The sequence below is a fragment of the Pseudomonas sp. 10(2024) genome, assembly GCF_045164175.1.
GTDB lineage: Bacteria > Pseudomonadota > Gammaproteobacteria > Pseudomonadales > Pseudomonadaceae > Aquipseudomonas > Aquipseudomonas alloputida.
The window spans coordinates 1,471,041-1,524,570 of the sequence record NZ_CP174006.1; the positions used below are offsets into that span (position 1 = coordinate 1,471,041).

The following is a 53,530-nucleotide window of genomic DNA, read 5'->3' on the forward strand; positions in this document are numbered from 1 at the left end:
GGGATACCGGCCGCCACCAGGCGCGCCACGCCTTCCTGGCGCTCGGCCTCGGTCAGCAGCGGCCAGTCACCCATCGAGCCGCAGTACACCACCGCGCTCATGCCGGCCTCGATCAGTTGGCGGCCCTTGCGCACCAAGGCGTCGAAGTCCGGCTTGCGCTCGGCGGTGCATGGGGTCATCAGGGCGGGCATGGTGCCGGTGAAAATGTTGTTGGTCATTGTTGTTACTCCTGGCGAAATTGGGTTTGGTCAAAAGGCCGGGGGCTCAGATGCCCCAGGCGAACGGGTCCTGTTCGTCGATCAGCAGGGTGCTGTCGGCGGTCATGTGGGCACGGCCGGTGATGAACGGTCGAATACGCTCGCCGTCGCGCTCGTAACGGCCGTGAAACTGGCTGCCGGTGATGCTGGCCTGCACCCAGGTCTGGCCTTCGGCAAGCTTGCCGTCGGCGGCCAGGCAGGCCAGCTTGGCGCTGGTGCCTGTGCCGCACGGGGAGCGGTCGTAGGCCTTGCCGGGGCACATCACGAAGTTGCGGCTGTCGGCGTTGGGGTCGTCGGCGAACAGTTCGATGTGGTCGATGGGCGCGCCGTTCTCGCCGGTGATGCCCTGGGCTTCCAGGGCCTTGAGCATGGCCCAGGTGTACTCGGTCAACACCTCGCGGTTATCCAGCTCGATGCGCTGGCCGTGTTCGGACACAAGGAAAAACCAGTTGCCGCCCCAGGCGATATCGCCGTGCACCACGCCATGGCCGGGCACGTCCACCGCAACCTGTTGGCGGTAGCGGTAGGAGGGCACGTTGCCGATGGTGATGGCGCCGTCGTCATGCAGGGTGGCGCTGACCTGGCCGACCGGGGTGTCGATCTTGTGCACACCCGGTGCGATCAGGCCCAGGTACAGCAACGACGCAACCAGGCCGATGGTGCCGTGACCGCACATGTTCAGGTAACCGGCGTTGTTGAAGAAGATCACCCCGCAAGTAGCGTCGGCCGATACCGGCGGGCAGTACAGCGCGCCGACCAGCACATCGTTGCCGCGTGGCTCCAGCAGGCAGGCACGGCGCCATGGGTCGTGCAGCTCGCGCAGTTCGTCGCGCTGTTCGGCCATGCTGCGGCCGTGCAGTTGCGGAAAGCCCTTCATCACCAGGCGGGTGGGTTCGCCACCCGTGTGGGAATCTATGACGTGAATCTGTTTCATGGGCTTGTCCCTTGCGTAAAAGATCAGGAAGCGACGGCAACAGGGCGGCCGTTAGAGGTTTCAGCGCAGGCTTCGCTTTCGTCGTCGCCTTCCAGGCGCACCAGGTGGGCAGGCACACCCGTGGCGGCGCCCCAGTAGTAGATGCCCAGTGCACAGGCCGCCACGACCACGGTGTCGAATGGGTGGCCGATGACGCCCAGGCCGCCGAAGCTGCCCAGCCACGACAGCAGGATGGTCAGCGCATAGAACCCGATCAGCCACGCCGACGAGCGAACTTGCTGACCCAGCGACAGGTGCTGGGTGGGTACGAAACGGCTGCACAGCAGGTACAGCACGAACATCACGATCTGCAGGGCCAGCAGCCACGACACGGTGTTCCAGCCCGACCAGTACACGATCAGCGCAGCGATGATGAACGACAGCGGGCCGAGCACAGCCATGCCCTTGACCCGGAACGGGCGCGGCATGTGTGGTGCATTGCGGCGCAGGGCGGCGACGCTGACCGGGGCCACGGCGTAGCTCAGCACCAGCGCGGCGGATACCACGTTGATCAGCGCTTCCCACGACGGGAACGGCAGGGTCCAGAACACCGACAGGCCGAACGTCAGCCACAGGGCTGGGCGCGGGATGCCGGACTCTGCATCGATGCGGGTGAAGTACTTGAAGAAGGTGCCGGTCTGCGCCCAGCCATAGATCACGCGTGGGGTGGCGTTCATGTAGATGTTGCCGCAGCCGCTTGGCGAGATCACTGCGTCGGCCACCACCAGGTAGGCGAGCCAGCCCACACCCAGGGCCAGGGCGATGTCACGGTAGGGCAGGGCCAGTTCCTTGGTCACGCTGGCCCAGCCGTTGGCCAGCATTTCGGTCGGTACGCTGCCGAGGAAGGCCAGTTGCAGCAAGGCGTAGATCGCGGTGGACAGCAACACCGAAAGAATCAGCGCAATCGGGATGGTGCGCTGCGGGTTCTTCACCTCGCTGGCCACCGATATGATCGGCGTCAGGCCCAGGTAGGCGAAGATGATGCCACCGGCGGATACCGCCATCTCCACCCCGGACAGGCCGAACGGGGCAAAGCCCTGGACCTCGAAGTTTTCCGGTTTGAAGAAGGTGAACAGCACGCCGATCACCAGCAGCGGCACGATGAACTTGAACACGCTGACCAGGTTGTTGGCCTTGGCGAAGGTTTTCACGCTGCGGTAGTTGAGGAAGAAGAACAGCCCCAGCAAGGCGAACTGCACCAGCCAGCCGAGCACGGTCGGGTCGCTGGAGCCGGCCTTGGTCAGCCCGGGAAACCAGGCGGCGGCGTATTGGCGTGAGGCGACCACTTCGATGGCGATCAGGCTGGAAAAGGCGATCAGGGTGATGAAGCCCATCAGGTAGCCCAACAGTGGGCCGTGCGAGTACACCGGGTAGCGAACCACGCCACCGGCGCGGGGCAAGGCGGCGCCCAGCTCGCAGTAGACGATGCCTAGCAGCAGTACGGCGAACCCGCCGAGAAACCAGGAGAGGATGCCGGCCGGGCCGGCGATGGCCGAGACGTGGCTGGCGGCAAACAGCCAGCCGGAGCCGAAGATGGCGCCTAGGCCGATGAAGGTGAGGTCCAGCAGTGATAACTGTTTTTTGAATTTGCCTGACATGGGTTCGCCTTTTTGTTGGTTATTGGATAGGCAGGTCTGATGTCACGAGATGCGGCTTTTTGGGCCGCGCTCTTGTAGGACTTGGGCGGCTTGCGTGGGACATAGAGTGGACCGATCAGGGCGGCGGTTCTTGATGGTTTTCTGCAAGGGGGATGACGAAATCGGCACAGTTGCAGAAAAACAGTGGTAAGGCGCAAAGCGTGGGGATAGGCTCAAAGCCATACCGGATAAGGGTTTGAGAGATGCAGTGCTAGTGCCGGCCCTTTCGCGGGTGAACCCGCTCCTACAGGTACGGCGCAGAATTCGAAATCTGTGGGGGCCCTGTAGGAGCGGGTTCACCCGCGAAGAGGCCGGCCCAGCCAGCAGAGAACCGACAGATGACCGACACCCCCCTGGCAACCCTCTACCAGTCCCTGGACCAGCACCGCCCCGCCAACCTCGAGGCCCTGCTCGCCGGCGTATCGCTGTTGCTGCCGATGCTCGACGCCATCCCCAACGCCGCGATCTTCATCAAGGATTCTGCCGCCCGCTATGCGTTGGCCAACAACACACTGGTCCAGCGCTGTGGCCTCAAGCGCCTGCAACCGCTGCTGGGCAAGACCAGTGCCGAGGTGTTTCCGGCACAGTTTGGCCCCGGCTATACCGAGCAGGATCGACGTGTTCTCAAGGAAGGCCTGGTGCTGGAGGACCAGTTGGAGCTGCACCTCTACGGCAGCCGTGAGCCCGGCTGGTGCCTGACCCACAAGCGCCCGCTGTACAACCCTGGCGGCGAAATCATCGGCCTGGTCGGCATCTCGGTCGACTTGCAGTCAGCCGCCCACAGCCACCCCGCCTACCAGCGCCTGGCCGCAGTGGACGAGCACATCCGCCAGCATTTTCACCAGCCGATCAGCATGGGCGAGCTGACCCGCATCGCCGGTATTTCCGTGGCCCAGCTGGAGCGCTATTGCAAGCGGGTGTTCCACCTCACGCCCCGGCAGATGATCCACAAGGCGCGCCTGGAGCACGCCCATCGCCTGCTGCATTCGGAGCTGCCGATCACTGAAGTGGCGATGCGCTGCGGCTACACCGACCACAGCGCCTTCAGCCGCCAGTTCAAGCAACTGACCGGCTTTACGCCGCGCCAGTACCGCCAGGCTACCGCCGATCAGGTGGCCTGAAACAGCCCCCGCGCCTCGGCAAAGCATTGCTCGGCAATCGCCGAGCGTGGCTCGCTGCGGCGCAGCAGCAGCCCGACCGGGCTGTGGATGGCGGCGTCGGCCACCGGTACGATGCGCAGGTGCTCGCTGAGGTCTTCCAGGCCGCAGTCCAGTGGCATGATCGCGCAGCATATGCCGGTGTTGATGGCCTGGATAAGCTGGAAGCTCGAGTCGCTCTCAAGCACCGCATTGGGCTCCAGACCACGGCTGCGGAAGCTCAGGTCCAGCGACTGGCGGTAGTGCATGCCTTTGCTCAGCAGCCCCAGCGGAATATCGCCGAGCTCGTCCCAGCGCAGCCGGTCGCTGGCGAACTGGAAGTGCCGTGTATCGTGCAGCAGGCCCATGGTGGTGGTGCCCAGTTCGATCACTTCGAAGAAGCTGGTGTTGACCTGGTCCAGGTAGCAGATACCCAGGTCGAGCTGGTTGCGGCTGAGGCCGTCGATGACCTGTTCCGAGCTCAGCGAGCTGAGCTGAAAGTGCAGTTCGGGGTATTTTTCGCGCAGGGGCAGCAGCAGGTGCATGGGGTTGAAACTGGCCAGCGGCACCGTGCCCAGGCGCAGGCTGCCGACCACCTGGCCACGGCAACTGGCAGCCTCGGCCTGCAGGCCGTCGTGGGCAGCGAGCAGGGTGCGGGCCCAGGCCAGGATGCGCTCGCCGGCCTCGGTGAAACCTTCGAAGCGCTGGCCCCGCTTGACCAGCACCAGGTCCAGTTCGTCTTCCAGGTTGCGCAGGCGCATGGACAGCGTCGGCTGGGTGATATGGCACAGCGCCGCCGCCTGGCCGAAGTGGCGGGTCTGGTCGAGGGCGATGAGGAACTTGAGCTGCTTGATGTCCATGAAAGTGCCTGGCGTCTGGTTATGCAGACCTTAACCCACGTCTGCGATAGATGTCATTGATCGGCCGGTACGTCATATCGATTGGACGCCTTTGGGGGTATGCCTCTAGCGTGGTGAAAATGCCCTTCAAGGAGCTTCACCGTGCGCGTCCAACTTGATGCGGTCTTCGTACCGCTGAACATCGCCGTGCTGACTGTCAGCGACACCCGTACCTACGATAACGATACTTCCGGCGCGCTGCTGGCCAACCGCTCGGTCGAGGTCGGTCACCGGCTGGTGGCGCGAGCGCTGCTCAAGGACGACCTGTACAAGATCCGCGCTCAGGTGGCCAGCTGGATTGCCGATGAGCAGGTGCAGGTGGTGCTGATCACCGGCGGTACCGGCTTTACCGGGCGCGACAGCACACCCGAAGCGGTCGAGTGCCTGCTGGACAAGCGTATCGATGGGTTTGGCGAGTTGTTCCGGGCATTGTCGATTCTCGATATTGGCAGCTCGACCGTGCAGAGCCGGGCGTTGGCCGGGTTGTCCAACCGCACGTTGGTATGTTGCCTGCCGGGCTCGACCGGAGCCTGCCGCACCGCCTGGGAAGGCATTCTGGCCGAGCAGCTGGATGCACGGCACCGGCCATGCAACTTCGTCAAACACCTGTTGCCGATGTAGGAGCGGGTTTACCCGCGAAGAGGCCAGAACAGGCAACCACCCACCGTCAGCTCAACACATACCCCACCGGCAACAAGGCAGGAGGCAGCTGCTGTTCCCCCAGCCCGGCCAGCACATCGCGCTCCACAGTCCGCACCATGGCATCGGTCGGCAGGTCGTTCTCATCGCGCCCGAACGGGTCTTCCAGCTCGTTGCCGATCGCATCCAGCCCGAAGAACGTGTACCCCACGATGGTGGTGAACAGCGGTGCCAGCCAGCCCAGCGGCTCGGCCAGGGCAAACGGTAGCAGCAGGCAGAAAATGTAGATGGTACGGTGCAGCAGCAGGGTGTAGGGAAACGGCAAGGGTGTGCCCTTGATCCGCTCGCAGGTGGCTTGCACTTCGGTCAGGCCCGCCAGGCGTTGCTCCAGCAGGTTGTAGCGCCATTCGCTGATCTGTTGCTGTGCGGCCAACCGTGAACAGTGGTCGCCGATTTCACGCAGGATGCCGTCGCACACATTGTGCGGGCTGATCGCATCGGCCCGTGCCAGCCACGGTCTGGCAGCTGCCCGTTCGTCCTCGTTACGCAGCCGGGCATTGAGTGCATGAGCGAAACCACACAGGTTGCGCAGCAGTTCGGTGCGCAGTGTTTCGTCGGCAATCGCCACGCTTTCCCGCACGAACGAGCGGGTTTCGATAATCAGTTTGCCCCAGGCCTTGCGCCCCTCCCACCAACGGTCATAGCACGCGTTGTTGCGAAAGCTCATGAAGATCGACAGCGACAGGCCCAGCAAGGTGAACGGCGTGGCGCTGACCGGGTAGAAATACGCCGGATAATGCCGCTCGACCAGCACGATCAGCGCGGCCAGCAGTGTCACCATCAGGCAACGCAGGGCAATGCGTTTGACGATCGACCCCTTGAGGGTGAACAACACGCGCAACACATCGGTGGAGGGGGGGACGATCATCGAAATCCAGAGACGGCTGCTCAGCCGCCGGTCATGTTCATGAAGCGCAGGATCTGCACATCGCCACCGACTTCAAAATGATGGCGATAGGGCTTGAGGTGCAGCGAGTCGCGAATGGCCTTTTCCAGGCGTTCGGGGTTGCCAGGGTGGGCGCGCAGCACGTGCTTGAGGTCGACCGAGTGTTCGTTGCCCAGGCACAGCAGCAGGCGGCCTTCGACGGTAAGGCGCACGCGGTTGCAGGTGGCGCAGAAGTTGTGGCTGTGCGGGGAAATGAAGCCGACCCGGGTGTTCGCGGCTTCGGCCAGGCGCCAGTAGCGGGCCGGCCCCATGGACGACTCGGTCGATTCGACCAGCGTGAACTGCTCGGCCAGGCGTGCCCGAACTTCATCGCTGGAGCAGAACGATTCGCCACGTTCATGCTCGCTTATCACCCCCAGCGGCATTTCCTCGATGAAGGTGATGTCCAGCTCGCGTTCGATGGCAAAGCGCACCAGATCGACCAGTTCATGGTCGTTGCGGCCTTTGAGTACCACGCAGTTGAGCTTGGTGCGCTTGAAACCGGCCTGGCGTGCGGCGTCGATGCCGGCGATTACCTGGGCAAGGTCGCCGGTGCGGGTCAGCTGCTTGAAACGGTCGGCATCCAGGCTATCCAGGCTGATGTTCAGGCGTGTCACCCCGGCGTCGAACAGCGGCTGAGCCAGGCGCCCGAGTTGCGAGCCGTTGCTGGTCAGGCACAGCTCGCGCAGGCCGGGCAGGGCGGCGATGCGCCCGCACAGGTCGACGATGCCCTGGCGTACCAGTGGCTCGCCACCCGTCAGGCGGATCTTGCGGGTGCCCAGCGCGACGAAGCGCTCGGCCACCTGGAACAGTTCTTCGAGGCTGAGTATTTGCTGGCGCGGCAGAAACTGCATGTCTTCGGCCATGCAGTACACGCAACGGAAGTCACAGCGGTCGGTGACCGACATCCGCAGGTAGTCGATTTTCCGGTTGAAGCCGTCGATCAGGGCCCGGCTGTTCTGTTCCACGTTCGCACTCGAATGGGTTGGGACATGACTCCAAGCTATAACCTGGCCGCAGGGCCGTCAAATTGCTTTGCCTGACCGGTTGATCGATGGCCTCTATCGTTTGGTATGGCACTGGCGGCCCGTGATCGAAACCGCTTATCACGCCGTAAGATCTTTCGATTGGACGCCCCTTCCCACGCTCCATAGGCTGGAAAAAAGCACCGAAGCGTGAGGATTCATCGCATGAGCCAGGACGAACACATCAGGGACTACAAGGGCGCCGCTGCCGGCTGGGGGGCGCTCAAAAGCGTGACCAAGAGCTGGCTGGGCAGCGACAACGCCTTCAAGAACCTGCGGGCCATGCTCAAGACCAACCAGAACGGCGGTTTCGACTGCCCCGGCTGTGCCTGGGGCGAGTCGCCGGAAAGCGACATGGTCAAGTTCTGCGAAAACGGCGCCAAGGCGGTCAACTGGGAAGCCACCGGCCGCTCGGTCGACCCGGCTTTCTTCGCCAAATACAGCGTCAGCGCGCTGAAGGAGCAGACCGACTACTGGCTTGAATACCAGGGCCGCCTCACCCACCCGATGCGCTATGACGCCGCCACCGACCACTATGTCGAAACCACCTGGCAGGAGGCCTTCGAGCTGGTCGCCAGGCACCTGCGTGCGCTGCAGTCGCCGGATGAGGCCGAATTCTATACCTCGGGCCGGGCCAGCAACGAGGCGGCGTTCCTCTACCAGCTGTTCGTACGTGCCTACGGCACCAACAACTTCCCGGATTGCTCGAACATGTGCCACGAAGCCAGCGGCGCGGGCATGTCGGAAACCCTCGGGGTGGGCAAGGGCACCGTGGTGTTCCACGACCTGGAGCTGGCCGACGCGATATTCGTCATCGGGCAGAACCCCGGCACCAACCACCCGCGCATGCTCGAACCCCTGCGCGAAGCGGTCAAGCGTGGCGCTCAGGTCGTCTGCTTCAACCCGCTGAAAGAGCGAGGCCTTGAGCGCTTCCAGCACCCGCAGCACCCGTTCGAAATGCTCAGCAACGGCTCCGAGCCGACCTCCAGCGCCTACTTCCGCCCGGCCTTGGGTGGGGACATGGCGGCAATGCGCGGTATTGCCAAGTACTTGTTGCAATGGGAGCGCGAGGCACAGGCCAAGGGCGAGCCGGCGGTATTCGACCATGCCTTCATCGCCGAGCACACCAGCGGCGTCGACGATTACCTGGCGGCGGTGGATGCCACGTCCTGGGAGCACATCGTCAAACAGTCGGGCTTGACCTTGGCCGAGATCGAGCTGGCCGCACGCATGTATCGCAAGGCCGAGCGGGTCATCATGTGCTGGGCCATGGGCGTCACCCAGCACCGCCATTCGGTGCCGACCGTGCAGGAAATCGTCAACCTGCAGCTGCTGCGCGGCAACGTCGGCAAACCCGGCGCAGGCCTGTCGCCGGTGCGGGGCCACAGCAACGTGCAGGGTGACCGTACCATGGGCATTGACGAGAAGCCGTCGGCGGCGCTACTCGATGCCATCGAACAACGCTTCCAGTTCAGTGTGCCGCGTACCCATGGGCACAACGCGGTGTTGGCGATCAAGGCTATGGAAGAGGGGCGGGCCAAGGTGTTCATCGGCCTGGGCGGCAACTTTGCCCAAGCCACCCCGGACACCGCGCGCACCCACGCGGCGCTGCAGAACTGCGCGTTGACCGTGCAGATTTCCACCAAGCTCAACCGCTCGCACCTGGTCACCGGCCGCGATGCGCTGATCCTGCCGTGCCTGGGCCGTACCGAAATCGACCTGCAGGCCGAAGGGCCGCAAGGCGTGACCGTGGAGGACACCTTCAGCATGGTGCACATCTCCCACGGCCAGTTGCGCCCGCGCTCGCCGCATATGCGCTCGGAACCGTGGATCATTGCCGGCATGGCGAAGGCCACGCTGGGCAACCAGCCGATCGACTGGGAGCACGCGGTGGCCGATTACAACCGCATTCGCGACATGATCGCTGACGTGATTCCGGGCTTTACCGGTTTCAATGAACGCTTGAGCAGCCCCGGCGGGTTCCACCTTGGCAACAATGCCGCCGATCGCAACTTCCGCACGGCCACGGGCAAAGCCCGCTTCATGCCCCACGCGCTGCCCGAGGAACTGGTCAACGCCAAGGTACTGGCCCGTGGTGACAAGCCCGACCTGATTTTGCAGACCCTGCGTTCGCACGACCAGTACAACACCACCCTGTATGGCCTGGACGACCGCTACCGTGGGGTGTTCGGCCTGCGTGAAGTGGTGTTCGTCAATGAGGCGGACATCCGTCGCCTGGGCTTCGAACCGGGTGAGCAGGTAGACCTTGTGTCGTTGTGGGAGGATGGCGTGGAGCGGCGGGTGTCGGGGTTCCGCCTGGTGGCGTATGACGTGCCTGAGGGGCAGGCGGCGGCGTATTACCCGGAAACCAACCCGTTGGTACCGCTGGAAAGTTATGGTGAGGGGACCTATACCCCGACCTCGAAATTCGTGGCGATCAAGGTCGTGAAAGCCAAGGCGGGGAACCGCATTGCGGCGGTGCTGGCCTCGGATTGATGGGGTGCCTGTAACGGCCCCTTCGCGGGTGAACCCGCTCCTACGGGACCTCACAGCGCTTGAGGTTGAGGTGATCCTGTGGGTTTGCCCGCGAAGAATCCAGCACCGGTCAGGCGCGATGCACCGGGTAAGCCGTGGTGTACTTCATCTGCTCCATGGCAAAACTGGAGGTGATGTTCGATAGCCCATCGGTACGGGTAATCAGCTTTTTGTAGAACCGGTCATACGCCGCAATATCACCCACCACCACCCGCAGCATGTAGTCCCAGTCCCCGGACATGCGGTAGCACTCCATCACTTCCTCGAACCCGGTCACGGTCGCAGCAAACTGCTCCAGCCAGGCGCTGTCGTGGCGCTGGGTCTTGAGCTGGACGAACACGGTGAGCCCCAACCCCAGCCGTTCGGGGTCCAGCAGGGCGACGCGGCCGAGGATGTAGCCGTCTTCCTCCAGGCGCTTGACCCGCTTCCAGCACGGTGTGGTGGACAGGTTGACGGCCTCGGCCAGGTCCTTCAGCGAGATTGAGGCATCACGCTGTAGCAGGGTAAGAATGTGCTGGTCGAAACTGTCCATATCGCGCGCAGGCCGTGCAGAAAAATATTTCACAGATTACCCCAAGGCCAGACGATTTGGGTTGTGCGATAGTTGCAGCTTTCATTCTGCCAATGGGCCTGACCATGTCTGACAAGCCGCGCAATTTCGCCACCCGTACCATTCACGCCGGCGAGCAGTTCAGCGTTGCCGATAACGCCATTTTCCCGGCCATCGTCACCGCCAGTTCGTTCACCAAGCGCAGCCTGGATGACAAGCCGGAATATTCCTACAGCCGCGTCGGCAACCCCACCCGGCATGCCTACGAAACCTGTGTCGCTGCCCTGGAAGAAGGCGTGGGCGCTGTGGCCTGCGCCTCGGGAGTCAATGCCACCGCAACCGTGCTTGAGCTGCTGCCCAAGGATGCCCACGTGGTGGTGATGAACGGCGTATACGGTGGCACGTTCCGCATCATGGAAGATTACCGCAGCCGCACCTCCGGGCTGACCACCACCTATGTGGATCTCAACGACATTGAAGCCGTAGCGGCTGCGATCAAGCCGGAAACCCAGCTGATCTGGATCGAGTCGCCGACCAACCCGTTGCTGCACCTGGTCGACATCAAGGCGGTGTGCGACCTGGCCAAGGCCAAGGGCATCCTCACCTGCATCGACAACACCTTCTGCTCGCCGTGGAACCAGCGCCCGATCACCCTGGGCGTGGACTTGGTGATGCACTCGGCCAGCAAGTACATCGGTGGCCACTCCGACCTCACCGGCGGTGTGGTGGTGGCGGCCAACGATGCGTTGCTGGCACGCCTGCGCCGTATCAGCATGGCGATTGGTGCGGTGCAGGGGCCGTTCGACTGCTACCTGGCCCTGCGCGGTCTGAAGACCCTGGATGTGCGCATGGAGCGCCAGTGCGCCAATGCCCTGCAGGTGGCACGCTTCCTGGAAGGTCACGCGCAGGTCGAGCAGGTGTATTACCCGGGGCTGGAAAGCCACCCGCAGCATGAACTGTGCAGACGCCAGATGCGCAGTGGCGGGGCGGTGGTGGCGATGAAAGTGAAAGGCGACCGCGCCGCGCTCAACCGCCTGGTGGAGGCGCTGCAGATTTTTGTGCTGGCCGACTCGCTGGGTGGGGTGGAAAGCATGATCAACCATTCCTGGAGCATGTCGCACTGCTCACTGAGCCCAGAGCAGAAAGGGGTGATGGGGATCAGCGAGAACCTGCTGCGGTTGTCGGTAGGGATCGAGGATTACCGTGACCTAGTCGAGGACCTGGATGGGGCGTTGAAAGCGCTGGTTGCTGTGTAGGGCTGCAGGCCCTTTCGCGGGTGAACCCGCTCCTACGACGGACGCGCATCGATGTAGGAGCGGGTTTACCCGCGAATACGGTGGCGGCGGCAACGGTGAACGGCCAGGGACATTGGCCAGCAGGCCCGGCCCTTTCGCGGGTGAACCCGCTCCTACGACGGTCTGCGCATTGGCGTAGGTGCGGGTTTACCCGCGAATACGGTAGCGGCGAGAACGGTGAACGGCCAGGGACATTGGCCAGCAGGCCCGGCCCTTTCGCGGGTGAACCCGCTCCTACGACGGTCTGCGCATTGGCGTAGGTGCGGGTTTACCCGCGAATACGGTGGCGGCGACAACGGTGAACGGCCAGGGACATTGGCCAGCAGGTCCGGCCCTTTCGCGGTAAACCCGCTCCTACGACGGTCTGCGCATTGGCGTAGGAGCGGGTTTACCCGCGAATACGGTGGCGGCGACAACGGTGAACGGCCAGGGACATTGGCCAGCAGGTCCGGCCCTTTCGCGGGTAAACCCGCTCCTACGACGGTCTGCGCATCGGTGTAGGAGCGGGTTTACCCGCGAAGAGGCCGGTGGATTCAATAGATGCCTGTCAGGATTTGGGCGGATGAATGATCCGTTCGATCTTGTCCTTGATCAGCAACCTTTCCTTGCGCAGGCGGTTGACCGTCTCGTCGTTGGTGCCGTTGCCTTCGGCGGCGACCACCTCCTTGTCCTTGGCGTTGTACTCCTTGTGCAGTTTGTGCAGGTCCTGATCCTTCTCTATGAGTGCCTGGAATGCATCAGCGGTAACGTGCAGGTCAGCGAGCAGATCGTGCGGAACTGGCATTTCTTCACCTCTGTCAGGGTTGTCGGTAAGGTCCTGACCATTGAGGATAGCTGTCTTTGCTCAGGCTTGTGACGGCGGTCCAGGCTGAATGGCAGCTGAATGGTTTTGCGATAATCGATAAAAGACACACCCTCACGAAATTGTTACCAAGTTTTTCACAAAAAATTCATGACGTGCTTTCTAGAGTTCGCCCAACTTCCCACAGTGCCTTCTGGCCTGGGGTGATCATCACTCTTGATAGCGAACGCTGATGCTCAACTTCAAATCCCTGCGGACTGAATGGGTCACGCTGCTGGCCAGTCTTTATCTGCTGATTGGCTTCAACATGTTCCTCTGGGAGCACCTGCAAGCGGTGGTTCCTGCCGGCCTTTCGGGGTTGTGGCTGCGTCTGGCGTTTGCTGTGCTGATGCTCTTCGCGTTCAATCTGATCCTCACGTTAATTGCCTTCCGGTATGTAGTGAAGCCGGTACTTATCGTGTTGTTCATGAGTGGCGCGGGCGTGGCTTACTTCATGAACCAGTACGGCGTACTTATTGACGCCGGCATGTTCCGTAATATGGCCGAGACCAATGTTGCGGAAGTGCGCGACTTGATGTCGTTCAAGTTTGCCGCGTATATCCTGCTGCTGGGTGTGCTGCCATCGGTGCTGCTGTGGAAGGCGCAGATCGCCTACCGCCCCTGGCACCGCGAGCTGCTGGGCAAGTTGGTGGTCAGTGGTGCCTGTGTGGTGACCATCGGCTCGGTCGCGTTGGTCAACTATCAAGGGCTGTCGTCGCTGTTTCGCAATCACCACGAATTGCGCCTGATGCTCACCCCCAGCAATATCGTCGGGGCCTCCATTGGTTATGTCGGCGAGCGTGTCGGTACGGCTTCGCGCCCGTTCCAGCATTATGGTGAAGATGCCAAGCGTGATGCGGCCTGGCAAAGACATGAGCGCAAGTCGCTGACCGTGCTGGTGGTCGGGGAAAGTGCCCGGGCAGACCATTTCGGCGTGCTGGGCTATGACCGCGATACCACGCCGAATCTCGCCAGGGAACAGGGCCTGCTGGCGTTTTCCGACGTGCACTCGTGTGGTACGGAAACGGCGGTTTCGGTGCCTTGCATGTTCTCGGGCATGAAGCGCAAGGACTACGACGCCCGCGTAGCGAAGAACCGCGAAGGGCTGTTGGACATCCTGCAGCGTGCCGGCCTGGCCGTGCAGTGGCGTGACAACCAGTCGGGCTGCAAAGGCACCTGCGATCGCGTGCAGTTCATCGACGTCAGCAACCTCAAGGACCCGCAGCTGTGCGCCGATGGCGAATGCCATGACCAGATCCTGCTGCAAGGCCTGGACGCGTTGATCGACAACCTCGACAAGGACACCGTGCTGGTGCTGCACCAGATGGGCAGCCACGGCCCCGAGTACTTCAAGCGCTACCTCAGTGATGGCGAGCGCTTCACCCCGGTGTGCCAGAGCAACGCGTTGAACCAGTGCAGCGAGGAGGAAATCATCAACGGGTACGACAACACCCTGGCCTACACCGACAAGGTGCTGGCCTCGCTGATCGATACCCTGCGCAGCAAGCAAGACAAGGTCGACACGGCGATGATCTACCTGTCCGACCACGGCGAGTCGCTGGGTGAGTACAACCTGTTCCTGCACGGCACGCCGTACGCCATCGCTCCCGAGCAGCAGAAGCACATACCACTGCTGACCTGGTTCTCCGACAACTACAAAGAGGACTTCGGCGTCGATACCGACTGCCTGGCACGGCTCAGCGATGCCCCGCTGTCCCAGGACAACCTGTTCCACTCGATGCTTGGCCTGTTGCAGGTACATACCGAGCTCTACCAGCAGTCGCTGGACATGTTCGCCGGTTGCCGGCCTTGGCTGGCGGCCAAGCGCTGAAGCCCTGTGGGAGCGGGCATGCCCGCGAACCCGGGCGAAGCCCGGGCCATACACCGTGTTGCCTTCATTCGCGGGCGCGCCCGTTCCCACAGGGTGGACTGCCCCCGAAAAGCGGGACAGTTTCACCCGCAGTGCCCGCGCCGTATATACTGCGCGCCAATGTTAGTGGGAGAGCCTTGTGGCCATCGAAATTCACTGGATCCGTGACGACCAGAGCCTGGCCGAACACTGCCGCGACTGGCACCAACTGCCCTTCGTCGCCGTCGACACCGAATTCATGCGGGTCGACACCTTCTACCCGAAAGCCGGGCTGATTCAGATCGGCGACGGCCAACGCGCCTTTCTGATCGACCCGCTGCTGATCGGCAACTGGCAACCCTTGGCCGACCTGCTGGAAGACAGCGGTGTGGTCAAGGTGCTGCACGCCTGCAGCGAAGACCTCGAAGTGCTGCTGCGCCTGACCGGCAAGCTGCCTCAGCCGCTGTTCGACACTCAGCTGGCCGCCGGTTACCTGAACCTGGGCTTCTCCATGGGCTATTCGCGCCTGGTGCAGGAAGTGCTGGGCATCGAATTGCCCAAAGGCGAAACCCGCTCCGACTGGCTGCAACGCCCGCTCTCGGAAACCCAGGTCAGCTACGCTGCCGAAGATGCCGTGCACCTGGCCGAGCTTTTCACCGTGCTGCACCCGCGGCTGAGTGACGACAAGTATGCCTGGGTGCTGGAAGACGGCGCCGAGCTGGTGGCTGCGTTGCGCCGTGAAGTCGAGCCCGAAAGCCTGTACCGCGACGTCAAGCTGGCCTGGAAGCTGGCGCCTCAACAACTGGCAGTGCTACGTGAGCTGTGCGCCTGGCGCGAGCGCGAAGCGCGCAACCGCGATGTGCCGCGTAATCGTATCCTCAAGGAGCACTCGCTGTGGCCCATGGCCAAAAGCCAGCCGAACAACCTGTCGGCCTTGGCCAAGATCGACGAGATGCACCCGCGCACCATTCGTCAGGACGGTGAGTTCCTCATCCAGCTGATCAAGCGCGCCGCCAGCCTGCCGGCCGAGCAATGGCCAGCGCCCTTGCCCGAGCCGCTGCCGATCGAGGCTGCTGGCCTTCTCAAGCAGCTGCGTGCCATCGGCCAGGCCGAAGGCGAGCGCCTGGGGATTGCACCCGAGCTGATGCTGCGCAAGAAAGCCCTGGAGGCGCTGCTCAAGAGCGGATACCCCAATGGCCCTTATCAACTGCCCGATTCGCTGCGCGGCTGGCGCCGTGAGCGCATGGGCCAGGCCCTGCTGGACAACCTGGCAGGTGCCGGAGAAACCCGATGAAACGCATTTGCTCGATCTACAAGAGCCCACGCAAGAACGAAATGTACCTGTACGTACTCAAGGCTGACGGCCTGGAACGCGTGCCTGAAGGCCTGCTGCCGTTCTTCGGCACCCCCGTGCACGCTTTCGACCTGGTGCTCACCCCTGAGCGCAAGCTGGCCCGCGAGGACATCACCAAGGTGCTGGAGAACCTCGAAAGCCAAGGCTACCACCTGCAGATGCCGCCGCTGGAAGATGAGTACATCGAGCACCTGCCCGAAGAGCTGCTGCGCCGCAACGACCCTGTCTGACCATGCGTGTACTGATCGCTGAGCATGACCATGCTCGATACGCCGGGCTTTTGCGCGCAGCCGCGCCAGAAGTGGAAGTGCTGACCAGCGGCGACTCTGCTGAACTGGCTCGCCAGGCACCGCAGTGCCCGGTGTGGCTGGGCCAGCCGGACTTGCTGGCCAGTCTGCTGCGCCAAGGCCACAAGCCGGGCTGGATACAGTCGACATGGGCCGGTATCACGCCGTTGCTGGCCGACGGCCTGCCGCGTGATTACCGCCTGAGCCGCGCAGTTGGCATATTTGGTCAGGTGATGGCCGAGTACATGCTCACCTATATGCTAGGCCATGAGCGTGAGGTGTTGTCGCGCCTGGTCAGCCAGGTCGAGCGGCGCTGGGATGACCGCCCGGGGCGCAGCCTGGAAGGGCGCAAGGTCCTCATTGTGGGTGCAGGCGACATTGGTCAGCGTGTGGCCGAGTTCCTGCAGCCGTTTGGTGTGGAGCTGTACGGGGTTGCCAGCAGCGCCCGTGAACAGGCCCCGTTCGTCGAGGTGGCGGCGCTGGCCGACCTGCCGCGCATGGTCGGCCAGGTCGACTACGTGCTGAACCTCCTGCCGGATACCCCGGCGACTCATGACCTGTATGACGCCGCGCTGTTCAAGTGCTTCCAGCCCTCGGCCTTGTTCATCAATGCCGGGCGTGGTGTGGCGGTGGTCGATGCCGACCTGGTCGAGGCGTTGAAAGAGGGCCATCTGGCCGGTGCCGTGATCGATGTGTGCCGCCAGGAACCGTTGCCCAAGCAACACCCGTTCTGGACCGCCTGGGGCTTGCTGCTGACCGGGCACAGCTCGGCGCCCACTTCGCCGACAGCGATGGTGCGCTTGTTTGTCGAGAATGTGCGGGCTTATGAAGCGGGGCAGGGGTTGCGGGGTGAAGTCGATTTCGCCCGGGGCTACTGATCGCTGTGGCCTGTACCGGCCTCTTCGCGGGTAAACCCGCTCCAGCACAGGGTGGTGATCCCCCGTAGGAGCGGGCTTGCCCGCGAAGAGGCCAGCACTGCCAACACAAACCTTACAGGCTGAAATCGCCTTCAGCAGCCAGCTCGCTCAGCGGCTTGCGCGGGCTCGGCACTTCACGCGCCTGCAGGGCTTCATCCAGGCTGGCCTTGTCCCCCAGCTTGCCGATCGCCACCATGGCATGCAGTACGTAACCCTCGGGAATCTTCAGTTCCTGACGTGCCAGGTCCTGATCGAAGCCGGCCATGCCATGGGTATGCCAGCCGCTGATGCTGGCCTGCAGGGCCAGGTGCCCCCAGGCAGAGCCCGTGTCGAAGGTGTGCCACAGCGCCGGTTTTTCTTCCGTAGCGCCCGGGGCCGCGAACGTGGTCTTGGAAATGACCAGCACCAGCGCCGACGCCTGTTGCGCCCAGCTGCGATTGAAGGGCACCAGCAGGCTCAGGTAACGCTCCCAGTTCGGCGTGTCGCGGCGGGCATACAGGAAGCGCCAAGGCTGCGAGTTATAGGCCGAAGGTGCCCAGCGGGCGGCTTCGAGGAAGCTCAGCAGGGTTTCTTCGCTGATCGGCTCGGCGGTGAAGGCGCGTGGCGACCAGCGGTTGATGAACTGCTCGTTGATGGCGTAATCGGCAATGCGGGGGTTGGCGCTCATGGCGGCTCCTGCAAACGGACGGGAAAAGCGCACGCTACTGCGTGCCGTCGCGACTGACAAGCGGTCTGGCTTTGCCGAAGGCCAGGCTCTAGACTGGCGCCGCCGCGCGCCGTGGCCCCCAAGATGAAGGCAGGAACCCTGTGTGATGATCGCTGAAAACGCGCCGTTCTGGCGGCGCAAGACCCTCGAAGAACTCAGCCAGCAAGAGTGGGAATCGCTGTGCGATGGCTGCGGCCTGTGCTGCCTGCAAAAGCTCGAGGACGAAGACGACAACAGCGTCTATTACACGCGCATCGCCTGCAAATTGCTGGACCTGGATACGTGCCAGTGCCGCGACTACCCCAACCGCTTCGCCCAAGTGCCAGACTGCATCCAGCTCACCCCGGGCAAGGCCGACCAGTTCAAGTGGCTGCCGAGTACCTGCGGTTACCGTCTGGTCAGTGAGGGCAAGGACTTGCCGGCCTGGCATCACCTGGTCTGTGGCGACCGGCAACAGGTTCATGAACAGCGCATTTCCCAGTCGGGACGTATGCTCAGTGAACACGATGTGCACGAAGACGACTGGGAAGACCACCTGATCTTTCGCGCCAGCTGACCGGCGCGGCCCGCTGCCTCGGGGAAACAAGGAGTTTCTGTATGCGTTGCCAGCTGTTGTTGCTGTTGGGCCTGATGGCCAGTTCGCCGGCCTGGGCGAAAAAGGTCGACCTCGACTACCAGGTGCGCTTGCTGCCTGCCAGCGGCCAGGCCGAGGTCCGCGTGACATTGGCCGAAGGCAGCGCCGTGCGCAGCCTGGACTTCGACCTGGGCAAGGCTGGGGCCTACAGCGGCTTCCAGGCTGATGGGCAATGGCAGCTGAAGGGGCAACGTGGTATCTGGCAGCCAGCGGCCGGCAAGACCAGCCTCAGCTACCGTGTGCAACTGGACCAGAAGCTGGCCAGCGGCGCCTATTCATCGCGCATCACCCCGCACTGGGCACTGTTCCTCGGCGACCAGCTGATACCCCCTGCGCGCCTCGACCAGCAGGATGGTACCGAGCTGGTGGCGCGCCTGGCTTTCGACCTGCCCGAGGGCTGGAAGAGCATCGAAACGTCCTGGCCGCGCATCGGCAAGGGGAAGTTTCGCATCGACAACGTGTCGCGCCTGTTCGATCGCCCGACCGGCTGGATGCTTGCCGGCGACCTGGGCAGCCGCCGCGCCCGCCTGGGCGAGACCGAAGTGACCGTGGCCGCGCCGGTGGGGCAGGGCATGCGGCGCATGGACAGCCTGACCTTGCTCACATTCGTCTGGCCACAACTACAAGCTGTGTTCCCGCGTAACCCGCCCAAGCTGCTGTTGGTCGGGGCGCGTGACGGCATGTGGCGAGGGGCTATGGCTGCGCAGGGCTCGTTGTACCTGAACAGTGCCCGGCCCATGGTCAGCGAAAACGGCAATAGCCCGTTGCTGCGCGAATTGGTGCAACTGTTCGCGCAGATTCACGGGCGTGACGGCAGTGACTGGCTGGTAGAGAGCCTGACCGATTATTACGCCAACGAGTTGCTACGCCGCTCGGGCGGGATGAGTGATGACCGCTACCAGGTCTGGCAGGCGCGTCTGAGCAAGCAGGGCGCCAAGGTCAACCGGCTCAAGGGTGAACGCGCAAGCCCGGCCCAGGTGGCCCGCGGCGTGATGCTGTTGCAGGCGCTGGACAAGGAAATCCGCATTCACACCCAGGCCAAACGTTCGTTGGATGATGTGGTGCGTGGGCTGATGCGCCTGCCCAGCGTCAGTACCGAAGACTTCGTGCAGATCAGCGAGAACGTGCTGGGGCGGCGTTCCGATGTGCTGCAGAGCAAGGTGCTGCACTAGGCATCCCTGCGCCTGACAATCGGCAGGGCGGCATCGTCTGCAAGTCGCATTTCAAGCGAATCAAGTCGTACCTGGAATATACCGCGGAGCAGAAACTCAGCATTGTTCACGGGGCGAAACCGAGGAGGGGGAGCGTGCAGCCAACCATCGTCGGCAACGTTGATTGCGACAACCCATGGTTTGTCGAGGCAATGTTCGGCCCGGTTTCGGTGCTGTTCTGACGGAGCTCAGCACTCGGTCGCCCTGTGTTGGCAGGTCTGTCCTGTTGCCGCAGTGGCGGCCTTTCTATTTGAACTTGGGCCCCGAACGGGTATTCAGCCCCTTGGCCATGCGGTCATACAGCACCACATTCACCGTCGCCGCCAGGTTCATGCAGCCCTCGGTCGGGATGTAGATAGTCTCTTCACACCATCCCCGCACGTCTTCGCTCAACGAGCCGTCCTCTGGCCCGAAGATGTAAATGGCCCGGTCCGGATGGGTGTAATCCGGCAATGGCCGCGCACCCTCTACCAGTTCCACCGCCACGGGCGTGCAGCCCAGCGGGATAATGCGCTGCAGGTCGTCGATACCGATCAGCGGGATGTCGTAGTGCACGCGCTTGGTGTCGGTGACGAAGTCACGTGCGCGTTCATAGCGTTTGCCCGTGTAGAACACCGAATTGACGCCATAGCAGCCCGCGGCGCGCATCACAGAGCCGACGTTTTCTGCCGACTTGGGGTTGAACAGGCCGATGCAGCTGTATCGTTTGTTTGCCACGTACCGGGGCCCTTCGCGAAAAAAGCGCGATTATACGGGCTGCCCGGTAACAGCGGGGGGCGAATCGATGGTCAGTCTTTCTTCAGCATGCCCGCCAGCCCGGCAAACGGGTTGTGCGTAGCCTTGGCAATGCTCGGGGTGCTGGTGGAGCCTTCGCTGAAGTACTGCTGGTCGGTGTAGCGCGAGTGCTCGTTGTCGTGGCAGTACAGGCACAGCAGCTCCCAGTTGGAGCCGTCCTGAGGATTGTTGTCGTGGTTGTGGTCACGGTGATGCACGGTCAGCTCGCTCAGGCGCTTGCCGGCGAACTCGCGGGCGCAGCGGCCGCACACGTGCGGGTACATTCTCAGGGCCTTGTCGCGGTAGCCCATTTCCTTGTCGCGCTTGGCATCGGCCAGGATGCGGTCGAGGCGCGCGGTAGCGGCGGCAGAAGAGGTGGAGCTCATGGTGTTTCCTTTGTTCTGATCAGGCAGGTGACGGTTATGCCATTGAGTCTAGCGCGCTTGCAGGTCAGGCGGACAGGCGAAAGCGTTGATTTAGGCGTAGCCTGTAGAAAGGTTCCCGACAGGAGGTTGCTGATGTTTCACGCGATCCTCGCCGCGCTGTTGATGGCTGGCCTGCCCCTGGCAGAAGCTGCCAGCCCGCCACCCAGGCTCACGCCGCCAGTACCCGGCGCGCCCGGTACGCCGACGCCTACGCCATACCCGCAGATTACCCCGAGCACACCGCCCAAGGCTTATGACAGCCAGCCGGGGGCGCCCTTGTTGCCGCCGATGCCAGTGCCCGGCCCGCCGAAGGACCAGCCATTGCCCGGGTTGCGGCCGGAGCCGCCGAAGCCGCCGGCCCAGAATGATTGAGCATGAGCGGCCCACGCCGTCATCATGTTGGAGCAACTGTCTTGCTCAATTTCTGAAAGCTGGCGCGTGTGGGAGCGGGCTTGCCCGCGAACACGGGCGAAGCCCGTGCCATCCACCACGGTGTTGGCTTCGCGGGCTTGCCCGCTCCCACAGCGATCGCGGGGGTGCTCAAACCTGAGTTTAGGCAATACCCAGCTCGCCAAACACGAACGCATACTCCAGGGCCACATCCTTCAACCCCTGGTACCGCCCGCTCATCCCGCCATGCCCAGCCCCCATCTCGGTCTTGAGCAGCAGCAGGTTGCTGTCGGTCTTGAGCGTGCGCAACTTCGCCACCCATTTGGCCGCCTCCCAATACTGCACGCGGCTGTCGTTGTAGCCCGCCACCACCAGCATCGCCGGGTAGGCCTGCGCTTTCAGGTTCTCGTACGGCGCATAAGCCTTGATCCGTTCATACACCTCCGGCTCTTCAGGGTTGCCCCATTCGTCGTACTCGGTCACGGTCAGCGGCAGCTCCGGGTCGAGCATGGTGTTGAGCACGTCGACGAAGGGCACTTCGGCAATGGCGCAGCGGAACAGCTCAGGGCGCAGGTTGAGCACCGCGCCGATCAGCAGGCCGCCGGCGCTGCCACCACTGATGGCCAGGCGATCGGCGGCCGTCACGCCCTGGCTGATCAGGTGCTCGGCGCAGGCGATGAAGTCGCTGAACGTGTTGTGCTTGTACTCCTGCTTGCCGGCACGGTACCAGGCCTCCCCCAGTTCACCACCACCTCGCACGTGGGCGATGGCAAAGGCCACGCCGCGCTCCAGCAGGCTCAGGCGCGCATGTGAGAACCAGGGGTCGAGGCTTTCGCCATAGGCGCCATAGCCGTACAGGTACAGTGGCACGGTCTTGCCCAGGTCCTGGCGGCGGCGTACCAGGCTGATCGGCACTTGGGTGCCGTCCGCTGCGGTTGCCCACAGGCGCTCACTGACATAGTCATCGGCATCGAATGCACCGAGCACCGGGGTTTGCTTGAGCACCACCTGGGCGCCCGTGGGCAACGTCAGTTGGCGCACCTGGGCCGGGCGGTTGAGCGCTTCGTAGCGCAAGCGTATGCGAGTGCTGGCAAATTCAAGGCTGTCCTGCACGTACAGGCTGTAGGCGGCGTCTGGCAATTCGACGCGGTAGGCCGGCAAGCCCTGCGGGCGTACTTCGATGATCGGCAGGCCGCCTTCGCGCAGGCTCAGGGTGAGGGCACCGGTGTTCAGGCTGAGGCCTTCGAGCATGACCGCGTCGCGGTGCGCCACCAGCACCTGCCACTGTTCGCGGCTTGGCACTGGCGCGGCTGGCGCGTGGTACAGGGCGAAGTTGATGCCATCCTGGTTGGTGCGGATGAACCAGCGCCACTGGCCGTCGAGTTGGCCATGGTCGGGGAAGTATTCGTGGCCTTCGACGCGCGGCGCCAGGCAGGTGAACGGCGCCTGCGGGGTTTCGGCGTCCAGCACCCAGGCCTCGCTGGTGGTCTTGCTGTTCAGCAGCAGCACCAGCTGGCGCTCGGAGCTGGTGCGGTAGCAGTGCAGGAAGAAACGCCCGTCTGGCTCTTCGAACACGGTGTGCGCGGCGTCGGTGCCCAAGGTGTGGCGACGCAGGCGCCATGGGCGGTGGGTGTCGTCCAGCTCTGCGAAGAAGAGCGTCTGGCTGTCGTTGGCCCAGGTCAGGCTACCGTCGCAGTCGTCGAAGGGCAGGGTAGTGACACTGCCACTAGCCAGGTCTTTGACGTACAGGGTATAGATTTCGTCGCCGCTGGTGTCGAGGCTATAGGCCAGCAGGCGGTGGTCGGGGCTGATGTTGAACGCGCCCAGGGAGAGGAAACCGCCGTTGGCCAGGGCGTTGGGGTCGAGCAGCAGTTGCTCCTGGCTTTCATCGACGGTGTTCGAGTCGTCGGCCGGACGTGGGCAGCGGTAGTGACGCGGGTATTCGTCGCCGGCGGTGGTACGGGTGTAGTACAGGTAGGGGCCCCAGGGCGCCGGCAATGACAGGTCGGTCTCCAGGATGCGGCCCTTGATTTCTTCGAACAGGCGCTCACGCAACGGTGCCTGGTCGGCCAGGCAGGCTTCCTGGTAGGCGTTTTCAGCTTGCAGGTAAGCGAGTACCTCGGGGGTGTCGCGCTGTTGCAGCCAGGCATACGGGTCGGTGGCCTGGTCGGCTTGGGCAATCGGGGGTTGGGGCTTGGTTGGCATTGAAGGTCTCTTGATTGGAGTTGCCTGTGCCGGCCTCTTCGCGGGTAAACCCGCTCCTACAGGGATCGCACCGAGGTAGGAGCGGGTTTACCCGCGAAGAGGCCGGCACAGGCAAACACTGTCTGCGCCCGGAAAAGTGTTTATCATAGGCATCTCTTTGCCTGGCTTGCACGAACACCATGACCGAGAACGACTACACCTTCGCCTGGGGCTTGTACGCAATAGCCGCCTTAGGGTGCCTGCTGGTGGGCTTCAAGCTCACCGGCTGGATGTGGCGCTGGCTGCGCGAACCGCTACGCGTGGTGCTGGCGGTGCTGCTGCTGACCCCGACCATCGTCGACCCGGTCAAGGACAGCTTCGCCCCTGCAATCGCCATCACTGCGCTGGATGTCGCTTTCAAGGTCGGCAACAACGCCTGGCGCGCTGTGTCCGACTTCGCCATGTACGGCATGATCGCCTTCGGCCTGTACTTCCTCTTCGTGCTGCTGCGCTGGCCGCTGGAAAAGCGCGCGCACGCACGCCGTGAGCAGGCCGAAGCCGCCGCCAGGCGTCAGCAGGCCGAGGATGACCAGCTCGGCACCCAGGCGCCGCTGGCTGCCGAGCGCAGCGACCGTTACCGTGACGACTTGCCGGCAGCCGCTGCGCGTGGCGCAGGCCGGGTCGAGCCTCGTCTGTAAACGGAGACACGCCTATGTGCGAACTGCTGGGCATGAGTGCCAACGTCCCTACCGACATCGTTTTCAGCTTCACCGGCCTGATGCAGCGGGGCGGGCGAACCGGCCCGCACCGTGACGGCTGGGGGATAGGCTTTTACGAAGGCCGCGGCCTGCGCCTGTTCCAGGACCCGGCCGCGAGCAGCGAGTCGGAAGTGGCCAACCTCGTGCAGCGCTACCCGATCAAAAGCGAAGTGGTGATCGGTCATATCCGTCAGGCCAATGTCGGCAGGGTGTGCCTGTCCAACACCCACCCGTTCGTACGGGAAATGTGGGGCCGCAACTGGTGCTTCGCGCACAACGGCCAGCTGGGTGACTTCAAGGGCCTGGCCAGTTTTTACCGGCCAGTGGGTGACACCGACAGCGAAGCGGCCTTCTGCGACCTGCTCAACCGCATCCGCAGCGCTTTCCCCGAACCGGTGCCGGTGGAACAGCTGCTGCCCGTGCTGGTCGAAGCCTGTGCCGGCTACCGTGGTCAGGGCGTGTTCAACTGCATGCTCAGCGACGGCGACTGGCTGTTCTGCTTCTGCTCGACCAAGCTGGTGCACATCACCCGCCGTGCGCCATTCGGTGCCGCACGGTTGAAGGATGTCGACCTGATCGTCGATTTTCATACCGAAACCACCCCCAACGACGTGGTCACGGTGATTGCCACCGAGGCCCTGACCGAGAACGAGACCTGGCACCGCTACGCGCCGGGTCAGTGGGCCCTGTGGCGGCACGGCGAGTGCGTGGCGCACGGCCAGAGCTAAGGACGCTGCATGTTCAGAAGTTACCTGCGATTGCTGTTGTTCACCTTCGGCCTGCTGGCCGGTATCCAGGTCCCGGGGCTGGTCAAGGACTATAGCCAGCGGGTCGAGGCGCACCTGTTCGAATCGCGCGAGGCGCTCGATGGGTTCCGGCAAACGGCCGAGCGCTTTTTCAAGGGCGACTTGCAGGCGCTGCTGCAGCACTACCGCAGCAGCGACGACCCGGTGTTCAACAGTGATGCCAACAGCATCGAAAGCCTGATGATCCGCAACGAACTGCTGGAGAACGAATGGCAGGTGCTGCAAGGGTCATGGGCCGAGCGTACCTGGCATGTGCTGGTACAGGCCGACCCGCAGTTGCGTGAAGAAACCCTCAATGGCTACAGCTACCAGATTCTGCTGGTACCCGAGGCGATTGGCTGGGGTGTGGGTGCCGGTTTTGTGCTGGCCTTTGTGGTCGAAAGCCTGTTGCTGGGGATTGGCTGGCTGATCCTGGGCGGGCGGCGCAGGGTGGTGAAAGAGAGCTGGCGCTAAGTTTTGCTGTACCTGTAGCGGCCCTTTCGCGGGCTTGCCCGCTCCCACAGGTACAACCTGGCCCGCCAGGCCTGTGATGATCCTGTGGGAGCGGGCAAGCCCGCGAAAGGGCCGGTACAGGCGGAGACTGTTGGTCAGACCAGCACGATCCGCTGCCCACCCACATCCCGCGCATACCGCGCCAACACCTGCCGGCAAACCCCAACCACCTCATCGACCAACGCCACCCCGGTCTGCCACGCCACCACCAGCTCAAGGCTCGGCGGCGGCTGCAACCCTTCCAGCAGCACCAGCTCGCCCCGGCCCAACTCGGCATCCACCAGCGCCGGCGGTAGCGCGCCAATGCCAAAGCCGTCGCGCAACAGCCGGGTAATCGCCGCCACCGAGTTCACACAATTCAACCGTGGTGCCTCTGCCCCCGCAGCCTGCAGCAAGCTCAGCACCTCCTGGTGCGGCCGTGAATTCTTCGAGAAGGTGATGATGCGCTCGCGCCCAAGTTCGGCCAGCGACGCATAGTCCCGGTGCTGGTGGGCGCCTGCGGCCACCACCCAGCCCATTGGGTAGCGTGCCAGGTCGAGGCTGCGGATCGATTGCTCGCGCAGCAAGTCGGTCTGCAAGATCACGTCAAGAAAGCCCTTCTGCAGCTGCTCGCGCAAGTTCAGCGCGGTGTCGGCCACCAGTTCGATTTCCACCTGTGGGTAGCGCTCGGTCAGCTCCGCCACCAGCGCGCTCATCCAGGTGTGGATCACAGTATCCATCACCCCGATGCGAATGCGCCCGACCTTGGCCCGGTCGCTGTCCAGCGACTGCTTCATGGCCTTGGCGGTTTCCAGCATGCGTTCGGCGTATTCCAGCACCTTGCTGCCTTCCGGGGTCAGGCTGACGCCGCGGGAGTCGCGCAGCAGCAGCTTCACGCCCAGGTCAGCCTCCAGTGCGGCAATACGGCTGGATACCGAAGCCTGGGTGGTGAACAGCTTTTCTGCCGTCAGGCGGAAGCTCTTGAGCCGGGCGACCCAGACGAAGGTTTCGAGGAAGCGAAGGTTCATGATCAGTTTTTCTTGTTCCAGACCGGCGGTTTTTTTCGTTGGACGCAGGCGAGGCGGCCTCTGAACAATGGCGCCCAGGCCGCGACGCTTCATGTCGCCCATAAAACAATACCAACAAGCCGAGGCATCCATGAACCCCACCGGCGTGCAGCAGCAGGTCAGTACCCTCCCTTCGTCCGGGCCTTTCGCCTGGTACCGCGACATCGACAAACAGCAACGACGTACCTTCTGGAGCTGCAAGATTGGCTATGGCCTGGACGGCATGGACACGCAGATGCTCAGTTTCGTCATCCCTACGCTGATCATGCTGTGGGGTATCACCACCACCGAAGCCGGGTTGATCCACACCAGCACGCTGATCGCCTCGGCTGTAGGAGGCTGGGTGGCGGGTATCCTCTCCGACCGCATCGGGCGGGTGCGTACCCTGCAACTGACGGTGTTGTGGTTCGCCTTCTTCACCTTCCTGTGCGGCTTCGCTCAGAACTACGAGCAATTGCTGATTGCCCGAACCCTGATGGGCTTTGGCTTCGGTGGTGAGTGGACCGCCGGTGCGGTGTTGATCGGCGAGGTGATCCGCGCCCAGGACCGCGGCAAGGCGGTGGGCATGGTGCAGTCCGGCTGGGCAATCGGCTGGGGCCTCACAGCCATCCTCTATGCGCTGCTGTTCTCCTGGCTGCCGGCAGAGCAGGCCTGGCGTGCGTTGTTCCTGCTGGGGCTGGTACCGGCAATCTTCGTGATCTTCGTTCGCCGCCTAGTCAAGGACCCTGAGGTCTATCGTAAGGCCAAGGCAGTGGAAAACGCCGAGGCACCTTCGCGCTTCTACGAAATCTTCGCCCCGGGCATGCTCTGGACCACCGTGCGGGCATCCCTGCTGACCACCGGCGCGCTCGGCGGTTACTACGCCATCACCTCGTGGCTGCCAACCTTCCTGAAGAACGAACGCGGCCTGAGTGTGCTGGGCACGGGTGGTTATCTGGCCATGGTGATCGTCGGCTCGTACGTGGGCTATGTGGTCAGCGCTTATCTGTCCGACCTGCTGGGGCGCAAGAAGAACTTCATCCTGTTCGCCGTGGGCTCTTTCGTCATTGTGCTGTTGTACACGCAGATGCCGGTCAGCGATGGCGTGATGCTGTGGCTGGGCCTCCCGTTGGGCTTCTTCGCCTCGGGTATCTTCAGCGGCATGGGGGCGTTTCTGACCGAACTGTTCCCAACGCGCATCCGGGGTTCGGGGCAGGGCTTCTGCTACAACATCGGCAAGGTCATTGCCGCGCTGTTCCCGTTAATGATCGGCATGCTCGGCCAGAACGTTCCGCTGGGGTTGGGTATCGGCGTGTTTTCTGCTGTGTCCTACGGCATTGTGATCGTGGCGGCCTTGAGCTTGCCGGAAACCCGCGGCAAACAGCTGCAGGCGCGGTAAGGTAGGCATATGCACAACAACAACGGAGGCCTCGTGGTGGAACGCCTGCTACTCAATTGCGACATGGGCGAGAGTTTTGGCAGCTGGCGCATGGGCCTGGATGCCGAGGTCATGCCTTACATCGATTGCGCCAACATCGCCTGCGGCTACCACGCCGGCGACCCCGGTATCATGCGCCGCACGGTGACGTTGGCGCTTGAGCACGGGGTGACTATCGGCGCTCATCCGGCCTACCCGGACCTGGTCGGCTTCGGCCGCCGCTCCATGGCCTGCAGCCCGGAAGAAATCCGTGACCTGCTGCATTATCAGATCGGTGCGCTGGATGGCATCTGCAAAGTGCTGGGTGGTCGCGTGGCCTATGTGAAGCCCCATGGCGCGCTGTACAACGACATGATGGCCGACCCGCTCAAGCTGCGTACCGTGCTGGAGGCCGTAGCGGCCTATGACAGCAACCTGCCATTGATGCTGATGGCCACCGCCGACAACCGTGCCGCCCAGGCACTGGGCGATGAAATCGGCGTGCCGCTGTGGTTCGAGGCGTTCGCAGACCGCGCATACACCGCCAGCGGCCATCTGCTGTCGCGGCGCCTGCCGGGCGCGGTGCATCACGACCCGGCGCGGGTGGTGGAGCAGGCGGTGCGTCTGGCCCGAGGCGAAACGCTGTTGGCTGACGATGGCAGCGCCTTGCAGCTTGCCGCCCGCACCCTCTGCGTGCATGGCGACAACGACAGTTCGGTGGCGGCGGTGCGGCAGATTCGCCAGGCCCTCGATGGGCTGGAGGTGTGATGAAGCCGCGAATCGAAGTGGTCGCCATCGACAGCCTGATGGTACGCCTGTTCGACCGTATCGATGAGGCCAACATGCCATGGATGCTCGCCGCCAGCCGGCGCTTGAGCGCGGCGTTCGGCGAGCATTTGCTGGACCTGGTGCCGTCCTATACCACGCTGATGGTGCAGTTTGCCCTGCCGCCAGGCGAGGCCAGGGCGCGAATCGCTCAGGCGCTGGACGGCTTGCAGCCTGACACCGGCAGTGGCGGCCGCCGACACGAAATCCCGGTGTGGTACGACGCCAGTGTCGGCCCCGAGCTGCCTGTGCTGGCAGCTCGCAGCGGCTTGAGTGAAGCGGAGATTGTTCGCTTGCACGGCGAACGCGATTACCCGGTGTTTGCCCTGGGCTTCGCGCCGGGTTTCGGCTTCATGGGCCTGGTCGACGAGCGCCTGGCCAGCCCTCGTCTGAGTACCCCGCGCAAGCGCGTGGCGGCGGGCAGCGTGGGTATTGCCGAGCGCCAGACGGCGGCCTACCCGGCAGTATCGCCGGGTGGCTGGAACCTGATCGGGCGCACCCCGGTGCGGTTGTTCGACCGTGAGCGTGAGGGTTACAGCCTCTTGCAACCCGGTGACCGGGTGCGCTTCGTGCCGGTTTCGCGCAGCGAATTCCTGGCCATGGGTGGTGATGTGGAGGCGCAGGGATGAAGCAGTTGATGATCGAGGCCAGTACGCCGTTGTGCCAGCTACAGGATGCCGGGCGCTTTGGCGTGCGCCACCTTGGCGTAACCCAGGGTGGGGCGCTGGACTGGGTGGCGATGCACTGGGCCAACTGGCTGCTGGGCAACCCGTTGGGGGCGCCGGTGGTCGAGGTGGCGCTGGGTGGTTTTTGCGTGGTGGCCGAACAGGATTGCGTGCTGGCCCTGGCCGGTGCCGACCTGGATGCGTGTGTCGATGATCAGCCCCTGGCGCCATGGCGCAGCTTTGCCCTGGCCAAGGGGCAGCGCTTGACCCTGAAGCAGCCCAAAGTGGGTGTGCGGGCGTATCTGGCGGCACCGGGTGGGTTTCTGGGCGAGGATGTGCTGGGCAGTTGTGCCACCGTGGTACGTGAAGCACTGGGTGGCATCGATGGCCAGGGTGCTGCGCTGGCTAAACACCAGGCATTGGCTTTTACCGGTAGCAATGCCCCCCTGCGCGAAGTGCCGCAAGCGTTGTGCCCGCAGTTCGCCCAAAAGCCGGTGCTGGACCTGGTGATGGGCGCGCAGATTGGTGAATTCAGCGGTACCAGCCTGTTCGAGGCATTCAACCGGGAGTGGACGCTGGACAGCCGGGCCGACCGCATGGGCATCCGGTTGTTGGGGCCGCAGCTGGTGTACCAAGGGGCGCCGATGATCTCCGAAGGGATCCCGCTGGGGGCGGTACAGGTGCCGCCAGACGGGCAGCCGATCGTGTTGCTCAATGACCGGCAGACCATTGGTGGGTACCCGCGGCTGGGCGCGCTGACGCCGCTGGCGCTGGCGCAACTGGCGCAGTGCATGCCGGGGACGGTGGTGCGGTTCAGGGCGGTGGTGCAGGACCAGGCCTGGCGTGAGCAGCAGCTTTACCTGGGGCGTTGGTCGTAAGGCTGCTGGCCCTTTCGCGGGCTTGCCCGCTCCCACAGGGATAGCACTGCATTTGAGGGTTGTGAATGTGGGGGGCCTGTGGGAGCGGGCGAGCCCGCGAAAGGGCCGGTACAGGCAACCTCACTTGGACAGGTAGCGCATCCCGTCCTCCAACCCTTGCAGGGTCAGCGGATACATCTTGTCCTCGATCAGGTCGCGCACCAGATGGGTCGAGGCGGTGTACTCCCAGGCCTGCTTGGGGTAAGGGTTGATCCAGATGACCTTCCTGAATTTTTCCATGAAACGCTGGATCCACACATACCCGGCTTCTTCGTTCCAGTGCTCCACGCTGCCACCGGGCTGGGTGATCTCGTAGGGCGCCATGGCCGCGTCACCGACGAACACCACCTTGTAGTCATCGCCGTACTTGTGCAGCAGGTCGAAGGTGGAAAAACGTTCGGACGTGCGGCGCAGGTTGTTCTTCCACACCGACTCATAAACGCAATTGTGGAAGTAGTAATACTCCAGGTGCTTGAACTCGGTCTTGCAGGCCGAGAACAGCTCTTCGCAGACTTTGACGTGGGCATCCATCGAACCGCCAATGTCGAACAGCAACAGCAGCTTCACGGTGTTGCGCCGCTCGGGGCGCATCTGGATGTTCAGCAGCCCGGCATCACGCGCGGTGTGGTCGATGGTGCCATCGATGTCGAGCTCTTCGGCGGCGCCTTCGCGGGCGAACTTGCGCAGCCGGCGCAGGGCCAGCTTGATGTTGCGGGTGCCAAGCTCGACCTGGTCGTCGAGGTTCTTGTACTCGCGTTGGTCCCAGACTTTTACTGCCTTGCCCTGACGCTTGCCGGCGTCACCGACGCGGATGCCCTCGGGGTTGAAACCACCCGAGCCGAATGGGCTGGTGCCGCCGGTGCCAATCCACTTGTTGCCGCCAGCGTGGCGTTCCTTTTGCTCTTCGAGGCGCTGCTTGAATGCCTCGATAAGCTTGTCCAGGCCGCCCAGCGACTGGATCTGCGCGCGTTCTTCATCGGTCAGCGAGCGCTCGAATTCCTTGCGCAGCCAGTCTTCGGGGATCAGCGCCTCGATATGCCGGTCGAGGTTTTCCAGGCCCTTGAAGTAGGCTGCGAAGGCACGGTCGAACTTGTCGAAGTGGCGTTCATCCTTCACCAGGATGGCGCGGGCGAGGTAGTAGAACTCGTCCATGTCGGCGAACACCACGCGCTTTTGCAAGGCCTGGTGCAGGTCGAGCAGTTCACGCACCGAAACCGGCACCTTGGCCGCACGCATCTCATTGAACAGATTGAGCAGCATGGCCCTGCTCCTGTCAGCGGTTGCCGCGCCGGCTCATGAAGGCCAGGCGCTCAAGCAGTTGTACATCCTGCTCGTTTTTTACCAGCGCACCGGCCAGCGGCGGGATGGCCTTGGTCGGGTCGCGTTCGCGCAGCACCGCTTCACCGATGTTGTCGGCCATCAGCAGCTTGAGCCAGTCGACCAGCTCGGAGGTGGACGGCTTTTTCTTCAGGCCCGGCACCTTGCGCACGTCGAAGAACACATCCAGCGCCTCGCTGACCAGCGACTGGCTGATGTTCGGGTAGTGCACGTCGACAATCTGCTGCAGGGTAGTGCGGTCGGGGAAGGCGATGTAGTGGAAGAAGCAGCGGCGCAGGAAAGCGTCCGGCAGCTCTTTTTCGTTGTTCGAGGTAATGATGATGATTGGCCGCTGTTTGGCCTTGATGGTCTCGTCGATTTCGTAGACGTAGAACTCCATCTTGTCGAGTTCTTGCAGCAGGTCGTTGGGGAATTCGATATCGGCCTTGTCGATTTCGTCGATCAGCAGGATGACCCGCTCGTCGGCCTCGAAGGCCTCCCAGAGCTTGCCCTTTTTCAGGTAGTTGCGCACATCGTGCACCTTGTCCACGCCCAGCTGCGAGTCGCGCAGGCGGCTGACCGCGTCGTACTCGTACAGCCCCTGGTGGGCCTTGGTGGTGGATTTGATGTGCCAGGTGATCAGGCGCGCCCCGAACGAAGCCGCCAACTGCTCGGCGAGCATGGTTTTGCCGGTGCCCGGTTCGCCCTTGACCAACAGCGGGCGTTCGAGGGTAATGGCCGCGTTTACCGCCAGTTTCAGGTCGTCTGTGGCGACGTAGTCGCGGGTGCCTTCGAACTTCATGGGGGTTTGTCCTCTGTTTAGGGCTTTGCGGGCCTCTTCGCGGATAAACCCGCGCCTAATAAGGTTGTAGGAGCGGGTTTACCCGCGAAGAGGCCCGAACAGGCAGCACATAATCTGGATTTGTTTCCGACTATAACGCGGGGCCAGGCGGCTGCAAACGCAGACCGGGTATTCAGTCCCTGAATGCCCCGTCACGCTGTCTCAGTCAGACTTCGGCGCTGGTTGCTCATAGCGCGCATTGAATGCCTGGACAAACCCATTGCGCAGGATCTGCAAGAACGCTTCGAAGGCACTGATATCCTGTTGGCGCACACTGCCGCTGAGTTCCACCCGGGTGGCGAACTGGTTTTTCGGCTGGTTCTTCAGCACCGTCTCCGTCGCCCCCACCAGGGCCTCCCACACCGAGCGGAAGAAGCCCTTGTCCTTTTCCTCGACGTCCTGTTGCCAGTCGAACACGTCGACATCGCGCAGCAGCGGTTTTATATAGCCGTTCAGCCGGCCGTTTTCTGCCTGGGCCTCGATGACCACGTCACCGTGCCCGGCATTGAAGTCGAATTTGCCGTAGGCGCTGGCAAAGTCATTCAGTTTGCGCAGCTCGATGCCGGTGGCGCGAAGCCTGAATTCGAAGTCGTCGAAATCACTGAAAGGGTCGAAGGTGGCACGGCTTTCTACCTTCGCATCCCCCGCGATGAGCGCTGTCCCTTCGAAACTGGCATCGCGACGGCCTTGCTGGTCGCGCACGTTGGTCAAGTTGTGGATGCTGGCATTCAACCGGGTGGCCTTGAGGTCGACCGGTGGCTTGGAATTGAAGTTGCGGAACGTCAGCACGCCGTTGTCGATACGCACTTCGTTGAGGGTGATGGGCAGGAGTTTTTCCAGCTGCTGGCGCCAGTCGGTACCTTGGCCGGTCTGCGATGCCTGTTTGCTACCGCCGTCGACAAAGTTCAGCTCGGGGTGCACGAAGGTCACCTCCGCGACCACCGCCTTGTCGTACCACAACGAACGCCAGCTCACCGAAAGGTCGATCAGTGGGGCGTCGAGAAGCGGTACGGGCACCTTGCCGGTGGTCTTGACGATTTTCAGCCCATTGATCTGATAGGCACCGCGCCACCAGGCCAGGTCCACATCGGCTACCTGGCCGCGGTAGTCACCCATGTCGGCCAGCTTGTCGTTTAGGTAGTCGCGCACCAGGTAGGGCAGGGCCAGGTGCAGCGCCACCAGCAGCACGATCAGGCTGGCCAGGCCGACCAGCGGCCAGCGATAGCGGGCTTTCATGAGGCTGTCTCCAAGGCGGGATGTGCGGTTGACCGCAACGTGCCGGGCTGAGTTCGAACAGGCTTTACGGGCCACCGCCGCAGGCTTACCCTTGAGACATTTCCCTGCTTTTTCATGCCAAGGACCCCTGCCATGAGCCGTATCTTCGCAGACAACGCCCACTCCATCGGTAACACGCCGCTGGTGCAGATCAACCGCATCGCCCCGCGCGGTGTGACCATCCTGGCCAAGATCGAAGGGCGCAACCCCGGGTACTCGGTCAAATGCCGCATCGGCGCGAACATGGTCTGGGACGCCGAGAGCAGCGGCAAGCTCAAACCGGGCATGACCATCGTCGAGCCCACCTCGGGCAACACCGGTATCGGCCTGGCCTTCGTCGCCGCCGCCCGCGGCTACAAGCTGATGCTGACCATGCCCGCTTCGATGAGCCTGGAGCGCCGCAAGGTGCTGAAGGCACTGGGCGCCGAGCTGGTATTGACCGATCCGGCCAAGGGCATGAAGGGCGCGATCGAGAAGGCCAACGAAATCGTCGCCTCCGACCCGGAGCAGTACTTCCTGCCGGGCCAGTTCGAAAACCCGGCCAACCCGGCCATTCACGAGAAAACCACCGGCCCTGAGATCTGGAACGACACGGACGGCGCCATCGACGTGCTGGTGGCAGGCGTGGGCACTGGCGGGACCATCACCGGCGTGTCGCGCTACATCAAACATACCCAGGGCAAGGCCATCCTGTCGGTGGCAGTGGAACCCGTGGCATCGCCCCTGATCAGCCAGACCCTGGCCGGCGAAGAACTCAAGCCAAGCCCGCACAAAATCCAGGGCATCGGCGCCGGTTTCGTGCCGAAAAACCTCGACTTGTCGATTGTCGACCAAGTGGAGACGGTGACCGACGAAGAGTCCAAGGCCATGGCGATTCGCCTGATGCAGGAAGAGGGCATCCTTTGTGGTATTTCCTGCGGTGCGGCAATGGCGGCAGCGGTGCGCCTGGCCGAAAAACCGGAAATGCAGGGTAAGACCATCGTCGTAATCCTGCCCGATTCGGGCGAGCGATACTTGTCGAGCATGCTGTTCAGCGACATGTTCAGCGAGCAGGAAACCCAGCAGTAATCGGCCTTGCCGCTGATCCGGGGCAACGATCGGCGGACTGGTTTATTGCAAAATCTTCATGAATGCGATCCCGCCCGGGTTGTTTTTACCGCGGCGGGATCAGTTTATGATGGCAGGATGATTTTCTGGAGAGCAGGCAGCGCAGCCCTGACTCTTCCTCAAGGAGTGAAAGCATGACCTTTTCCTTTGCAGCCAAGGCGGGTGTCTTGCTGGTGTTTTTCGGCAGCGTGCTGTTCGTGCATTTGCGCGGCAAGGCCCGCCTGCCGGTGTTGCGCCAGTTCGTCAACCATTCGGCGCTGTTCGCCCCCTACAACGCGTTGATGTACCTGTTTTCCGGCGTGCCGTCCAAGCCCTATCTGGACCGTCAGCGCTTCCCGGAGCTGGACGTGTTGAAGGACAACTGGCAGGAAATCCGCGAAGAGGCCATGCGCCTGTTCGACGAAGGCTATATCCGTGCCGCTGAGAAAGATAACGACGCCGGCTTCGGTTCGTTCTTCAAGAAGGGCTGGAAGCGCTTTTACCTGAAGTGGTACGACAAACCGCTGCCTTCGGCGCAAACCCTTTGCCCGCGCACTGTCGAGCTGGTCAGCCGCATCCCCAATGTCAAGGGCGCAATGTTTGCCCTGCTACCCGGCGGCAGCCATCTGAACCCGCACCGCGACCCGTTCGCAGGTTCGCTGCGTTATCACCTGGGGCTGTCCACGCCCAACTCCGACGCATGTCGCATCTATGTGGACGGTGAGCAGTACGCCTGGCGTGATGGCGAAGACGTGATGTTCGATGAAACCTACGTGCACTGGGTCAAGAACGAAACCGACGTAACCCGCGTGATCCTGTTCTGCGACATCGAGCGCCCGCTGAGTAGCCCGCTGATGACGCGCATCAACCGTAAGGTCAGTGCCTTCCTCGGCCGCGCCACCGCGCCGCAGAACACCGACGACGAGCGCGTGGGCGGGATCAACCAGGCGTACGCCTGGAGCAAGCGCTTCAGCAACAAGATCAGCAGCCATGTGAAGCAGTTCAAACGTGCCAACCCCAAGGCTTACCGCGTGCTGCGGCCGGTACTGGCGGTGGTGGTGGCGTATCTGTTGTATCGCTGGTTGTTCTGATTTTTTCTGGTCTAACCGGCCGCTTTGCGGGGCAAGCCCGCTGCCACAGGTGCGCCTCATCCTTCAAGGACGAGGGCGCGCGCGTGGAGGCGGGGTTGTGCTGCGAAGAATCACTCGCTATATTCCAGAACATTCACTTCTGCAAAGAACCCTGTCATGCCCGCCATCCCTTCCACCACACGCTTTGCCATCGCGCCAGTCGCGGGCATGGTCGTGCGTGGTAGCCAGCAGCCGGTCATGATCTGTCACTCCCCACCACCTGTCAGTGGCGTCGTAGGCGGCGTAGCTCCGCCTCATTGCGTGGTCGTGCTGGGCTGATCGGCTTCGTGCCGTACCCCTTCACACGCGCAACCTACTGAACACGGTCGGCCACTGCTCACGTTGAAGCGCACGCCGTCCGTTTGGCTTATCTGCCTACTATCAGGTGGCAATTCATGTCTGTCTTTACCAAAACGTCCGTGGCCTCGGCGGCCACTACCTGCCTGTTCGTCCTGCTGTGGAGCAGCGGGGCGATCGTCTCCAAGCTCGGCCTGGCGCATGCCAGCCCGTTTGCCTTTCTGCTGTTGCGCTCGGCGCTGGCCCTGGCCGGCCTGTTGCTGATCGGCCCGTTGCTAGGGCTGCGCTGGCCGCGTACTCGCGGGAGCATTCTGCGCGCCCTGGGTACAGGGTGTGTGCTGCTCGGTGCCTATCAGATTTTCTATCTGTTGGCGCTTGATACCCATGTCACCCCCGGCGTCATGGCCACGGTGATGGGGGTACAACCGATCCTCACCGTGGTGCTGATGGAACGCCAGCGTTCCTGGAGCCGTTTGTTCGGCCTGGGGTTGGGGTTGGGCGGCTTGATCATGGTGGTCTACCAGGGCATCAACCTGGGCGGGGTATCGCTGGCGGGCATGCTGTTCGCCCTGCTGGCGCTGGTCAGCATGACCTTTGGCTCGATCCTGCAGAAGCGCATTACCGACAACCCCATGGGCACACTGCCGCTGCAGTACCTGGCCGGCTTTGCCATGTGCGCGCTGTTCGCACCTCTGCAACCGCTTCATGTCGAGTGGACCGGCAGCTTCGTCGGTGCGCTGCTGTGGATGGGCCTGGTGGTCTCGCTGCTGGCAACCTTGCTGCTGTACCGGCTGATCGCCAAGGGCAACCTGGTCAATGTCACCAGCCTGTTCTACCTGGTGCCGGCGGTGACTGCGGTGATGGACTTGCTGATCTTCGGTAACCGCCTGGCACCACTCAGCCTGCTGGGCATGGGGCTGATCGTGGTTGGGCTGCTGTTCGTGTTTCGCAAGCCCGCCGCGCGCCTGGCCGAAGCGTAGGCCCTAGCGGAACTCTTCGGGGATGGCGTGGCGCAACACGCCTTCCTCGAAGTCCAGCAGGCCGGCTTCGCGCTGGGTGAGCAGGTAGTAGAGCAGGGTATCGAGCGAGCGTTGCGGCGGGACCTCGACCGCCAACATCTTCACTGCTTGTTCGGTTTCACAGGCGCAGCCGAAATCCAGCAATGCTGCGCGTACCTGGTCGAGGGTTTCCGGTGGTTTGACGACCACCCGGAACACCGAGCTGCCGCTGCTGTGGCGCAGTTCTGCGAACCAGGTTTCGCCTGCTTCCTCGCGGGTGTCGATCACGTCGCCCGGGGCGATGCCATAGACATGGAAGGGTATGTTGTCGATGGCATAGCCGCCTTCCACGGCCTTGGCCCACAGGCCCTCGACCGAGGCCGGTGGGTAGCCGTTCTCGTCCTGTTCCAGGCGGAACAGGACCTTTTTGTACGCGCTGTTCATGCAGTACCCCGCTTCAGTTGCGCGCCGGGCGCAGCACCAGCCACAAGGCCAGGCCAATCAGCAGGCCGCCGTATAGGTGCGCCATCGACAACGGCTCATTCAGCAGCCATGCCCCCCACAATACGCCGAATACCGGGATCAGGAAGGTTACGGTGCTGGCTTTTACCGGGCCGATTTCTTCGAGCAGGCGGAAGTACAGGATGTAGGCAAAGGCGGTGCACAGCAAACCCAGCCCCAGCAACGACAACCACACCTCCCAGCCCCCCCAGCTGGCGGGCGGTTGGGTGAGTGCGCTCCAGCCGAACAGCGGGGTCAGCATCAGCGTGGCGCCGAGCATGCTGCCCAGTGCGGAAAGGCGGCTGTCCAGGCCGCTGATCCAGCGGCGGGCGAGGAACCCGGCAAAGCCGTAGCAGGTGGTGGCCGCCAGGCAGGCGAGGGCGCCTTGCAGCAGGGCCATGTCCAGTGCCACCGGGCCGGCGCCGCTAAGGATGCCGACGCCGAACAGGCCAAGGAAGATGCCGCAGAGTTTGGCCAGGGTCATTGGCTCGCGGAAGAACAGTACGCCGACCAGCACGCCCATCAACGGGGTGGTGGCGTTGAAGATCGCCGAATAGCCGGCCGGCAGCACCTGGGCCGCCACCGAGTAGAAGGTGGCGGGGATGCCGGAGTTGATCATGCCCAGCACCAGGCACGCACCGAGCTTGCCCTGGAAGTCCCAGCGCACACGGGCGGCGGCCAGTATCACGATCAGGCCCAGACAGGCGATGGAGACCCGGAAGAACGCGGTCGGCACCGTGCCCAGTTCGGGGGCGATGATGCGCATGAACAGGAAACTCGCTCCCCAGACGGCGGCAAGGGTCAGCAGGCGGGCTAGGGCGATGGGGCTCACAACGGTCTCCGGAGGTAAGGCAGGGGCGCGAGTGTACGCCAGGGGGCGGGGGGATTCTTGTGCTTTCTTGCTGTGTAATTCCTCTTGGGCTGCGGGGCTCTGGGCAAGGCAGCTGCAACTACAGCTCGGGCCTTCAATGGCAGTAACCCATGAAGCCAAGGGCGGCTAAGCTCTGTACTCAATCCCAGCTCCGAGGCCCCACGCATGTCCCAGCCCTGGCCCGCTGTCGAAATCGCCCGGATGATCCTCGCCGGCTTCGACGACTACCGCGATCATTTCCAGCGCATCACCCTTGGTGCTCGCCAGCGCTTCGAGCAGGCGTGCTGGCAGGATATCCAGCAGGCCGCCGCTGCCCGCATCAATCTCTACGAAGAGAAAGTCGCCGAAGTCAACGGTTGGCTGCGCCAGGCCTTTGCCGCAGAGGTGCTGCTGGATGTGGAACAGTGGCCGCTGGTGAAAAACGCCTATATCCACCTGATCGACCCACGCCTGGACGACGAGCTGGCAGAGACTTGGTACAACTCGCTGTTTTGCAGCCTGTTCAGCCATGACCTGATCAGCGATGGCTGCATGTTCATCCACACTACCCGGCCTTCCATGCGCGGCCGCGAGCGCGCCGCGCAAACCCGTACCTATCGGCTTGACGGCAGTCTCAGGAACTTGCTGCGCGCGGTGTTCGCCGATTACCCGTTCGACATGCCCTATGGCGACCTGGAAGGCGACCTGGCGCGGCTGGAAGAACAACTGCGCGAATGCCTGCCCGACTGGGTGTGCAAGGACCCGGCTCTGGCCGTGGAGCTGTTTGTACCCGTGCTTTACCGCAACAAGGGGGCCTATCTGGTCGGCCGCCTGTACAACAGCGATGAGCAGTGGCCGTTGGTGATTCCCTTGCTGCACCGCGAGGGCCACGGCATCGAGGCCGATGCGCTGATTACCGACGAGGCCGAGGTGTCGATCATCTTTTCGTTCACCCGCTCTTACTTCATGGCCGATGTCCCGGTGCCCGCCGAGTTCGTCAATTTCCTCAAGCGCATCCTGCCGGGCAAGCACATTGCCGAGCTGTATACCTCGATCGGGTTCTACAAGCAGGGCAAGTCGGAGTTCTACCGCGCACTGATCAACCACCTGGCCAGCAGTGATGACCGCTTTGTCATGGCGCCAGGGGTGCGGGGCATGGTCATGAGCGTGTTCACCTTGCCCGGCTTCAATACGGTGTTCAAGATCATCAAGGACCGCTTCTCGCCATCGAAAACCGTGGATCGCGCCACGGTGATCGACAAGTATCGGCTGGTGAAGAGTGTCGACCGGGTGGGGCGTATGGCCGACACCCAGGAGTTTGCCGATTTTCGCTTTCCGCGCAGCAAGTTCGAGCCGGATTGCCTGGCCGAGTTGCTGGAGGTGGCGCCGTCGACGGTGGCGCTGGAGGGCGACACAGTGCTGATCCGCCACTGTTGGACCGAGCGGCGCATGACGCCGTTGAACCTGTACCTGGAGCAGGCCACCGAGGGCCAGGTGCTGGAGGCACTGGAGGACTATGGCCTGGCCATCAAGCAATTGGCGGCGGCGAACATCTTCCCCGGCGACATGCTGCTGAAGAACTTCGGCGTGACCCGCCATGGCCGGGTCGTGTTCTACGACTATGACGAAATCAGCTTCCTGACCGAGGTGAATTTCCGCCACATCCCGCCACCGCGTTACCCGGAGGACGAAATGTCGGGCGAGCCGTGGTACTCGATCGGCCCGCATGATGTGTTTCCCGAAGAGTTTCCGCCGTTTCTGTTTGCCGATATGGGCCAGCGGCGGTTGTTCAGCCGCTTGCATGGGGAACTGTATGACGCGGATTACTGGAAGGGGCTGCAGGCGGCGATACGTGAAGGGAAAGTGATCGATGTGTTTCCGTATCGGCGCAAGGCCCGGTGAATCAGCGCGAACAGGCCTGTCACTCCTTCAAACACTTCATCTCGCTCAAATGGGTACGCACCTTGCCCAACCGTTCCTGCAGGAACCTCCGTTGCTGCGGGGTGCTCTGCCGCACCAGGTCCACCAGCAGGCTGCGTGCCTGCTGCTCGCTATTCCGATACGCCGCCCGGTATTCGGGTGTCCACAAACTCTCCTTGCGTTGCAACAAGGTCGCCAGGCGCGGTTCGAAGCTGGAGTCGTTGCGCTGGTTCATTGCCAACAGCAGTTGCTGCTGCCAGTGGGCACGGTTGGCGATCCATTCACGGTTCTGGTCACCCAGCGCTTGAGACCAGGCCTGGATGCGTTGCTTCTGTACCGCCGTCAACTCGCCAAACCATGGCTTCAGGCGTTTTTCCATGCGCTCGCTACGGCGGGCCATCTGCTTGGGCAATGGCGTATCCACATACTGCTTCTGCCGTTCACTGATGTCTTCGCGGAAGGCCTCCCGCATTTGCGCTACCTGGTTGTCGCTCATGCCGCGCAGCAGTTCGGTGGCCGAAGGGGTGATTTCCTCGGCCACCCGACCAATCGCTTCACGGACCTCGCGGGTGCTTTGCTGCAGGGCCTGGTCGGTGACCTGGTCGTCGGCGACCATGTCACGTAGCCGGTCGAGCCAGTCGAGGTAGCCGGGCAGTTGAGTCTTGCAATGCCAGGCCAGGTGCTCGCGCAACCGATCATCCAGCAGCGCCCTTTGCTCGCGGTTCATGTCCAGGTAGTCGCTCAGCGACCACGGCACCAGGCGGTCGAGGTTGCGATAGGCCAGGTCGATGCGGCTGCAGGCGGCCAAGGCCAGGGCGAATCCGATGGCGATAAGCAGGGCTTTGGGCAGGCGTAGCGGCATGTGCTGTTCCTTCCTCAGGCTGGCCAGAAGGTAGATGCAAGTGCGGCCTGGCGGTTCCACTGCATGAGTGGTCGGGCCATGTGGTGGCTTCAGGTGTAGAATAGCCGCCTTGTCTTGAGGATCATCGGAAATGGCTCTGCTTGGGCGTTACAACAGTTTGCAAATCGTGAAACACGTGGACTTCGGTCTGTACCTGGACGGCGGCGCCGATGGCGAGATCCTGCTGCCCGGGCGCTACATCCCGAAAAACGCCGAGACCGAGGTCGATGACTGGTTGAACGTGTTCATCTACCTGGACAGCGAAGACCAGCTGATCGCCACCACCGAGAAGCCCAAGGTGCAGGTTGGCGAGTTCGCCAGCCTGAAGGTCAAGGACATCAACGGTGCCGGTATCTTCCTGGACTGGGGCCTGTCCAAGGACTTGCTGATGCCGTACTCGGAAGAGGCTCGGCCACTGAAGATCGGTGATTACTGCGTGGTGCACGTGTACCTCGACAAGCGCACCCGCCGGATCACTGCCACGTCGCGCCTGGACCGCTACCTCGATGTCACCCCAGCCGACTACAAGGTTGGCCAGCCGGTCGAGCTGCTGGTGGCCGGCGAAACGCCGATGGGCTTCAAGGCCATCATCAACAACCGCCACTGGGGCCTGATCCACAAGAACGAGGTGTTCAAGTTCTTGCGCTCGGGCATGCACGAGAAGGGCTTCATCAAGGAAGTGCGCCAGGACGGCAAGATTTCACTGAGCCTGCAGCCGGTAGGCGCCGCCCTGGCGGACACCCTGCAAGAGCAGATCATGGCGCGCCTGGAAGCCGAAGGCGGGGTGTTGGGGGTGTGCGACAAGAGTGACCCTGCGTTGATCAGTAAGCTGTTCAACGTCAGCAAGGGCAACTTCAAGAAGGCCATTGGCGGGTTGTTCAAGCAGGGCCTGATCGTCATCCATGACGATCGCATCGAGAAAGCCTGACGGCCTTACGCCTGTACGAAGTTGCGGAAGTCCAGCTGCTCGCCACCCGGACGGGTGTCGCGCAGCAGCGAGTCACGGTCGGCGCTGAGGGCCAGGCTGATGGTGGAGCGGCGCTTGCCAGGCTTGCGCACTTCCATTTGCTCAAGGTGAGCCTTGAGGAAATTGGTGGGCACCTTCAGGTGCTGCAGCTCATCGCTTTCCGGCGTGTGCAGCAGCAGGTTGACCCAGTCGGCCTGGCCCTTGCCCAGCAGTGCCACCGGCACTTCGAACCACCACAGGTTGCGTTTGCTGTCCAGAGTGGCGAACAGAGTATTGCTGCTGGTCAGCACCGGCCGTGCCAGTGCTTCGTTGCGCCGGGCGATGGCGGCGGGTTTGTCGAGTTTCATGCAGGTTCCTGCGCGTTGACGCTATGAAGGCCTGCATTGTGAGGGGTGGCACGGGGCGGAGCAAGGTTTGTGACTTGCGGTGCCAGTGCCGGCCTCTTCGCGGGCTTGGGCGGTATTCGCCTGCCGTTTTACCGTTCGGCTTCTGGCCGGGAAATCCGTTGAAACTCCTGGCCCAGGCGTTGGGTCAACCTTCTGTCGACACGGTTCACGTGTCTCCATTTGCAGGAGTTTTGCCATGAGCGGTACTAAAGACAAAGCGAAAGGCTTGGCCAACGAAGCGATCGGCAACGTGAAACAGGGTGTTGGCAAGGTGACCGACAACGACAAGCTGCGGGCCGAAGGCAAGGCGCAGGAGCTCAAAGGCGAGGCGCAGCAGGTCAAGGGCAATGTGAAGGATGCGGTGAAGAAACCTTGACTTGAGGCGGTGCCGGCCTCTTCTCGGGTGAACCCGCGAAGAGGCCGGCACTTATTCGTAAGCAAATTCTTCAACCACGGCCGGGAGCAGCACAGCTCGGGCACGGTCTATTAGACTTGCCTGTGTAACGATCAAGCGGCGAAAGGAGACGCTATGATTTTCCCCGACCTGCGCGGCTTGCCCCTGCACCGCGTGCTGGTTCGCACCGTCAAGGAATTCCTCGACGACGAGATGTCCACCTATGCCTCAGCGCTGGCCTACCAGGCGCTGTTCTCGCTATTCCCCTTCCTGTTGTTCCTGATTGCCCTGATCGGTTTCCTGCACTTGCCGGACTTTTTCTCCTGGCTGCGTCTGCAATCGGAACTGGTGTTGCCACCCCAGGCGCTGGAGCAGGTGAATCCGGTGATCGACCAGTTGCAGCAATCCAAGGGTGGGCTGCTGTCGGTGGGTATCGTGATCGCCCTGTGGACCGCCTCCGCCGGCGTGCGCCTGATGATGAGCGCCATGAACGCCGCTTACGATGTGCCCGAAGGTCGCCCGGTGTGGAAGCGTATCCCGCTTTCCATTTTCTACACCGTGGGCCTGGCTGGCATGCTGCTGGCGGCCGCAGCGCTGATGGTGCTGGGCCCGCAGGTGATGGAATGGATAGCTGCCCAGATCGGCATGCAGGAGTTCATCGTCACACTGTGGACCATCCTGCGCTGGCCGGTGATCATCATTCTGCTGATGGTGGCAGTAGCCCTGATCTATTACGTGATGCCTGATGTGAAACAGCAGTTTCGCTTCATCACCCCGGGCTCGGTGCTGGCGGTTGTGGTGTGGATCGTGGCCTCACTGGGCTTTGCCTACTACGTGAAGACCTTTGCCGATTACAACGCCATGTACGGCAGCATTGGTGCAATCATCGTGCTGTTGCTGTATTTCTATATTTCGGCTGCCGTGCTGCTGCTCGGCGCCGAAATGAATGCGGTGATCGAGCACATGTCAGCCGAAGGCAAGAACCCGGGCGAGAAAGACTTCGACGGGGAAAAGCCCAAGGAAACCTTGACTGTACTGGGTCACGAGCACCCGAACCCGAGCAAGCCTCATAGCGTCGAGCCGAACCCCTGATGATCCGTGACATTCTCAAGATGGGCGACGAACGCCTGCTGCGCATCGCTCCGCCAGTGCCCGAGCACATGCTTGGCAGTGCCGAACTGCAGCAACTGATCGACGACATGTTCGAAACCATGCGTCACGTCGGCGGTGTGGGCCTGGCCGCCCCGCAGGTCGGCATCGACCTGCAGTTGGTGATTTTCGGCTTCGAGCGCAGCGAGCGATACCCCGATGCCGAGGCGGTGCCGCAGACCATTCTGCTGAATCCGGTCATCACCCCGACCTCCAGCGAGGTCGAGGACGGCTGGGAGGGTTGTCTGTCGGTGCCTGGCTTGCGCGGCGTGGTGCCGCGCTTCAAGCATATCTGCTACCAAGGGATCGACCCCCAGGGCAGCCCGATCAACCGCTTTGCCGATGGCTTCCATGCACGGGTGGTGCAACACGAGTGCGACCACTTGATCGGCCGGCTATACCCCTCGCGCATTCAGGACTTTGCCAAGTTCGGCTATACCGAGGTGCTGTTCCCTGGGCTCGAGGTCAGCGAGGACTGACCTCGCTGCAGGGCTACCAGGCGTTTGTTGCGCTGATAGCGTAGCAGGCGGCTGGCCAGGGCTTCTGGCAGCTGTTGGGCCAGGTCGAAACCCAGGCGCTGGTAGAAGGGCGTCAGGTCGGGATGACAGAACAGCCAGACGGGCCCGTCAACCTGCGCCAGCGCGGCCTTGACCAATCGCGCAGCCACCCCTTGGTTGCGCCGCTGCGGGGCGACGAACAGGCCCGTCAGCCAGAATCCCTCACCCACCGCACTCAGGCTCAGCCCGGCGATGATGCCAGGGGCCCGTGCTACCCACAGTTCGGCGTCGCCTGCAGCGCGCATGCGTGAGCTGTGCTGGCGGTAGAAGTGGTCGAGCAAACGGCGTTCTGTGTCCGAAAGCGTCGAACAGGACAATTGTTCAGAAATGGTGAGTCCTACCCTGAAACGAGGCCAGAGGCTCTGGCCTGATGATTTGCGGCCACTTTGTCGCAGATTGTTGCAAAACCGGCAAGGGTGAATATCCGACTACGGGGTTCAACTATTGCTGGCCGGGAGTAGAATTTTGTTCATCCCCCCTGGCAGTACGAAGCGGGATCGGTACTTCGTGCCATCTAGACCCTAGATGACAACTTCTCCGCGCCGGATACGGCAATAGAAGTCAATCGATCAGCTTGAACGCTCAAAAGGCAAAACCACATGAAACCATTACTGATTCTTGCATTGGTCGGTATGTCCTCGTTCGCCCTCGCCGATGAGGCCAAACCCGTCTCCAGCGAGCCTGTGGCTCAGCAGTACGACTACTCGATGAACCTGGACATCAAGCGGGTGATCAACCTGTCGACCATCCCCAATGTCTGCGAAGTGGTACCTGCGACCATGACCTATGAAGACCATCAGGGCCAGGTGCACACCATTCAGTACCGGGCCATGGGTGAAGGTTGCCAGCAGGGTTGACTGGCGGTGCCCGCCACAGGGGCTGAAAGCGCTGTGGCGGGCACTTGCTGGCCCTGACGCGATCTCCCGAGTGCTCCGCCTATACAGAATAATTTCCCCGCCTGTCGAATCCTCCGCTTACCGTTCGACCATAGCTGAAGGCACGCTTCACACCGTGCCCCAACCCCTATGATCTGTCGGAGGTACCCCGATGAGCACCGCAGCCGAATCCGAAATCCGCCAATTGATCGAGCACTGGATGCAAGCCGTGCGCGATCGCGACATCCCGCGCATCATCGAACCCTACGCCGACGATATCGTCGCCTTCGATGCCATCCAGGCTCTGCAATTCAAAGGCAAGTCGGCCTACACGGCGCACTGGGAAATGTGCATGGGCATGTGCACCGGCCCCATGGTGTTCGAACTTGCCCAACTCACCGTGCACGCCGCAGGCGATCTGGCCCTGGCCCATTGGCTGAACCGCTGCGGCCCAGGCGACGACGAAAGCCAGTGCGGCTTCATGCGCGCCACGGTGGGCTATCGTCGTCAAGGCGGCCAGTGGCAGGTAATCCACGAACACTGGTCGGCGCCTTTCGACATGGAAACGCAAAAAGCCCTGTTCGATCTCAAGCCCTGAGCCGTTATCGCCAAACGCACTTTGCCAATACCCTGGAGGCGACCATGAAATACCTGTGCCTGGTCTATTGTGACGAGGGGCTGTTGCACAGCCTGCCCGACAGCCCGGCAGACGCCGAATGCATGGCCTACGCCGAAGCCATTCAGGGTTCCGGGCGCATGCTGGCGGCCGAGGCGCTGAAGCCGGTGCAGACGGCCACCACGGTACGCATGCGCAACGGACACATGAGCCTGACAGACGGCCCGTTCGCCGAAACCAAGGAGCAACTGGCGGGCTTTTACCTGGTGGAGGCCCGCGACCTCAACGAAGCGCTGAATATCGCCAAGGGCATCCCTGCCGCGCGGGTTGGCAGTGTCGAGGTGCGACCAGTGCGCGAGCTGCAACCCTGACAGCCAAGGAGAACCATCAGCATGAGCCTTGCACCCATTGCCCAGGCGCAACACGAGTTGTCCATCAGCCGCCTGATCGACGCACCACCGGCCAAGGTATTTCGCGCCTGGACCGAACCCCAGTGGCTGATGCAGTGGTGGGGGCCGCACGGCATGACCACCCCGGAGTGTGAGATGCAACTGTGGGCCGGTGGCCTGTTTCGCACCCTGATGCGCGCGCCGGATGGCTGCGAGTACCCCAACCAGGGCGTCTTTCTGGAAATTGCCGCGCCACGCCGGCTGGTGTTCACCGATGCCTTCGGCCCCGGTTGGGTACCGTCGGACAAGGCCTTCATGACTGCCGTGATCAGCTTTGACGAGGAACAGGGCAAAACCCGCTACACCGCCCGTGCCTGGCACTGGAATGCCACCGACTGTCGGGCCCATGAAGAAATGGGCTTCCACCAGGGTTGGGGAGAAAGCCTGGACCGCCTGGTGGAGGTGGTGACCCAGCGGATGCCCGACTGATGGCCGCACTGGCTCAGGTGCGCGCCGAAGTCGAGGCGGTGTACCGGCAGGAGTCGCGGCGCATACTGGCGACACTGATTCGCTTGCTGGGTGATTTCGACCTGGCCGAGGAGGCCATGCATGATGCCTTCTTCATTGCCGTCGAACGCTGGCAACGCGACGGTATCCCCGCCAACCCGCGAGCGTGGCTGGTTTCTGTCGGGCGCTTCAAGGCCATCGACGCGCTGCGCCGGCGCGTCCGCTTCGACCGCTCCCAGGCGGACTTGAGCATGCTGCTGGAGGGTCAGGCGCAGGACCCCAGTGAAGAAGAGCTGCTGGCGGATGACCGCCTGCGGCTGATCTTCACCTGTTGCCATCCGGCCTTGTCGGCCGACGCTCAGGTGCCTTTGACGCTTCGCGAAGTCTGCGACCTGACCACCGAGCAGATCGCCCGCGCCTTTCTGCAAAGCCCAGCCACCATCGCCCAGCGTATCGTGCGCGCCAAGGCCAAGATCCGTGACGCGGGCATACCGTACCAGGTACCGGAGCTGAATGAGTTGCCCGAGCGCCTGGAAAGCGTGTTGCGGGTGATCTACCTGGTGTTCAACGAGGGCTATTCGGCGTCATCGGGCGAGACACTGCTGCAGCAGGCGCTGAGCGATGAAGCCATTCGCCTGGCGCGGTTGCTGGTGCAGTTGCTGCCCGACCCGGAGGCGGTCGGCCTGCTGGCGTTGATGTTGCTGCAGGCGTCCCGGCAGCGGGCGCGCATCGATGGCCAAGGCGATTTGGTGGTTCTGGAGCAGCAGGATCGTAGCTTGTGGGACCGGCAGTTTATTGCCGAAGGCTGTGCTCTGGTGCGCCAGGCCCTGCAGAGCCGTGCGTTCGGGGCCTATACCGTCCAGGCGGCGATTGCTGCCGTGCATGCCGAAGCGGCGACGGCTGAAGAGACGGACTGGGGAGAGATCGTCGGCCTGTATGACGTGTTGCAGCGGTATTGGCCATCAGCGGTGGTGGCGCTGAACCGGGCGGTGGCGCTGGCGAAGCGGGATGGGCCGGAGGTTGGCCTGCGGGAAGTCGAAGGGATTCTGGCGCGGGGGGACTTGCTGGACTATCACCTGGCACATGCGGCGCGCGCCGAGTTGCATTGCCAGCTGGGGCAGGTAGAAGAGGCGCGAGCGGCCTGGCAGCAGGCGCTGGCCTTGACCCGACAGGCGCCTGAGCGGCGGCATATCGAGCGGCGTTTGCAGGCTATCGAATGATGTGGGGGTGCCGGCTCTTTGCGGGCCAGCCCATATCCCACAGGATGCCCGCTAAATCAACGAGTTAGCGGGTTACCCAGGAGAGCAGCCTTGAAGTAGGTGCTGGCTGCATCACACTTCAGCTCGCCACAAAATTCGGCGGCGACACCAGCTCGACGGTCTGCTGCTTGCGCGGCGCCAGGATCTCGGCTTCACCCGCGACCACCAGCTCGTCGTTCTGGTTGTAGACGTTGGTGGCGATGCGCACCTTGAACTTGGGCAGCTTCTCGAGGATTTCCAGGCGCACGGTCAGGGTGTCGCCGATTTTCACCGGTTTCTGGAAGCTCATCTGCTGGCCCAGGTAGATGGTGCCAGGGCCAGGCAGGGTGCAGGCCACTGCCGCACTGATCAGCGCGCCGCTGAACATGCCATGGGCAATACGTTCGCGGAACATGCTCTTGGCGGCGAACTCGGCATCCAGGTGAACCGGGTTGTGGTCACCGGACATCGCAGCGAACAGTTGGATGTCGCGTTCTTCAACGGACTTCTTGTACTCGGCCTTCTGGCCGACTTCGAGGGCTTCGTAAGGCGTGTTGGTGACCTGGGACATCGATGCTTCCTTAAGCGTTGGGCGAGGGCGGCTATCATTCACTGCGCGCAGGGCGGCCAAGGGCCAGCGCCTGTTCCAGCCAGCCGAGAATATCGGCGATGACCTCGCCACGGTTGGTTTCGTTGAGTACTTCATGCCGCGCCTCAGGATAGATGCGCAGCTGTACATGTCGGTTGCCGGTCGCGCGCAGGGCGTCGGCCAGATGGGTGAGACGCTTGCCAGCACTGACCGGATCACATTCACCGCCAATCACCAGCATCGGCAGGTTGGGATCGATCTGCGCGAGGTTACCCGGCTGACTGATCTGCGCCAAGCCTTGCAGCAGATCGAGCCACAACTGGTTGGTGCAGCGAAAGCCGCACAACGGGTCATTCACGTACTGATCGACCTCGCCCGGGTCGCGGCTGAGCCAGTCGAAGGCCGTGCGGTTGGGCTTGAAGGCGTTGTTGAACGAACCGAAGGACAACCATTCGATCAGTGCACTCTTGCCCAGTGGCCCCTGGCGCCAGGACTCCAGCCGGGCAATCAGCCGCGCAAAGCGGTACAGCAGGGCCGGTTGGTAGTTGGAACCGCTGAGGATCGCCCCGTGCAGGCTGCCACTGTGATGCAGCAGGTACGCCTGGGCGATGTAGCTGCCCATGCTGTGGCCGAACAGGAACAGCGGCGTGCACGGGAACTGCTGGCCGATGTGCTGGGCCACACACCCCAGGTCATTGACCACGGCATTCCAGCCATGATGGCGGGCGAACAGGCCGAGGTTGCCCAGTTCGGCAGTGCGCCCGTGGCCACGCTGATCGGCAGCGAGCAGGGCAAAGCCGGCCTCGCTCAGAGCCTGGCCCAGGCGCTGGTAGCGCCCGGCATGCTCGGCCATGCCATGGGCCAGCAGCACCACGGCCTTTACCGGTGTGGCCGGCAGCCATTGGTGTACGTACAGGCTGCAGTGCTCACTGGCGGGCAGCCAGAAGGCGTCGTGGGGCATGGCGGGTCCTTGTGCGCGCGGTTACCCGAACAGTGTATGCACAACCGGCCGGATTGCAGGAGGGGCACAAATAAGATTCACAATGTTAATGGCGGCACTTGGCGTATATGCCACCTTGGGTTTACCTGCTAACGTCGAATCAACGCCTTTTCGCCGGCAGGCGGTCAGGTAAAGGACTAAAGGACGCAGTGCAGGTCCAGGCAGAGGAACAATAATAAATGCAAGCCGACTTCTGGAATGACAAGCGCCCGGCAGGCGTGCCTTCCACCATCGACATCAATGCCTACGCCTCGGTCGTCGAGGTGTTCGAGCGCTCCTGCAAGCGCTTTGCCGACCGCCCGGCGTTCAGCAACCTGGGCGTGACCCTCAGCTACGCGGAACTGGAGCGCCATTCGGCAGCCTTCGCTGCCTGGTTGCAGCAGCACACCGACCTCAAACCGGGTGAGCGCATCGCTGTGCAGATGCCCAATGTGCTGCAGTACCCCATCGCCGTCTTCGGTGCCATGCGCGCCGGGCTGATCGTGGTCAATACCAATCCGCTGTACACCGAGCGCGAGATGCGCCACCAGTTCAAGGACAGTGGCGCGCGTGCGCTGGTGTACCTGAACATGTTCGGCAAGCGCGTGCAGGAGGTGCTGCCCGATACCGGTATCGAGTACCTGATCGAGGCAAAGATGGGCGACCTGCTGCCGGCCGCCAAGGGCTGGCTGGTCAACACCGTGGTCGACAAGTTGAAGAAGATGGTGCCGGCCTACCGGTTGCCCCAGGCGGTGCCGTTCAAGCAGGTGCTGCGCGAGGGCCGCGGGCTGTTGCCCAAACCGGTGTCGCTGAACCTCGATGACATCGCGGTGCTGCAGTACACCGGCGGCACCACCGGCCTGGCCAAGGGCGCCATGCTCACCCATGGCAACCTGGTGGCCAACATGCTGCAGGTGCTGGCCTGCTTCTCGCAGCACGGCCCCGATGGGCAGAAGCTGCTGAAGGACGGCCAGGAGGTGATGATCGCGCCGCTGCCGCTGTACCACATCTATGCCTTCACCGCGAACTGCATGTGCATGATGGTCACCGGCAACCATAACGTGCTGATTACCAACCCGCGGGATATTCCCGGCTTCATCAAGGAGCTGGGCAAGTGGCGTTTCTCTGCCTTGCTGGGCCTCAATACCTTGTTTGTCGCACTGATGGACCACCCGGGCTTCCGTCAGCTGGACTTCTCGGCGCTGAAGGTCACCAACTCTGGTGGCACCGCGCTGGTCAAGGCCACCGCCGAGCGCTGGGAAGACCTTACCGGGTGCCGCATCGTTGAAGGCTACGGCCTGACAGAAACCTCGCCGGTGGCCAGCACCAACCCCTACGGCCAGCTGGCGCGTCTGGGTACGGTGGGCATCCCCGTGGCGGGTACTGCGTTCAAGGTCATCGATGATGATGGCAACGAACTGCCGCTGGGCGAGCGGGGCGAGCTTTGCATCAAAGGCCCGCAGGTCATGAAGGGTTACTGGCAGCAGCCCGAGGCAACGGCCCAGGCACTGGATGCAGAAGGCTGGTTCAAGACCGGTGATATCGCGGTGATCGACCCGGACGGCTTCACCCGCATCGTCGACCGCAAGAAGGACATGATCATCGTCTCGGGCTTCAACGTGTACCCCAACGAAATCGAGGATGTGGTGATGGGGCATCCCAAGGTCGCCAACTGTGCGGCTATCGGCGTGCCGGACGAGCGTTCCGGCGAGGCGGTCAAGCTGTTCGTGGTGCCGCGCGAGGGGGGGCTGAGCGTTGATGAGCTGAAGGCCTACTGCAAGGCCAACTTCACCGGCTACAAAGTACCCAAGCACATCGTGCTGCGCGAATCGTTGCCCATGACGCCGGTGGGCAAGATTTTGCGGCGGGAGTTGCGCGATATAGCGTGATACCGGGATGGCTTCTTCGCGGGTAAACCCGCTCCTGCACCGCCCAATGTAGGAGCGGGTTTACCCGCGAATGCCTTAAACCGCTCTAACAGGCTCTATACAGCCTTATCTGCGACATTTTGGATAATTACTCTAAAAATGACCTGTATTGTTCATTGAGTCATTTTTGTGACCATAAGGCCTGTTTTGGCCTCTAGGCGACCCCAGACAAAGCTGTTACTCTCGGCCCGCTTCCAGATGATCCGGTTTGCAACGAACCGTCATCTCATATCAATAATAAGCGCATCGACGCGTGAATCGAACTTCGCTGTTGCTGAAGGAGTGGGCTTCCATGATCGAAAATTTTTGGAAGGATAAGTACCCAGCCGGGATTACGGCGGAAATCAATCCTGACGAATTCCCCAATATCCAGGCAGTACTCAAGCAATCCTGCCAACGCTTTGCCGACAAACCGGCCTTTAGCAACCTGGGCAAGACTATCACTTATGGCGAGTTGTATGCGTTGTCGGGGGCGTTTGCCGCCTGGCTGCAGCAGCATACCGACCTCAAGCCGGGTGACCGCATTGCCGTGCAACTGCCCAATGTCCTGCAATACCCGGTCGCGGTCTTCGGTGCCATGCGTGCCGGGCTGATCGTGGTCAACACCAACCCGCTGTACACCGCGCGGGAGATGGAACACCAGTTCAACGACTCGGGTGCCAAGGCCCTGGTGTGCCTGGCCAACATGGCCCACCTGGCCGAGAAAGTGGTGCCCAAAACCAAGGTCAGGCACGTTATCGTCACTGAAGTGGCCGACCTGCTGCCGCCACTCAAGCGCCTGCTGATCAACAGCGTGATCAAGTACGTGAAGAAGATGGTGCCGGCCTACAACCTGCCACAGGCCGTGCGTTTCAATGACGCCCTGGCGCTGGGCAAGGGCCAGCCAGTGACCGAAGCCAACCCGCAGGCCAACGACGTGGCGGTGCTGCAGTACACCGGCGGTACCACCGGTGTGGCCAAAGGCGCCATGCTGACCCACCGCAACCTGGTGGCCAACATGCTGCAGTGCCGTGCACTGATGGGCTCCAACCTGCACGAAGGCTGCGAAATCCTCATCACCCCGCTGCCGCTTTACCACATCTATGCTTTTACCTTCCATTGCATGGCGATGATGCTGATCGGCAACCACAACGTGCTGATCAGCAACCCGCGAGACTTGCCGGCGATGGTCAAGGAACTGGGCAAGTGGAAGTTCAGCGGCTTTGTGGGCCTCAACACCCTGTTCGTTGCCCTGTGCAACAACGAGGCGTTCCGAGCCCTGGATTTCTCGGCGCTGAAAATCACCCTGTCGGGCGGTATGGCCTTGCAGCTAAGCGTGGCCGAGCGCTGGAAGGCCGTTACCGGTTGCGCCATCTGCGAAGGCTATGGCATGACCGAAACCAGCCCGGTGGCGGCGGTGAACCCGTCGGAAGCGAACCAGGTGGGCACCATC

58 protein-coding genes (2 of these 58 only partly in view) are annotated in these 53,530 nt (G+C 62.8%); 35 read left to right on the plus strand and 23 right to left on the minus strand.

Annotation, left to right across the window (positions count from 1 at the left end; genetic code table 11):
• The 3 genes in view from ACI7M0_RS06760 to ACI7M0_RS06770 are tightly spaced (at most 46 nt apart) and all read right to left on the minus strand, a layout consistent with a single transcriptional unit that may run on beyond the window.
• Positions 1–218 carry the start of a dihydrodipicolinate synthase family protein gene (locus ACI7M0_RS06760; protein ID WP_129933373.1) on the minus strand. The gene continues 730 nt to the left of window position 1, outside the view, so 218 of the gene's 948 nt are visible here — the first part of the coding sequence; its start codon is at positions 216–218; its stop codon lies off the left edge, out of view.
• Positions 219–264: 46 nt separating this feature from the next.
• Positions 265–1,191 carry a 4-hydroxyproline epimerase gene (locus ACI7M0_RS06765; protein ID WP_104960980.1) on the minus strand — a complete coding sequence of 309 codons (927 nt, stop codon included), beginning with the start codon at positions 1,189–1,191 and terminating at the stop codon, positions 265–267.
• 23 nt (positions 1,192–1,214) lie between these two features.
• Complete coding sequence (locus ACI7M0_RS06770) at positions 1,215–2,828, minus strand: APC family permease (RefSeq protein ID WP_104960981.1); 1,614 nt, start codon at positions 2,826–2,828, stop codon at positions 1,215–1,217.
• Between the two features lie 377 nt (positions 2,829–3,205).
• Between ACI7M0_RS06770 and ACI7M0_RS06775 the strand changes: the two genes are divergently transcribed.
• Positions 3,206–3,988 carry an AraC family transcriptional regulator gene (locus tag ACI7M0_RS06775; RefSeq protein WP_129933371.1) on the plus strand — a complete coding sequence of 261 codons (783 nt, stop codon included), beginning with the start codon at positions 3,206–3,208 and terminating at the stop codon, positions 3,986–3,988.
• On the opposite strand, the gene ACI7M0_RS06780 is transcribed toward ACI7M0_RS06775, so the two are convergent.
• Positions 3,976–4,863 (minus strand): LysR family transcriptional regulator, encoded by an 888-nt coding sequence (locus ACI7M0_RS06780; RefSeq protein WP_003254701.1) that lies wholly within the window; start codon positions 4,861–4,863, stop codon positions 3,976–3,978. The genes ACI7M0_RS06775 and ACI7M0_RS06780 overlap by 13 nt on opposite strands.
• Positions 4,864–5,004: 141 nt before the next feature.
• Here ACI7M0_RS06780 and moaB point away from each other — a divergent pair, with 141 nt between their 5' ends.
• Positions 5,005–5,523: a molybdenum cofactor biosynthesis protein B gene (gene moaB / locus ACI7M0_RS06785; RefSeq protein ID WP_003254698.1), complete on the plus strand. Its 519-nt coding sequence runs from the start codon at positions 5,005–5,007 to the stop codon at positions 5,521–5,523.
• 46 nt (positions 5,524–5,569) lie between these two features.
• On the opposite strand, the gene ACI7M0_RS06790 is transcribed toward moaB, so the two are convergent.
• Both ACI7M0_RS06790 and moaA read right to left on the minus strand, forming a co-directional pair.
• On the minus strand, positions 5,570–6,469 hold the full coding sequence (locus tag ACI7M0_RS06790; RefSeq protein ID WP_020192396.1) for a bestrophin family protein: 900 nt from the start codon (positions 6,467–6,469) through the stop codon (positions 5,570–5,572).
• A gap of 20 nt (positions 6,470–6,489) precedes the next feature.
• Entirely contained in the window at positions 6,490–7,494 is a 1,005-nt protein-coding gene (gene moaA / locus ACI7M0_RS06795) for a GTP 3',8-cyclase MoaA (RefSeq protein ID WP_003254695.1), read from the minus strand.
• 222 nt (positions 7,495–7,716) lie between these two features.
• Here moaA and ACI7M0_RS06800 point away from each other — a divergent pair, with 222 nt between their 5' ends.
• The gene (locus ACI7M0_RS06800) at positions 7,717–10,047 is read left to right on the plus strand and encodes an FdhF/YdeP family oxidoreductase (protein ID WP_129933369.1); all 2,331 of its coding nucleotides are present in this window, start codon (positions 7,717–7,719) and stop codon (positions 10,045–10,047) included.
• 109 nt (positions 10,048–10,156) lie between these two features.
• Here the strand turns inward: ACI7M0_RS06800 and ACI7M0_RS06805 are convergent, their stop codons facing one another.
• A complete protein-coding gene (locus ACI7M0_RS06805; RefSeq protein WP_003254691.1) occupies positions 10,157–10,618 on the minus strand; it encodes an Lrp/AsnC family transcriptional regulator in 462 nt (153 codons plus the stop codon).
• A 92-nt stretch (positions 10,619–10,710) separates the two neighbouring features.
• Between ACI7M0_RS06805 and ACI7M0_RS06810 the strand changes: the two genes are divergently transcribed.
• Positions 10,711–11,892: a PLP-dependent aspartate aminotransferase family protein gene (locus ACI7M0_RS06810; protein WP_104960986.1), complete on the plus strand. Its 1,182-nt coding sequence runs from the start codon at positions 10,711–10,713 to the stop codon at positions 11,890–11,892.
• Positions 11,893–12,478: 586 nt separating this feature from the next.
• Here ACI7M0_RS06810 and ACI7M0_RS06815 read toward each other — a convergent pair.
• Positions 12,479–12,715, minus strand: a complete 237-nt coding sequence (locus ACI7M0_RS06815; protein WP_064491842.1) for a YdcH family protein — start codon at positions 12,713–12,715, stop codon at positions 12,479–12,481.
• Between the two features lie 250 nt (positions 12,716–12,965).
• Here ACI7M0_RS06815 and ACI7M0_RS06820 point away from each other — a divergent pair, with 250 nt between their 5' ends.
• The 4 genes from ACI7M0_RS06820 to ACI7M0_RS06835 all read left to right on the plus strand — a co-directional run bounded on the left by ACI7M0_RS06820 (position 12,966) and on the right by ACI7M0_RS06835 (position 17,140).
• On the plus strand, positions 12,966–14,603 hold the full coding sequence (locus ACI7M0_RS06820) for a phosphoethanolamine transferase (RefSeq protein WP_129933367.1): 1,638 nt from the start codon (positions 12,966–12,968) through the stop codon (positions 14,601–14,603).
• A gap of 178 nt (positions 14,604–14,781) precedes the next feature.
• Positions 14,782–15,915, plus strand: coding sequence for a ribonuclease D (rnd, locus tag ACI7M0_RS06825; protein ID WP_129933365.1), 1,134 nt, complete (start codon positions 14,782–14,784; stop codon positions 15,913–15,915).
• Complete coding sequence (locus ACI7M0_RS06830) at positions 15,912–16,205, plus strand: YcgL domain-containing protein (protein WP_010955258.1); 294 nt, start codon at positions 15,912–15,914, stop codon at positions 16,203–16,205. The genes rnd and ACI7M0_RS06830 overlap by 4 nt, the downstream gene beginning before the upstream one ends.
• 2 nt (positions 16,206–16,207) lie before the next feature.
• Positions 16,208–17,140, plus strand: a complete 933-nt coding sequence (locus ACI7M0_RS06835) for a D-2-hydroxyacid dehydrogenase (RefSeq protein WP_104960988.1) — start codon at positions 16,208–16,210, stop codon at positions 17,138–17,140.
• Positions 17,141–17,252: 112 nt separating this feature from the next.
• On the opposite strand, the gene ACI7M0_RS06840 is transcribed toward ACI7M0_RS06835, so the two are convergent.
• The gene (locus ACI7M0_RS06840) at positions 17,253–17,846 is read right to left on the minus strand and encodes a nitroreductase family protein (protein WP_014590030.1); all 594 of its coding nucleotides are present in this window, start codon (positions 17,844–17,846) and stop codon (positions 17,253–17,255) included.
• Between the two features lie 145 nt (positions 17,847–17,991).
• Here ACI7M0_RS06840 and ACI7M0_RS06845 point away from each other — a divergent pair, with 145 nt between their 5' ends.
• From ACI7M0_RS06845 to ACI7M0_RS06855, 3 genes are read left to right on the plus strand one after another with little or no spacing between them, the layout of a single operon-like run.
• The gene (locus ACI7M0_RS06845) at positions 17,992–18,441 is read left to right on the plus strand and encodes a YcgN family cysteine cluster protein (RefSeq protein WP_129933363.1); all 450 of its coding nucleotides are present in this window, start codon (positions 17,992–17,994) and stop codon (positions 18,439–18,441) included.
• A gap of 41 nt (positions 18,442–18,482) precedes the next feature.
• Entirely contained in the window at positions 18,483–19,691 is a 1,209-nt protein-coding gene (locus ACI7M0_RS06850; protein WP_012051503.1) for a hypothetical protein, read from the plus strand.
• 2 nt (positions 19,692–19,693) lie between these two features.
• Entirely contained in the window at positions 19,694–19,912 is a 219-nt protein-coding gene (locus ACI7M0_RS06855) for an aldehyde dehydrogenase family protein (RefSeq protein WP_121161120.1), read from the plus strand.
• A gap of 64 nt (positions 19,913–19,976) precedes the next feature.
• Here ACI7M0_RS06855 and ACI7M0_RS06860 read toward each other — a convergent pair whose 3' ends face one another.
• The gene (locus ACI7M0_RS06860; RefSeq protein WP_010955253.1) at positions 19,977–20,447 is read right to left on the minus strand and encodes an RNA methyltransferase; all 471 of its coding nucleotides are present in this window, start codon (positions 20,445–20,447) and stop codon (positions 19,977–19,979) included.
• Between the two features lie 71 nt (positions 20,448–20,518).
• Positions 20,519–20,890 carry a YajD family HNH nuclease gene (locus ACI7M0_RS06865; RefSeq protein WP_003254676.1) on the minus strand — a complete coding sequence of 124 codons (372 nt, stop codon included), beginning with the start codon at positions 20,888–20,890 and terminating at the stop codon, positions 20,519–20,521.
• 132 nt (positions 20,891–21,022) lie between these two features.
• Between ACI7M0_RS06865 and ACI7M0_RS06870 the strand changes: the two genes are divergently transcribed.
• Positions 21,023–21,301 (plus strand): hypothetical protein, encoded by a 279-nt coding sequence (locus ACI7M0_RS06870; protein ID WP_104960989.1) that lies wholly within the window; start codon positions 21,023–21,025, stop codon positions 21,299–21,301.
• Between the two features lie 180 nt (positions 21,302–21,481).
• On the opposite strand, the gene ACI7M0_RS06875 is transcribed toward ACI7M0_RS06870, so the two are convergent.
• Positions 21,482–23,524, minus strand: coding sequence for a S9 family peptidase (locus tag ACI7M0_RS06875; RefSeq protein WP_129933361.1), 2,043 nt, complete (start codon positions 23,522–23,524; stop codon positions 21,482–21,484).
• Positions 23,525–23,703: 179 nt separating this feature from the next.
• On the opposite strand from ACI7M0_RS06875, the gene ACI7M0_RS06880 reads away from it, so the two are divergent.
• The 3 genes from ACI7M0_RS06880 to ACI7M0_RS06890 are packed head-to-tail and all read left to right on the plus strand — an operon-like array spanning position 23,704 to position 25,520.
• On the plus strand, positions 23,704–24,201 hold the full coding sequence (locus ACI7M0_RS06880) for an MFS transporter (protein WP_104960991.1): 498 nt from the start codon (positions 23,704–23,706) through the stop codon (positions 24,199–24,201).
• A 14-nt stretch (positions 24,202–24,215) separates the two neighbouring features.
• On the plus strand, positions 24,216–24,989 hold the full coding sequence (locus tag ACI7M0_RS06885; RefSeq protein WP_003254671.1) for a class II glutamine amidotransferase: 774 nt from the start codon (positions 24,216–24,218) through the stop codon (positions 24,987–24,989).
• 9 nt (positions 24,990–24,998) lie between these two features.
• Positions 24,999–25,520, plus strand: a complete 522-nt coding sequence (locus ACI7M0_RS06890; RefSeq protein WP_003254669.1) for a DUF2937 family protein — start codon at positions 24,999–25,001, stop codon at positions 25,518–25,520.
• A 134-nt stretch (positions 25,521–25,654) separates the two neighbouring features.
• Here ACI7M0_RS06890 and ACI7M0_RS06895 read toward each other — a convergent pair whose 3' ends face one another.
• Positions 25,655–26,566, minus strand: coding sequence for a LysR family transcriptional regulator (locus ACI7M0_RS06895; RefSeq protein WP_010955248.1), 912 nt, complete (start codon positions 26,564–26,566; stop codon positions 25,655–25,657).
• 130 nt (positions 26,567–26,696) lie between these two features.
• Here ACI7M0_RS06895 and ACI7M0_RS06900 point away from each other — a divergent pair, with 130 nt between their 5' ends.
• Genes ACI7M0_RS06900 through ACI7M0_RS06915 form a run of 4 tightly spaced genes read left to right on the plus strand, consistent with a single transcriptional unit; the run spans position 26,697 to position 30,369 of the window.
• Positions 26,697–27,983, plus strand: coding sequence for an MFS transporter (locus tag ACI7M0_RS06900; protein WP_064491833.1), 1,287 nt, complete (start codon positions 26,697–26,699; stop codon positions 27,981–27,983).
• Positions 27,984–27,992: 9 nt separating this feature from the next.
• The gene (locus ACI7M0_RS06905) at positions 27,993–28,769 is read left to right on the plus strand and encodes a 5-oxoprolinase subunit PxpA (RefSeq protein WP_129933484.1); all 777 of its coding nucleotides are present in this window, start codon (positions 27,993–27,995) and stop codon (positions 28,767–28,769) included.
• Positions 28,769–29,455, plus strand: a complete 687-nt coding sequence (gene pxpB, locus ACI7M0_RS06910) for a 5-oxoprolinase subunit PxpB (protein WP_104960993.1) — start codon at positions 28,769–28,771, stop codon at positions 29,453–29,455. The genes ACI7M0_RS06905 and pxpB overlap by 1 nt, the downstream gene beginning before the upstream one ends.
• A complete protein-coding gene (locus ACI7M0_RS06915; protein WP_129933486.1) occupies positions 29,452–30,369 on the plus strand; it encodes a biotin-dependent carboxyltransferase family protein in 918 nt (305 codons plus the stop codon). The genes pxpB and ACI7M0_RS06915 overlap by 4 nt, the downstream gene beginning before the upstream one ends.
• Before the next feature lie 120 nt (positions 30,370–30,489).
• Here the strand turns inward: ACI7M0_RS06915 and ACI7M0_RS06920 are convergent, their stop codons facing one another.
• From ACI7M0_RS06920 to ACI7M0_RS06930, 3 genes are all read right to left on the minus strand, one after another.
• Entirely contained in the window at positions 30,490–31,668 is a 1,179-nt protein-coding gene (locus tag ACI7M0_RS06920) for a VWA domain-containing protein (RefSeq protein WP_104886552.1), read from the minus strand.
• Between the two features lie 13 nt (positions 31,669–31,681).
• Positions 31,682–32,527 (minus strand): MoxR family ATPase, encoded by an 846-nt coding sequence (locus ACI7M0_RS06925; protein ID WP_003254658.1) that lies wholly within the window; start codon positions 32,525–32,527, stop codon positions 31,682–31,684.
• 201 nt (positions 32,528–32,728) lie between these two features.
• The gene (locus tag ACI7M0_RS06930; RefSeq protein ID WP_104960995.1) at positions 32,729–33,802 is read right to left on the minus strand and encodes a DUF748 domain-containing protein; all 1,074 of its coding nucleotides are present in this window, start codon (positions 33,800–33,802) and stop codon (positions 32,729–32,731) included.
• Between the two features lie 132 nt (positions 33,803–33,934).
• Here ACI7M0_RS06930 and cysK point away from each other — a divergent pair, with 132 nt between their 5' ends.
• The 4 genes from cysK to ACI7M0_RS06950 all read left to right on the plus strand — a co-directional run bounded on the left by cysK (position 33,935) and on the right by ACI7M0_RS06950 (position 37,334).
• Positions 33,935–34,909 (plus strand): cysteine synthase A, encoded by a 975-nt coding sequence (gene cysK, locus ACI7M0_RS06935; protein ID WP_010955241.1) that lies wholly within the window; start codon positions 33,935–33,937, stop codon positions 34,907–34,909.
• 173 nt (positions 34,910–35,082) lie between these two features.
• Positions 35,083–36,018: an aspartyl/asparaginyl beta-hydroxylase domain-containing protein gene (locus ACI7M0_RS06940; RefSeq protein ID WP_129933488.1), complete on the plus strand. Its 936-nt coding sequence runs from the start codon at positions 35,083–35,085 to the stop codon at positions 36,016–36,018.
• A 156-nt stretch (positions 36,019–36,174) separates the two neighbouring features.
• Positions 36,175–36,336 (plus strand): hypothetical protein, encoded by a 162-nt coding sequence (locus ACI7M0_RS06945; protein ID WP_154070663.1) that lies wholly within the window; start codon positions 36,175–36,177, stop codon positions 36,334–36,336.
• 116 nt (positions 36,337–36,452) lie between these two features.
• Positions 36,453–37,334, plus strand: a complete 882-nt coding sequence (locus ACI7M0_RS06950) for a DMT family transporter (RefSeq protein ID WP_003254651.1) — start codon at positions 36,453–36,455, stop codon at positions 37,332–37,334.
• Between the two features lie 3 nt (positions 37,335–37,337).
• Here the strand turns inward: ACI7M0_RS06950 and ACI7M0_RS06955 are convergent, their stop codons facing one another.
• Both ACI7M0_RS06955 and ACI7M0_RS06960 read right to left on the minus strand, forming a co-directional pair.
• Positions 37,338–37,796 carry a DUF4265 domain-containing protein gene (locus ACI7M0_RS06955; protein WP_019436818.1) on the minus strand — a complete coding sequence of 153 codons (459 nt, stop codon included), beginning with the start codon at positions 37,794–37,796 and terminating at the stop codon, positions 37,338–37,340.
• Positions 37,797–37,809: 13 nt separating this feature from the next.
• On the minus strand, positions 37,810–38,685 hold the full coding sequence (locus tag ACI7M0_RS06960) for a DMT family transporter (protein ID WP_129933490.1): 876 nt from the start codon (positions 38,683–38,685) through the stop codon (positions 37,810–37,812).
• 204 nt (positions 38,686–38,889) lie between these two features.
• Here ACI7M0_RS06960 and aceK point away from each other — a divergent pair, with 204 nt between their 5' ends.
• The gene (gene aceK / locus ACI7M0_RS06965; protein ID WP_129933492.1) at positions 38,890–40,605 is read left to right on the plus strand and encodes a bifunctional isocitrate dehydrogenase kinase/phosphatase; all 1,716 of its coding nucleotides are present in this window, start codon (positions 38,890–38,892) and stop codon (positions 40,603–40,605) included.
• Between the two features lie 19 nt (positions 40,606–40,624).
• On the opposite strand, the gene ACI7M0_RS06970 is transcribed toward aceK, so the two are convergent.
• Complete coding sequence (locus ACI7M0_RS06970) at positions 40,625–41,485, minus strand: DUF6279 family lipoprotein (protein WP_129933494.1); 861 nt, start codon at positions 41,483–41,485, stop codon at positions 40,625–40,627.
• A gap of 130 nt (positions 41,486–41,615) precedes the next feature.
• Between ACI7M0_RS06970 and ACI7M0_RS06975 the strand changes: the two genes are divergently transcribed.
• Entirely contained in the window at positions 41,616–42,452 is an 837-nt protein-coding gene (locus ACI7M0_RS06975; protein WP_010955234.1) for a S1 RNA-binding domain-containing protein, read from the plus strand.
• Between the two features lie 5 nt (positions 42,453–42,457).
• Here the strand turns inward: ACI7M0_RS06975 and ACI7M0_RS06980 are convergent, their stop codons facing one another.
• Positions 42,458–42,838, minus strand: coding sequence for a hypothetical protein (locus ACI7M0_RS06980; protein WP_014590048.1), 381 nt, complete (start codon positions 42,836–42,838; stop codon positions 42,458–42,460).
• 235 nt (positions 42,839–43,073) lie between these two features.
• On the opposite strand from ACI7M0_RS06980, the gene ACI7M0_RS06985 reads away from it, so the two are divergent.
• From ACI7M0_RS06985 to def, 3 genes are all read left to right on the plus strand, one after another.
• Positions 43,074–43,253 carry a CsbD family protein gene (locus ACI7M0_RS06985; protein WP_012051514.1) on the plus strand — a complete coding sequence of 60 codons (180 nt, stop codon included), beginning with the start codon at positions 43,074–43,076 and terminating at the stop codon, positions 43,251–43,253.
• 153 nt (positions 43,254–43,406) lie between these two features.
• Positions 43,407–44,363: a YihY/virulence factor BrkB family protein gene (locus ACI7M0_RS06990; RefSeq protein ID WP_003254637.1), complete on the plus strand. Its 957-nt coding sequence runs from the start codon at positions 43,407–43,409 to the stop codon at positions 44,361–44,363.
• Entirely contained in the window at positions 44,363–44,899 is a 537-nt protein-coding gene (def, locus tag ACI7M0_RS06995; RefSeq protein ID WP_010955231.1) for a peptide deformylase, read from the plus strand. Before ACI7M0_RS06990 ends, def begins: the two co-directional genes overlap by 1 nt.
• Here def and ACI7M0_RS07000 read toward each other — a convergent pair.
• Positions 44,854–45,222: a GNAT family N-acetyltransferase gene (locus ACI7M0_RS07000; protein WP_405314609.1), complete on the minus strand. Its 369-nt coding sequence runs from the start codon at positions 45,220–45,222 to the stop codon at positions 44,854–44,856. The two genes, def and ACI7M0_RS07000, sit on opposite strands and share 46 nt — an antisense overlap.
• A 354-nt stretch (positions 45,223–45,576) precedes the next feature.
• Between ACI7M0_RS07000 and ACI7M0_RS07005 the strand changes: the two genes are divergently transcribed.
• The 5 genes from ACI7M0_RS07005 (at position 45,577) to ACI7M0_RS07025 (ending at position 48,584) form a co-directional block, all read left to right on the plus strand.
• The gene (locus ACI7M0_RS07005; protein WP_003254632.1) at positions 45,577–45,834 is read left to right on the plus strand and encodes a DUF2790 domain-containing protein; all 258 of its coding nucleotides are present in this window, start codon (positions 45,577–45,579) and stop codon (positions 45,832–45,834) included.
• A 190-nt stretch (positions 45,835–46,024) separates the two neighbouring features.
• Entirely contained in the window at positions 46,025–46,450 is a 426-nt protein-coding gene (locus ACI7M0_RS07010) for a nuclear transport factor 2 family protein (protein ID WP_129933498.1), read from the plus strand.
• Between the two features lie 44 nt (positions 46,451–46,494).
• Positions 46,495–46,839 (plus strand): YciI family protein, encoded by a 345-nt coding sequence (locus ACI7M0_RS07015; RefSeq protein WP_014590052.1) that lies wholly within the window; start codon positions 46,495–46,497, stop codon positions 46,837–46,839.
• Between the two features lie 21 nt (positions 46,840–46,860).
• On the plus strand, positions 46,861–47,346 hold the full coding sequence (locus tag ACI7M0_RS07020) for an SRPBCC family protein (protein WP_010955227.1): 486 nt from the start codon (positions 46,861–46,863) through the stop codon (positions 47,344–47,346).
• Entirely contained in the window at positions 47,346–48,584 is a 1,239-nt protein-coding gene (locus ACI7M0_RS07025) for an RNA polymerase sigma factor (protein WP_129933500.1), read from the plus strand. The genes ACI7M0_RS07020 and ACI7M0_RS07025 overlap by 1 nt, the downstream gene beginning before the upstream one ends.
• A gap of 118 nt (positions 48,585–48,702) precedes the next feature.
• Here ACI7M0_RS07025 and ACI7M0_RS07030 read toward each other — a convergent pair whose 3' ends face one another.
• Both ACI7M0_RS07030 and ACI7M0_RS07035 read right to left on the minus strand, forming a co-directional pair.
• The gene (locus ACI7M0_RS07030; RefSeq protein ID WP_003254624.1) at positions 48,703–49,173 is read right to left on the minus strand and encodes a MaoC family dehydratase; all 471 of its coding nucleotides are present in this window, start codon (positions 49,171–49,173) and stop codon (positions 48,703–48,705) included.
• Positions 49,174–49,207: 34 nt separating this feature from the next.
• A complete protein-coding gene (locus ACI7M0_RS07035; protein WP_129933502.1) occupies positions 49,208–50,152 on the minus strand; it encodes an alpha/beta hydrolase in 945 nt (314 codons plus the stop codon).
• Between the two features lie 218 nt (positions 50,153–50,370).
• On the opposite strand from ACI7M0_RS07035, the gene fadD2 reads away from it, so the two are divergent.
• Both fadD2 and fadD1 read left to right on the plus strand, forming a co-directional pair.
• Entirely contained in the window at positions 50,371–52,059 is a 1,689-nt protein-coding gene (gene fadD2 / locus ACI7M0_RS07040; RefSeq protein WP_070096457.1) for a long-chain-fatty-acid--CoA ligase FadD2, read from the plus strand.
• 331 nt (positions 52,060–52,390) lie between these two features.
• A protein-coding gene (gene fadD1 / locus ACI7M0_RS07045) for a long-chain-fatty-acid--CoA ligase FadD1 (protein WP_014590057.1) crosses the window boundary here: on the plus strand, positions 52,391–53,530 show its 5' portion. The gene runs 558 nt beyond the window's last position; the window shows 1,140 of its 1,698 coding nt (coding positions 1–1,140); the start codon lies at positions 52,391–52,393; its stop codon lies off the right edge, out of view.

What these genes read in the sequence shown, in the direction of transcription:
- ACI7M0_RS06765 (WP_104960980.1), bottom strand. Translation starts at nt 1,191, where the DNA reads ATGAAACAGATTCACGTCATAGATTCCCACACGGGTGGCGAACCCACC.
- ACI7M0_RS06770 (WP_104960981.1), bottom strand. Translation starts at nt 2,828, where the DNA reads ATGTCAGGCAAATTCAAAAAACAGTTATCACTGCTGGACCTCACCTTC.
- ACI7M0_RS06775 (WP_129933371.1), top strand. Translation starts at nt 3,206, where the DNA reads ATGACCGACACCCCCCTGGCAACCCTCTACCAGTCCCTGGACCAGCAC.
- ACI7M0_RS06780 (WP_003254701.1), bottom strand. Translation starts at nt 4,863, where the DNA reads ATGGACATCAAGCAGCTCAAGTTCCTCATCGCCCTCGACCAGACCCGC.
- ACI7M0_RS06790 (WP_020192396.1), bottom strand. Translation starts at nt 6,469, where the DNA reads ATGATCGTCCCCCCCTCCACCGATGTGTTGCGCGTGTTGTTCACCCTC.
- ACI7M0_RS06800 (WP_129933369.1), top strand. Translation starts at nt 7,717, where the DNA reads ATGAGCCAGGACGAACACATCAGGGACTACAAGGGCGCCGCTGCCGGC.
- ACI7M0_RS06805 (WP_003254691.1), bottom strand. Translation starts at nt 10,618, where the DNA reads ATGGACAGTTTCGACCAGCACATTCTTACCCTGCTACAGCGTGATGCC.
- ACI7M0_RS06810 (WP_104960986.1), top strand. Translation starts at nt 10,711, where the DNA reads ATGGGCCTGACCATGTCTGACAAGCCGCGCAATTTCGCCACCCGTACC.
- ACI7M0_RS06815 (WP_064491842.1), bottom strand. Translation starts at nt 12,715, where the DNA reads ATGCCAGTTCCGCACGATCTGCTCGCTGACCTGCACGTTACCGCTGAT.
- ACI7M0_RS06820 (WP_129933367.1), top strand. Translation starts at nt 12,966, where the DNA reads ATGCTCAACTTCAAATCCCTGCGGACTGAATGGGTCACGCTGCTGGCC.
- ACI7M0_RS06830 (WP_010955258.1), top strand. Translation starts at nt 15,912, where the DNA reads ATGAAACGCATTTGCTCGATCTACAAGAGCCCACGCAAGAACGAAATG.
- ACI7M0_RS06835 (WP_104960988.1), top strand. Translation starts at nt 16,208, where the DNA reads ATGCGTGTACTGATCGCTGAGCATGACCATGCTCGATACGCCGGGCTT.
- ACI7M0_RS06840 (WP_014590030.1), bottom strand. Translation starts at nt 17,846, where the DNA reads ATGAGCGCCAACCCCCGCATTGCCGATTACGCCATCAACGAGCAGTTC.
- ACI7M0_RS06845 (WP_129933363.1), top strand. Translation starts at nt 17,992, where the DNA reads ATGATCGCTGAAAACGCGCCGTTCTGGCGGCGCAAGACCCTCGAAGAA.
- ACI7M0_RS06850 (WP_012051503.1), top strand. Translation starts at nt 18,483, where the DNA reads ATGCGTTGCCAGCTGTTGTTGCTGTTGGGCCTGATGGCCAGTTCGCCG.
- ACI7M0_RS06865 (WP_003254676.1), bottom strand. Translation starts at nt 20,890, where the DNA reads ATGAGCTCCACCTCTTCTGCCGCCGCTACCGCGCGCCTCGACCGCATC.
- ACI7M0_RS06870 (WP_104960989.1), top strand. Translation starts at nt 21,023, where the DNA reads ATGTTTCACGCGATCCTCGCCGCGCTGTTGATGGCTGGCCTGCCCCTG.
- ACI7M0_RS06875 (WP_129933361.1), bottom strand. Translation starts at nt 23,524, where the DNA reads ATGCCAACCAAGCCCCAACCCCCGATTGCCCAAGCCGACCAGGCCACC.
- ACI7M0_RS06880 (WP_104960991.1), top strand. Translation starts at nt 23,704, where the DNA reads ATGACCGAGAACGACTACACCTTCGCCTGGGGCTTGTACGCAATAGCC.
- ACI7M0_RS06885 (WP_003254671.1), top strand. Translation starts at nt 24,216, where the DNA reads ATGTGCGAACTGCTGGGCATGAGTGCCAACGTCCCTACCGACATCGTT.
- ACI7M0_RS06890 (WP_003254669.1), top strand. Translation starts at nt 24,999, where the DNA reads ATGTTCAGAAGTTACCTGCGATTGCTGTTGTTCACCTTCGGCCTGCTG.
- ACI7M0_RS06895 (WP_010955248.1), bottom strand. Translation starts at nt 26,566, where the DNA reads ATGAACCTTCGCTTCCTCGAAACCTTCGTCTGGGTCGCCCGGCTCAAG.
- ACI7M0_RS06900 (WP_064491833.1), top strand. Translation starts at nt 26,697, where the DNA reads ATGAACCCCACCGGCGTGCAGCAGCAGGTCAGTACCCTCCCTTCGTCC.
- ACI7M0_RS06905 (WP_129933484.1), top strand. Translation starts at nt 27,993, where the DNA reads ATGCACAACAACAACGGAGGCCTCGTGGTGGAACGCCTGCTACTCAAT.
- pxpB (WP_104960993.1), top strand. Translation starts at nt 28,769, where the DNA reads ATGAAGCCGCGAATCGAAGTGGTCGCCATCGACAGCCTGATGGTACGC.
- ACI7M0_RS06915 (WP_129933486.1), top strand. Translation starts at nt 29,452, where the DNA reads ATGAAGCAGTTGATGATCGAGGCCAGTACGCCGTTGTGCCAGCTACAG.
- ACI7M0_RS06920 (WP_104886552.1), bottom strand. Translation starts at nt 31,668, where the DNA reads ATGCTGCTCAATCTGTTCAATGAGATGCGTGCGGCCAAGGTGCCGGTT.
- ACI7M0_RS06925 (WP_003254658.1), bottom strand. Translation starts at nt 32,527, where the DNA reads ATGAAGTTCGAAGGCACCCGCGACTACGTCGCCACAGACGACCTGAAA.
- ACI7M0_RS06930 (WP_104960995.1), bottom strand. Translation starts at nt 33,802, where the DNA reads ATGAAAGCCCGCTATCGCTGGCCGCTGGTCGGCCTGGCCAGCCTGATC.
- cysK (WP_010955241.1), top strand. Translation starts at nt 33,935, where the DNA reads ATGAGCCGTATCTTCGCAGACAACGCCCACTCCATCGGTAACACGCCG.
- ACI7M0_RS06940 (WP_129933488.1), top strand. Translation starts at nt 35,083, where the DNA reads ATGACCTTTTCCTTTGCAGCCAAGGCGGGTGTCTTGCTGGTGTTTTTC.
- ACI7M0_RS06945 (WP_154070663.1), top strand. Translation starts at nt 36,175, where the DNA reads ATGCCCGCCATCCCTTCCACCACACGCTTTGCCATCGCGCCAGTCGCG.
- ACI7M0_RS06950 (WP_003254651.1), top strand. Translation starts at nt 36,453, where the DNA reads ATGTCTGTCTTTACCAAAACGTCCGTGGCCTCGGCGGCCACTACCTGC.
- ACI7M0_RS06955 (WP_019436818.1), bottom strand. Translation starts at nt 37,796, where the DNA reads ATGAACAGCGCGTACAAAAAGGTCCTGTTCCGCCTGGAACAGGACGAG.
- aceK (WP_129933492.1), top strand. Translation starts at nt 38,890, where the DNA reads ATGTCCCAGCCCTGGCCCGCTGTCGAAATCGCCCGGATGATCCTCGCC.
- ACI7M0_RS06970 (WP_129933494.1), bottom strand. Translation starts at nt 41,485, where the DNA reads ATGCCGCTACGCCTGCCCAAAGCCCTGCTTATCGCCATCGGATTCGCC.
- ACI7M0_RS06975 (WP_010955234.1), top strand. Translation starts at nt 41,616, where the DNA reads ATGGCTCTGCTTGGGCGTTACAACAGTTTGCAAATCGTGAAACACGTG.
- ACI7M0_RS06980 (WP_014590048.1), bottom strand. Translation starts at nt 42,838, where the DNA reads ATGAAACTCGACAAACCCGCCGCCATCGCCCGGCGCAACGAAGCACTG.
- ACI7M0_RS06985 (WP_012051514.1), top strand. Translation starts at nt 43,074, where the DNA reads ATGAGCGGTACTAAAGACAAAGCGAAAGGCTTGGCCAACGAAGCGATC.
- ACI7M0_RS06990 (WP_003254637.1), top strand. Translation starts at nt 43,407, where the DNA reads ATGATTTTCCCCGACCTGCGCGGCTTGCCCCTGCACCGCGTGCTGGTT.
- def (WP_010955231.1), top strand. Translation starts at nt 44,363, where the DNA reads ATGATCCGTGACATTCTCAAGATGGGCGACGAACGCCTGCTGCGCATC.
- ACI7M0_RS07000 (WP_405314609.1), bottom strand. Translation starts at nt 45,222, where the DNA reads ATGCGCGCTGCAGGCGACGCCGAACTGTGGGTAGCACGGGCCCCTGGC.
- ACI7M0_RS07005 (WP_003254632.1), top strand. Translation starts at nt 45,577, where the DNA reads ATGAAACCATTACTGATTCTTGCATTGGTCGGTATGTCCTCGTTCGCC.
- ACI7M0_RS07010 (WP_129933498.1), top strand. Translation starts at nt 46,025, where the DNA reads ATGAGCACCGCAGCCGAATCCGAAATCCGCCAATTGATCGAGCACTGG.
- ACI7M0_RS07015 (WP_014590052.1), top strand. Translation starts at nt 46,495, where the DNA reads ATGAAATACCTGTGCCTGGTCTATTGTGACGAGGGGCTGTTGCACAGC.
- ACI7M0_RS07020 (WP_010955227.1), top strand. Translation starts at nt 46,861, where the DNA reads ATGAGCCTTGCACCCATTGCCCAGGCGCAACACGAGTTGTCCATCAGC.
- ACI7M0_RS07025 (WP_129933500.1), top strand. Translation starts at nt 47,346, where the DNA reads ATGGCCGCACTGGCTCAGGTGCGCGCCGAAGTCGAGGCGGTGTACCGG.
- ACI7M0_RS07030 (WP_003254624.1), bottom strand. Translation starts at nt 49,173, where the DNA reads ATGTCCCAGGTCACCAACACGCCTTACGAAGCCCTCGAAGTCGGCCAG.
- ACI7M0_RS07035 (WP_129933502.1), bottom strand. Translation starts at nt 50,152, where the DNA reads ATGCCCCACGACGCCTTCTGGCTGCCCGCCAGTGAGCACTGCAGCCTG.
- fadD2 (WP_070096457.1), top strand. Translation starts at nt 50,371, where the DNA reads ATGCAAGCCGACTTCTGGAATGACAAGCGCCCGGCAGGCGTGCCTTCC.